Raw genomic sequence first — 44,396 nt, 5'->3', positions numbered from 1 at the left:
TGTAAAATCTGGACTTCTGAGCCAGATCGATTCATCCTAAATCCGATCCACCAGATGCCGGGACTGAACACCTAGCAGCACTCAGACCACCATTTCAGCGGTGTACTCATCCCAGAGGTTGAAGGCGTCGGAACGTGCCTGTTGGTATGAGCTTGCAGTGAGTTGATAGCGGCGAGGACGGAAGATTAGGTTGATCTGGTCATGCGCAGACAGAAACCTCTGGATGTTCATCAGATTCCCATTACCAGATCAGACACGACAAGCAACTTGGCAATACCCTGTCAGACTCTAAGCTGAAACGGTGAAAACTCGGTTGCGTCGCAACATGCTCACACCTTGGAACCTGAACGGAACCGGTTCACCGCTCAGAGGGTTGCCCGATCCGTCGGGCCGATGAGCGTGAATATGCAGATGCGGATCCGAAGAGTTTCCCGAATTGCCAATTTCACCCACAAGCTGCCCGATCTTGACCACATCCCCCTTCGCCACCGAAACACTGCCTTTGCGAAGATGTGCCAGACAAACCTCGATCCGGCCAAATTCGGGATCGTCACACTGAATGCAGACATGGTTTCCTAAAGGGGCGGTTCGATCCGAAGCGCCCAGCGCTTGGTCGTCGGCTCCGTCGCTAGCGGCACTGACTTGCCCTGTAACCGGTGAAATCAGTGGATGCCCATGTATCCAGAAATCATCCACGCTTCGCGGCCAGACCTTGCGCGTTTGCAGACCGAGTAATCCCGCAGCAACGATGTCGACCCCGTACGACTGGCCACGAAGATCCGGAACATGCAGGCATTTCAGGTGATGGTTCAAGAATCGACTGGCTCCACCTTGTATAACCAGAAATCGGCCGCCTGATACCGGGCTGTGCAAATGCAATTTGACCATTCCGGTAAGTTGTTGGCGTGTCACAAGAAGGCAAAACACACCAATCGGTAGGCTGACCAACAGCCCTACAAAAGCGTCCGACCACGTGCCGATCGGTAAGCCGGTCTGAGCAAAAATGGCCATTCCCATGGCGACTCCACTGACCAATATGATCCACCTGTCCCATGGCGGTGTCCGCGGCAGCATGATTTGGAAGAACAGGCAAAACACAGCAAAAATCAGAACGCCGGACATCTGCTCGGCCAAGCTTGATGCAAAGACGACCTGAGTTGCCATCAATGGAGGCAGGACAGCGTTCAACAATGCTGCCAGAAATGGGCGCGGGAAATACATCGCCGCGCAGCCCCCTAGCTGCTGACTTGGCCCACACCGTCCTCGAGGCTGTCTGCAATCGACAGAATGCGATCAAACCCGCTCATTTTGAAGACGTTGCGAATATTGTCATTCATCGCGCAAAGAATCATTTGCGCAGCGGTTCCCTTGACCTTTTTTGCACCCATCAGGAACACCCTCAGCCCCGCACTGCTGACAAAATCAACGGCAGTCATGTCCACGAGCGTCGACGTCGTCGCCCCGTCGAGCTGGCCGATCAATGCGCCTTCGAACTGAGGGGCGGTTGAACTGTCGATACGGCCAGTAACAACCAGCTGCGCGTAGCCGTCATGCTGGATGACATTAATCTCCATCGGTCGCTCCCATTTAGCCTCAGGGCTATATCTGCTCTTCTTGGTTGGCGCTAAACTGGCAGGCTAACCAGTCAAAAGTCAATTGATGCCACCACCCGAAGTTGCAAAAACTTCACCCTATGCTTTGCGCTTCGGTCGCCTGTCAGGTAGCGCGCGCCCAGTCGAGGCTCTGGATAAATCGGTGTTCTATGTCGCCTGCTGCGAAGTCCTCGAAGCACAATGCTGAAAGGGCGAGCAAAACCTGCCCGATGTCTGAGGAGGTGCCCAGTCGCGGTACGATATGGTCCCGATGCAGCCTGTCCAATACTGAAGCAGCGTGGGCCAGCAGTCTCAGCATGCCGCGTTCGGCAGCGGGCGTGAGATTTTGGTCAAGGTATATTCGGGCGCGGGCCTGAGGCTGAAGCGCTCGGTCTGGTGTCAGCCCAATCATCATCAGAAATAATTCCGCATCGAACTGACCGGTCGCAGCAACAAGCCCGGCATAATCAGCCATCAGCTCGTCATACAGGTCGTTGCGCATTTGCCCGCAAACGCGCCGGGTGAAGTAATGGGCACATTCATGTTCCAGCCGGATCACCCGTGATAGCTCCAGAACCTTTTCCTGACCACCGGGCAAATCATCGGCGGTTACGTTGCTGTAGGTGCCACGTGACAGGATTATGAACCGATCCTGATAGAGAGATTTGTTGGGCACAATCTCTGCCTTGAAATGCGCTGTCCAGTCAAACTCAGAGTTGCCACTAGCAAGCCAACCTGCCTTGAGCCGCGCTATTCGGTCCCAGTTGTTGAAGCCTGACACCATGGCCGCACCCATACTGCGGGGCACAGCAACGGGTTCGCAGCGATACAAAAATGCGCGCAGAAGAGCCTCGAAATCCGATCGCGTGGCGGGCTCGAGAACGGGTATTCGACCGGCCGGAGTCTGGTGTAACGTCACGCTCAAAGCCTCGGGCGCTTCCAGTTGCAATCCGTCCGCGGGGTTTGGCGCCAAAGACAGGTCCCCCCGCTTGGTCGCGGCTAGATAGGCGGGGTTCTGGCCTTGCATATCCGAAATCTCGAAGCGTAGCTGTGGGAGCGCGGTGGACAACGTCAGCCAGATGTCTGGGCTGCTTACATATTTATCCCATGTTTCCACAAAGGATTCATCCGACAATGGGAATTCCGGAGCCGTGTCCGGACCTTCGAACGGTGGCGAAAGCGTCGCCAGAAGGCTCTCCGCATCTGCGCCTGTCACACCTGCGACGCGCAACGCATTGGGTGCTTGCACAAGCATCGTAAGTCACCTTTACTTCCGAGAACATTCCAGATGCAGTTGCGTTGAAGACACGGCGCCACCCCACATTCTTAGCAACCTCAGAAGGTCCCATGTCAAGACTCTTGTTGCACGTAGGCCACTCCAAGACAGGCACCAGTTTTCTACAGGCGCTGCTGAGGGAAAATCGATCTGTGTTGGCGCGGCACGGTTATGATTACCCGTCACCTTCCTGGCAGGAGAACGAAGAAGAAAACGCAGAAGTCGGTCAGGGCAATGGCCTCGTCGCGGCACAATCCCCTCATGCGATGAAGGCCCTGTTGCACGACCACCCCCGCCCCGACCGAGGGCTGATCCTGTCGAGCGAAGAGTTCTTTCCGCAACTGGCAACAGCGTCGAATCCGGAACTTCTGGGGCAACTGGCCATTGAGGCCGGTTATGACGAGGTTTCCATTTTGCTTGCGATCCGAGACCCTGTTTCGCACGCGGCGTCGCTTTGGATGCAATATGTGAAACGTGCAGGTGGGACGGCCCCGTTGGAGCGTTTTTTTGAGCTTTATTCCGTGCCCGATCTGGTCCTGCGATTTCTGGAAGCATATGGCGATCAACCGAACGTCTCGATTAAACTGTTCAATTACAGCCGTCACAAGGCAAATCTTGCCGACCGCCTGGCAGACTGGCTTGGCCTTGCTGCACAAGATCTAAATGCTCCAAAGGTCCCAACAATCAATAGGGGCCTGACCCGCGCGGAAACAGCGTTGCAACTGGCGTTGAATGCTGAAATCGGCAGGCGCGGCCGCATCCTCTCTGATGCGCTGTGCAGTGTGTTGCCAGAGGTCACCGCGCACGCGGCCTACCCTGCAAAAAGTGTGCAGGTCGCAATGTTGGACAGGCTTTCTCCAACTTTCAAACGTCTAAATATGCGCCTTGAGACAGACGAGCGCTATCAAGATACCTTGCATGAGCCACAGACGCTACTCCCTCACAATGAGACAAATTCCCTTTCACAACATCAACTTAAGGTTGCAGGATCCGTTTTGGGTCAGGAGATCAGGAACCTGTTGAAGTCAAAAGTCGATAGCGCCAGCAAAGCGCCCCATGAATCTCTTGACGGAACGGTTTTCACCGCAGAGAATTCAATCAAAGGGTCAACCGAACCGGAACGTGGCGGATAAACGCAAGAAATCCGGAAAAGGGCCCGTAAAACCGTCGGGACGTGAGAAATGAGCAAGAATATCTTCCGCAAAAGTGCGATGGACCGACTTGCCTCTCCAGAGCAGCTCGACAGGTTGGTTCCGGTAACGGACAGCAAAGCGTGGCTCGCCATTTTTATGCTGATGTCGATGCTCGCCGCGGCCATCGTCTGGAGTTTTGTGGGCTCACTCCCGTCGCGTGTAAAAGGCGACGGTATTCTGATCATCGAAGGCGGACGCGTCTTTGACGCCGTGGCGCAGGCCGACGGTATCGTGGAGCGGCTGGAGGTCTCGATCGACGATCTCGTCGAGAAGGATCAGATCGTTGCGCGCCTCTCCCAGCGGGACCTGCAGATCGAGTTGGACAACATGATTGCAACCGTCGATGAGGCAAAGAGTGAGCTGCGTCGAGTCCAGGCAGATGTGGAACGGCAGTCAGAGTTGCAGGACGATGCGCTTAAAGAGCAGATCAGCGCCACCAATGAGAGGGTGGAAGTCGCCCAGGAACGGCTGAAAAACGCGCGCGAGCGTCTAGAAGAATACGAAGACCTGTTAGAACGTGGCCGTGTCACCAATGACGCTGTTCTCGACCGTCAGTTGGCCGTTGATGCCATCCTTAAGGAACTAGGTGAACTGCGACAGGTATTGTCCGATATTGAAGTGCGCCGTTTCGACGCCTTGGCGAACAATAACGAGCGGATTGAGCAGGCCCGGCAGAGCGTTGCCGAAACAGAACGCCGGCAAGCTGCGATCGAAAGCCAGCTACAGCGCGGTTCTGTCATCGTAACCCCCGCTGCCGGCCGCGTGACCGAATTGCAGGCTACGGCCGGCGAGCTTTTGGGGCGCGGCGAAGCCGCGCTGTCATTTGAAACTCTGGGTGACAGCCTTGAGCTGGTTTTGTACGTCAACCCATCCGATGGTAAATCGGTGGAACCGGGCATGCGGGTTCAGGTTTCTCCGCTGACTGCGGCCCGTGAAGAATACGGCACCATTCGCGGTGAGGTCACACAGGTGTCCGAGTTCCCCTCGACCGTCGATGGCATGATGGCTGTGCTGCGCAATAACGAGCTTGTGCGGCAGTTTTCCACTTCGGGCCCGCCCTACAGAGCGATCGTACGACTCGATCGGGATCCGGATTCAGTTTCTGGTTATGCGTGGACGTCGGACAGAGGCGCCGGGCTGGAACTTCGCTCTGGCACCTTGACCGAAGCAGAAGTGACCGTGCGCACCCAGCGCCCCATTGAAATGGTGATCCCGTTGCTGCGTGAATGGACGGGCCTCTAAGGTGCCCCGCCATACCTCTCCGCGCTGCACTCTGTTTTTTGCAAAAGGCTTGATCTGACGTGTTTTTCGGTTCCCAATCCAACGCCTCAGACGATCAGAGCGCTGACAAGGAATTGCAGGCCTTCAAGGAGGCGGCCCGTAGAAAGGGACGCAGAAAGTCGGTCCCAACCGTGCTTCAGATGGAAGCCGTGGAATGTGGCGCCGCCGCTCTGGCCATGATCCTGCGCTACTATGGTCGTTATGTCCCGCTTGAACGCTTGCGGTCCGAATGCGGCGTGAGCCGTGATGGTTCGAAAGCGTCGAACGTTCTGAAGGCTGCGCGCGGGCATGGTATGACAGCAAAAGGCTATAAATACAGTCTGCCCAAGCTGCTCGACATCAAGATGCCGTGCATCGTGTTCTGGAACTTCAATCACTTTGTGGTCCTGGAAGGCATCCGGGGAAAGAAAGTTCACATCAACGACCCGGCGATGGGTCCGCGCACGCTGAGCTTTGAAGAGTTCGACGAAGGCTACACAGGCGTTGTACTCGCATTCGAACCGGGGCCGGAGTTCAAAAAGGGCGGTGAGCGCCCCAAGGACCTGGCCGGTCTTTTCCGCCGTCTGAGCAGTTCAAAAACCGCCGTGACCTTCGTTCTGCTGGCCACCTTGTCGTTGGTCATTCCGGGACTGGTCATCCCGATTTTCTCAAAGATCTTCGTCGATGAAATTCTGATCCAGAACCTCGACAACTGGGTCATGCCACTCCTTATCGGAATGGCGCTCACTGGGCTGATGCGCGGAGCGCTGACTTGGTTGCAACAGATTTCACTGGTACGGCTGGACACCAAGATTGCCTTGACGCAGGCATCGGCCTTTCTGTGGCATGTTTTCCGACTGCCCCAGGGCTTCTTCGACCAGCGTTTTGCCGGAGATATTCTGTCACGCGTAACGGCAAATGACCGCGTGGCCACATTGTTGTCTGGCCCACTGGCAACCAATCTCGCCTCACTTCCGACTGTTATCTTCTATCTGGCAGTGATGTTCGCCTTTGATCCGTTCATGGCGATGGTGGGCGCAGGGCTTGCGCTGCTGAACGTGCTTGTCCTCAGGTTGCTCAATCGGGTGCGTGAAGATGGCAGTCGCCGGCTAATGCAAGATCAGGGCAAGCTTGCGGGCACGTCGGTTGCCGGCATTCAACTTATGGAAACTCTGAAATCATCGGGCCAAGAGGATGATTTCTTTGCCAAATGGTCTGGGTATCAGGCCAAGTATCTGGCATCCCGGCAGGAGTTTTCTTTCTTCACGACGATCCTGGGATCGGTGCCCGTATTAGTGTCGGCCTTGATCACAGTGGCGATATTATTTCTCGGTGGGCTTCGGGTGATCGACGGGGCGATGACCATCGGCACGCTTGTCGCGTTCCAGAGCCTGATGCGAAGCTTCACCGGCCCGATCGAGCAAATGGTCAACCTCGCCGGCAGCCTGCAGGAAATCAAAGGCGACCTTGCTCGCCTTGATGACGTTCTCAACCATGAGCTCGATCCGCGGTCCGGCGTGCAGGACGAGAAAACGCCAGCCGAAGCCGCCCTCATGAAATTGAACGGGCGCATCGAATTGCGCGACGTGGTCTTTGGCTACTCAAAGGCTGGCCCCCCTCTCATCAACGGGCTGTCATTGGTGATTGAACCGGGTCAGCGCGTGGCCCTGATCGGCGGATCTGGCAGCGGCAAGTCAACGGTGGCCAAGTTGATTACAGGGCTCTATGCGCCATGGAGCGGAGATATCCTGTTCGACGGCAAGCCCCTTAGCGAGATACCGCAGCGGGTATTTTCGCAATCGCTCTCGACCGTGGATCAGGAGATTTTCCTGTTCGAAGGATCGTTACGCGACAACCTGTCGATGTGGGACACAATGGTGCAGGAGCGTGACATTGTGAACGCGCTACGCGATGCCGCCATTCTGGACGTCATCGAAGCGCGCGCCGGGCGGTATGACACACAAGTGTCAGAGATGGGCGCGAACTATTCTGGCGGCCAACGCCAGCGGATCGAAATCGCCCGCGCTCTCACGGTTAATCCTTCTATCCTCGTGTTGGATGAGGCGACCGCAGCACTCGATCCGATTGTGGAAAAACAGATCGACGACAATGTCCGACGGCGCGGATGCACCAGCGTGGTTGTGGCGCACCGACTTTCGACTGTCCGCGACAGCGACGAAATCATCGTGCTGAGCCAGGGATCAGCGGTGCAACGCGGCATTCATGAAGAAATGATCGAACAAGACGGGCCCTATCGCAGCCTGATGCAGGCGGAATAGGGGGTTTGAGAACATGACACAAACAGACATGGTCCAGACCGAAACTCAGGACGCCTTTGACGCCGAACTGCTGGGAAAGATCACCGGCACGCGCATGGCGGTGGGCGGGCACCGTCCCTTCCTGATCGAAGACACGTCTAAAATCTGGCTCGTGCTGGTGGGATATATCGACGTCTACGCCATCGAGATGTCGGGAGATCAGGTGGTTTCGACCGGACGGCACGTCATGCATGTCGGCCCTGGTGCCGTGTTGTTTGGTGTACCCAGCCTTGAACTACCCAACGGCAATCGGCTGGCGCTGCGGGCTGTGGCGGCCATGGGGACACAGCTTTACGAAGGCGATGCCGCAGATGTTCAGGGCGAAGACTTCGACATTATCGTCGTGGACTGGATCGACACCTGGGTCGGGCTGTTGTCGCGCGCCATAGTCCAGAACCGAATTCCGCGCAACGCGCTCGTGCTTGAAGCGGAACCGGCGCAGGCGTTTTCAGAGGGAACCGATGCCTGCGCGCAGTTTCAGGATGTGGTCTGGGGTACGCTGGATGACGGCGAAGCCAAGTTTCTGGACCGCGACGAATGCCAATTGGAGCAAGGCGGTGTAGCGGTTCCCATAACGGATCAAAGCTGGATCAGTTTTGGAACCGACGGCACGATCAGTTGCGCCTACACCCCAACACTTCTGTTTTTGGGCGGTCTCTGGGAAGCTATGGACAATTTCCATCGTTACTTCCTCCCGATCATCCAAGAAGAGATCGATTTGGCGCGTACAGAGGCGACCGAAGTACGCGCGGCACGGTTCGGACAGCGGCAAGTCCGTTTTTCAGGAGCCTTGGCCACACTGGGCAGCGTATTGCGTCCAGACTTGGAGAACCTGGCCGAGACCGGCGGCGACACCGACACGGGCGAAGACCTGCTTTTCACGGCGTTTTCCCATGTTGTACGCAGCCAGGGCTCTGTGGCGAAAAAACCAAAGCATGGCACGCACCGTAAATGGGTTGACCGGCTCAAGGAATATGCCCGCGCGTCGGGGCTGCGTATGCGGCGTGTTGCACTGCGCGACAATTGGTATCGTTCGGATGTCGGTGCGCTTGTCGGGTATTTGGACGAGGATGAAACACACCCCGTCGCCCTAATGCCAAGCTCTGCCTCTGGCGACTACGTCATAGTAGATCCGGCGTCTGGGACGCGCACCAAACTGACCCGGCGCAATGCAAGCGAACTAAATGCTTTTGCCTATATGTTCTATGTGCCTTTCCCATTGAAGGGGCTGGACGTAAAGGAAGTCCTCTCATTTGGTTTGCGCGGCATGCGGCGTGAATTATGGCTGGTGCTGTGCTTGGGATTGCTGTCCGGCTTGCTCGGCCTCGCCGTGCCGGTTTCAATTGGTTATCTGTTCTCCGACGTGGTGCCACGCGCCGATCTGAACACGTTCACAGCGGTCATCGGGGCTTTGATCCTATCCGCTCTGGGTGTCTTCATCTTTGACATAACCCGCGGCTTCACCGTTTTGCGCGTGACCGGTAAGATGGACGGTCGCATTCAATCCGCTGTCTGGGACAGGCTGCTTGCACTACCTTTGGGATTCTTCAGAGATTACACTTCGGGTGATCTGGCTGACCGGGCCAACAGCATCAACTCGATCCGCGAAGTTCTGACGGGCGCAACTTTGCAATCCGTGTTTTCGCTTATTTTCTCGCTCTTTTCCTTCGCGCTGCTGTTCTACTACTCTTGGGAACTCGCATTGGTAGCCACCGGGCTGATCCTGATCGTCATCCTCGTGACCACAATTTTTACTTGGGCGATGATTCCGCACAAACAGGCTGCGCTGGAAACGATGGGCAAGATCGAAGGTCAGGTGTTCCAGTTCCTCGCAGGTATCGCCAAGCTCAGAAGTTCAAATAGTGAAAGCCGCGCCTTTGCGCGTTGGGCAAAGCTCTACCAGAAAACCAAAAGTCACACCTACGCCGCGTCCCGTTTGAATGCCGGTCAAAACGTGTTCAACGCGATGTTTCCAGTGGCTGCCTCGATCACCGTGTTTGCCTATGTCTACTATCAACTGAATGACTCAAGCCTTGACGGTCCCGGCTTCACCATTGGTGATTTTCTCTCTTTCAACGCAGCACTGGGTCAATTCAACGCCTCGGTTATGGCCTTCACTGCTGCCGCTTCGCAGATCATCGAAATTGTTCCGCTCTATCGCCGCGCAGACCCGATACTCAAAGCGGTGCCCGAAGTACGCAGCGATGCCCTCGACCCGGGAGAACTGACAGGTCAGATCGAATTATCCAACGTAACTTTCCGCTATGACCCTGAAGGTCCTCCGGTGCTTGACAACATTTCGATCAAGATCCGTCCCGGCGAATTTGTCGCGTTTGTCGGTGCATCCGGTTCCGGAAAATCCACGATCCTGCGCCTGATCCTTGGCTTTGAACAAGCCGAAGCGGGTGGCGTGTATTTTGACGGGCAGGATCTGCACGGGTTGAATCTTGGCGCCGTGCGCCGCCAGATCGGAGTAGTTCTACAAGGCAGCCGCCTCACATCAGGAACGATCTTCGAGAATATTGTTGGGTCTACACGGCTGACACAGGACGATGCAATGGAAGCGGCGATTGCCGCCGGTCTGGAAGATGATATCGAAGCCATGCCCATGAAGCTTCACACCGTAGTTTCTGAAGGCGCAGGCACGTTTTCGGGCGGCCAGAAACAGCGATTGATGATCGCGCGCGCGATGGCGCAAACACCACGCATCTTGATCCTTGATGAAGCCACAAGCGCGCTGGACAACAAGACCCAATCAATTGTGAACGCGAGCCTCGACAAACAGAACCTGACCCGGATCGTCGTCGCACATCGCTTGACGACCATTGTAAACGCCGACCGGATCATCATGTTGGAAGGCGGCAAGATCATTGAAGAGGGGCGCTACAGCGAATTGATGTCCCGCGATGGATCGTTTGCCGCCTTAGCGAAGAGGCAGCTTCTATGATTGATAGCCAATGGCTGGCCTTGATCCTGACATTTGGCCTGCCGCTTTTGTTTGCAATCGATCTGACCCTGAGGCGACCGCGAAACTGGGCGGATTGGCTTTTGCGGTCGGCACTGCTGTTGAGCTTGTCGACCTTTTTGTTTCTCGGTGGCGTCGTCTGGTTGGACATCGGATTGCCATGGCGATGGATTCTGATTGTGCTGGCGGTTGCCGCAACGATTTGGTCCTGCCCGATCCGTCGGTCTGCTGAAACACAATATGTCCCGAACAGATGGGGCGGATGGATTTCACTGATGGCATTTGCTTTGCCAACGGCCCTATTCCTAACCAATCTCCTAAAAATCCTAACAGCGGGAAGTGTGCCCGCCGATGCCGTCAATCTGGCGCTACCGCTGAGCGGTGATCGCATAGCGGTAATGCAGGGTGGGCAGTCGATCATCCTCAACCATCATTTCACCACACCAAGCCAGAAATACGCGACGGATCTGGTCGCACTCTGGCCCGATGGCCAGCGTGCCAAGACCGTTTCCTCGTCAAATCCAGAGGATTACGCGATCTTCGGAATGCCCGTGATAGCGCCTTGCGAGGGAGATGTACTTGCAACACGCGACGACCTGCCCGAAACACCTATTGGTGGTGCAAACCTGCAGGCGCCGGCTGGAAACTTTGTTCTACTCAGTTGCGATGGCATCACCGTGCTGCTGGCTCATCTCCAACCGGGCAGTTTGTCTGTCGACGCAGGCACCGGTGTCGGCACCGGACAGGAATTGGGGCTCGTCGGGAACTCGGGCAATTCGACGGAACCGCACTTACATGTCCATGCCGTGGAAGGCCAGGTGGACGATATCAATGCCGCGATCTCGACCGCGACTGCTGTCCCAATTACATTCGACGGGCTTTTCCTGACCCGAAACATGGTTCTGAGGTAACAGGAACATGACCACCCCTTCAAACTCTGCCGCGTCATCCACGATCGAGGACGATGTTCTGGACGCTCCCACCGCGAAAAGGTCTCTGGCTCCGCACTGCCAGAGCATTGGCGACGTGTTGCGACTGATCGCACCGCGTATTCGCCCCGAGCTCGTCGATACAACCGGCATGACGCGCCTCTATCACGTGGCCGATCAACTGCCAGCAGAGATGGCGCCGTTTTGGGGTCTTGAACTCCGACTGGGCGATCGTGCTCCACGCGCAGATATTCTTTGGGAAATCGCTCAGGGCAACGGATCGATCAGCGCACTTGCCGGAGACCACGTGATGGCGTCTTCATCCTCGTCGTCCACTTCTGTTTTGAAGCGGTCTGCGTTCTGGGACGATCTGTCAAACTTTGCACTGGACTGGCGCGACGGGCCGCAGTGGAAACCAATGCTTGGCAATGTCTGGCTGGAAGTCGACAGCGCCAGCACCGAAGGGCACGAACTGAAAAGCTGTCTCGACAAACCCTGTATGTTTTGGGGGCCAAACAAACAATCCAAAGGCTCCGACCGCGTCCTTCTCGCCGCGCTGCCCGAGCTTGGGCACCGATTCTTCCAACTGGACATCGACAGCGGCCATTTGGCGAAATTTGCCGATGCGCTTCCCGAAGGCGCCACTGTCTTTCAGATGGGTGTGATGGGAGCCCGAGACGTTGTTGTCACCCGACTATGCCTGACCGGCCTGGATTGCGAAGCAGCCATCGCTTGGCTTGACCAGATCGGCTGGCCCGGAGACTTGGGAACAGTCGAGACAGTCTGGCAGAACTACGTCGACCCATTGGGTGAGCCTGCTCTCAATATCGACCTGATGCCGGATGGCGTCGGACCCAAGCTGGGCGTAGAACTATATGCAAAGGAAAACGCGTTCTCAACGCAGCCATGGGAATCCGCTTTCAGCCTACTTCAAACCGCAGGTCTGGCGCGTCCCGAGAAGATCAGCGCGCTGCGGGATTTGCCGTTTCTTGAACACTATGCGTTGCCGACATGGTCTGCGGACGGTCCGCAAGTGATTTATCCCGCTCTCTCGTGCAATCTGCACCACCTCAAACTGGTCATCGTCGGAGCCGAGGTTATCGAGGCCAAAGCATATGTTGGTGTGTTACGTCCGCCCTTCAATCAATCACCGACTCAAGGCGGCGAGGCCGAAGGGGGTGGCGGTTGGCGATAGACGGGTTGCAAAGAAACGGCGGCCGTAAGGGCCGCCAGATCAATCTCTGAAGTGACCACCAAGCTATGCGATTTCGACATCCAGCAGCGACGGATTTTCCGCTTCTTTCCTGGCGCGGTAGTCCTGCGTGATCGCCATCTCGCAAAGATACCCATTGGAGAACAGATTATCGAGCATCGCCATCGCCGCCATCGGACCGATTTCCGGATGGTCGGACAGCTGATCAAACACTTCGCCGTAAGTAAGCGTACCCTCGGAAATCAGCGCGCCAGTGACCAGATGCAATGTTCCACGCCGAAAATCGCGCCGGGTGGTCGGAGATATCAAGGCGAACCCGTCCTCCTGCTCGACGAATTTCAGGTCGTCGCGCCACTTCATGGGCATCTCCTGATAGGGACCGGTCACCATTGACCGGGCCACCATCTTTTCAAGCACTCGCTTGAAATCCTCTCCGTCTTCAAATGTGGCCTCGTCGAACACGCGATAACCATAACGGTTTTCCAGCGTGGTATAGCAGGGGCTAATCAATCGAACGGACCGGGTGACCATGTTGACCAACAGACCGGAAACGCAGGCGATTGATCCTTGGGGCACGTCGAAGCCTTCGGGCGGGTTGTCCGTGTCAATATTGCGCAAGTCGTCGGATTCAACCAACTGCTGCAGCATGCGCTCGCGACCCCCGGGCACTTTGGCACGGAAAACCTCGGCATCTGCCTGCTGCATCAGAAGGATGGTGTCTCGCATTTCCGAAGGCGTAAACGTTTTATGCAGCCGCCGCATGATGTTGCGTGACAGGACGCTGATACGAGGCCAGGGCGCCGGGACTTTGCTGTAAAATCCGATCAGTTCGCCGACCCAGTCTTCCTTGGCACGCGCTGTCGCAGTGCACAAAGACGCACCGGTAATCGATTGCCAGATCTCCAGCAGTTTCACGTAATGCGGATTGTCATGGGGTTCCGTGCTCCAGTAGAGCATCCCATGTGCGGCTGGCCAGCCCAGCACATCCGCCATGCCCTGCGCGACCCCTGCCACCATCGCTTGGTTTTCCGGTACGGAAACGTCGTAGACCGTTTGCAGTTTCGGTGCATCGAAGGCACAGAAATGGCAGCCAACAGAACACCCAACGGCCATCTCGACAGCATGGCAAGGATGATCGATATCCCAGCCGTAGCTGCCAAGTTCATTCCGTGTGGTCGCGATACGTCGCGCGCGCCAGACCGTGTATTCTTTGCTCACCGACGGCGTTGCCAGCACCATTTTTTTCTGAACAAAGCCAATATTCTCGCGCCGAAACCGCCACAAAAACCACACGCGCAAACGCGGATAACCTGCCAGGGTCTCGTGAATTTCGGTTGGCAGTTCTTCGAATGTGTCCACCGGAAACGCGTGGTGGCTGAACTCAGCGTTGAAGCTCGGCTGCTCCCACAGCAGCGAAAGCTCTTCGGGTTCAAACGTCACCCCGATATCTTTCAGCATCTTACGCTGGTCGTCAGAGAAATTGCCGTCGTCGTCCAGTGCCTTACGGAAGTCACGATCGCCTTCATAGCACTCGATGAAGCGCTTCACCTGACATAGGCTTTCCATCTCTTCAGGTGAAAAATCGCTAAACGTGTCGACATAGCGGTTGCGGTTGCGCATTTCCACGGTGGATTCTCCCCGCCCGGTCTCGATCATGCTGGTCACGATATCGCTCCTCCAAAAACCGCGTTTCAATCATAGTTTCTCACAATTCCACGCGACACAACCTAAAATAGTGCTTTGTCGAACTTGAGCTTCGGGGCCAAGATCCGAGCAGCAAAGAAATTATGCGTCGGATCACTAAGATCGAACCCGAATACCGGACCACGGCCATTCTTCTCAAGCGCATCCACAATCCTTCTGATCGCGATGTCCGGCCCCTGCCCCGGATCCAGATACGGGGCCTCGGAGATCGTGGACCAGGAGGTATCGGATTTCAGGTTCCGAAAGAACGCGAAGACCGGGCTCGCCGCAGGGCCTTCCACCGCGTGGACGGGTTTGCGTAGAATGTCGTCTCGGGCACCATGGATCATGCCAAGCCTGGACTGAGCCGCTTCGGTGATGGCACGGTGAAGCGCGATCTGTGGCTGTGCATGGCATCCCCACCCGACATTGCAACTCGACCGGGCAGAACCCGAGCCTTGATCTAACAATACAGCCCAGATGACGGGCAGATTCACTGCGCCTGGAAGCGCGAACAGTCGCATCTCAGACCCTGTTTCGTGACAACGATCAAGGATCAATCGCGCAGCCGGGTCATTGACGCTATCGGGGTCGATGATCTGCGCTCTCTGCCGTAGCAACAGCTTTCCATTCTGTCGAACAGCACACATCGCGTCGCGCTCAATTACCTCGTAAAGCCCGTGCAGATAGGCCTCTGCCAACGAATTCCCCGAGGCGAGACCGTTAGAACTGGTTTCGTAGTAACCTGGCCTGCGCAAGAAATAGATGGCACTGGAGGGCGCAAAACACGGTTGGCTATCGCTCAGGTTTACACCCAGGGTCCATTCCGCCACAAACCCGTCTTCATAGTATCGCGGCAGCATACCCGGCAGCTCGTGCGGGCGCAGGATGCGGTTGGCACCCCCGCTCCGCTCGTTCGGAAGGGATTGGCCCGAGGCTTGCCAAATCTGACTGGGCAACGGGTTTTCGGCCCGATGCAACTCGCAGGCCTCCATGGCAGCGGAGACGCGCGCGGCGGTGTCGGACAGCCCCTTGCCATTGGAGACCTGAAGCACCTTGCCACCTGGGCGCACGGCAACCCAGGACGGAACACCCAGAACATCCAGCTGCGTGATGGGAGCGACGCGGGTCACGCCGCAGGACTTCAAATCCGGTTGGATCCGGGTCCAGGTTTCTTCCGCCGAATACTTGCGCAGATGGCCCATTTGGCTTGACTGCTTCGACAGTCCTGCTGCGAATTGCAACCCGCTCAGATCATGCGTGCTGGTGTTCATGGTTTGGCTCGCGCGAACAGCTGATTTCCGGCGGTTGACGTGTCAAGCAAAGCGACGTCCTCATGCCAATCAACAGCCCCGAAAAACAAGGGGCTCTGTTGCACGAGCCAAACGGCAGTCGCAGTTGCCTCCCTCGCCACATCCTCTGGCGGTGTGACGCCAGAGCGCGCGGCCCAGTCAAGCAAAACAGCCATTTCAGAGGGCACCTCGGGGCCGAATTGACACGTCAAGTTCAGATCTTGAGGGGATCGCCGGGCGATCCAATCGCTTGTGGCGAAGCCCCGAAAAACGGCTGCCAGTTCCTCAAGCCGTAGCCCATGCAATGCAAGCCAGCTTTCTTGAGTTAGCCCCCAAGCCTTCGCATATTCGCTTACGGCCTGACCCGCAAACCGTGAAACCCCCGCCTCGTTCGGACCTTGCCCCGTCAATGCGCACCAATCTTGAAGAAACCAATGACGTCGGCTCAGTCGCCACGCATCCGACAAGGCTCCGGGCTGGGCAGCGCGGGTCTGCAACTGCGCGCTCAGGGAGAGCGGTCGACCATCTGGCCCATTCACAAGGCGCGCTAGTCGTGGTTCAACATCGAGCGGCGCCGAGTTGGGGTTTGGCCACAGATCAGCCTTGTTGCCACCGGCAGGCCCGCTATTGACCAACCGCGTCAACGCAGCCCTTGCATCCAGGGTCTTCAACCGGGTCCGGTCCGCCAGTGAGTGCCTCAACTCTGCACCATTTAGTCCTAACCGGTCGGCTGCAGCAACGATCCGCTCCACCGTCCGTTCCACATGCCCCCAGGACTTAACCTGTTCGATCAGATTACCGGTCTGCGGTTCATTTCCAAATATCTCTCCCACGGCCCAACGCAGATCAACCAACGGAACGGAAAGCTCAATATATCCCATCTCGGCCGGGCCGTGGCTTAACGCCACTTCGTCATCACCTTCGATCCCGCCGCTTTCAAACTGTCGAAAGACCTCTCCCAAACCGACCATGCCATATGGTGCCAGCTCTAACGCCCGCAACGCTCCCATGCTTGAGGCTCCGAAAATCTCGACACCTGCGTCAAGCGCCGAAAGGATTTCGCGCTGCCAGATCGGTGTGTGTGCATGAAAATAGCCGTCGATTATCAATACCCGGGCGGGTGGAGACGCCAGAATAGCATAGAGATCGCCGAACCTGATCGGTGGTCGAAAAACGGCTTCGGGATGCAGCGCGACCGCCTCTTGCAAGGATAGGGATGGCCCCAGAAAGACGAGATCTCGACCCGAGAGCATCTGGCATTCCTGCATCGTCATTTTCTAAACAGGCACCTTGTGCGTATCGGCCTCAGCGCTTGCGGCTGAATAGGCAGGGCCACAGATTTCTTGCGCCATCTGTGCCAATTCCGTCCTCGATATTCCTTGCAGGATGTCCGGGCCGGGCGGGCTGATATTGGCATGGCTTTCCATGGTGAGGTGCTCTTCAGAGATCCCGGCCAGCCGGGCCATATCTCCACGGCGTCGGCCCAGATCATGCGTGTGCAATACTAGCCTGCGTTGGGGCGGAAGAACATCGAGTGTGCGCAAAGTGGTATCAGCCCAATGAGAAAGAAACCGTTGCGCGACCATCGGCATGAAACGGTCACGCGCATCTTCCGAGGCAATCTCCGCCCAGTCAAAATGGCCAAACAGGCGTTGGCCATACGCTTCCATCCAGCTTGGCGGCGTGCGACCCTTGGCCTGAAACCCGTCATACCAGCGCAGAAGCATTTTCAGATAGCTTTCAAACCACTCCGTAGGCGGCCTGACGGGTAGCACGAAGCCAGCGTTTGGGCACTGGGCCACCAACTCGGGTGCTGCAAGATGCAAGAAACTGGCAGCATCCATCTCCAGCGCGCCTTCGCGGTCGCGCCGTACCAAAAACGCAGTCAGATCCGAATCTGGCATCTGGCTGGTCAGAGCTTTGATCGTTGCTTTCTCGGCATATTCGTTTGCTGCGCGCATTGGGCGGAACAGAGTATACAGAGATGTCGTCCCTGATCTGGGCAACCCCATGCACATCAAGTGAAATCGGCGCTTCGGCCAATTCACAACCAATGGGGCCGATAGGGGTGCTGTATCGCAGTTTCGCAGGGCAGCCCGAATAGCGCCGGGCAGGATAATCGGGTCTGCGGTGTCCTCTTCGGCCCGATGTACGACATCCTCCGAAAACAGCATACCGCTCTGTTGTCTCAGCGCTTTTGCAATCGAAACTGCATCCAGCACCATCGTGTACCACAGACATGTTTGGCCGCGCCCGGCCATCAGTGCTGGTACAAGCGCCTCAAAAAACGCGTAAACCTGACCTCGGCTCCAAGCCAGTTTTACACTGCGCCAGGCGGCTATCTCGTCATAGGCGTCCAAAGCGGCAACCTGTTTAAGCCCCGGCATCACCAACAAATACTGTCGCGCCTCGGCCTGAGACATCGACTGCAAGATGGCGCCGATTTCACTGCAGATCCTGTAAGTCATGGCCGCAGCAAGGTCGGGTCGAATTTGCGCAGCATGTGTCGGAGACCACCCGGTGCCAAAAGGCAGATCCTCTCCGCCACCATGCAGATAAACCAATACAGCATCCGCCGCCTCGAGCGCAGTGGAAACATCGCCCTTTGCCGCTTGAACCCGCAGCCAAAGGTGAAGCGTATGAATGCGCCCGATATGCATCAGGTCATAACCGAACTCCTGCTCCAATCGCGTGTCATCGGCCATCGCCCGTTCCAACCGGATCTCTGCAGACTTCAAGTCGCCGAGCCGGACGTCGTAGAAGGCCTTGGCCTGTTCGATCCAGCTTTGCGAAAGGGCGTCCAATTCCGGATCCGCGTCGGCAAGCGGCGCGGCCAAGCGCTGCGCATTTGCAAAGACTTCACCGGCTGCGTCGGTTCCCTTGCGATGCAGCACAGATACCGCCTCGCGCACCGTGTCGCGAACTGTTTCATAGCTGACCAATCTGTCTGCTGACAGTTTCTCTGCTATCTGGGCCTGCATCAAATTGGCAAAAAGCTGACCCCTGGGCCCGTCCTCCATGGCAGGAGGTAAGCTCCATCCGACACGGGTAGCGCGGACAACATGTACCAGCCAGGTTGCGATGGTTTTCATGCCCACCACCCGGCAACCTGCCTGTTCATACCGCTTGCTCCGCGGCATCGCCTTCCGACCGCGCCAACTGGCCCTTGAACTCTATCGACAGGCAGGTGATGTCGTCACTGGTTTCAGCCCCTTCCGTAAAGATCGAAACCGACTTCATGATGGCCTCAAGCTGGTCCGACGGCGTTGCACCCATCAGCGGACGCATTGCCTCCAGCAGACGCGCTTCGCCATATTCTTCAAGCTCGGCCGACATCGCCTCGGTCACGCCATCTGTGTAGCAAAACAGTGTCTCTCCCGGGTTAAGCAAGCCGGTCTCTTCCTCGTAGTCGAACTCCTCCCATACCGCCAAAGCGGGCTGGCCCTGATCGAACTTCAGAAAACGTGGTTCGGTTTCGGGACCGACGATGACCGGCGGATTATGCCCCGCATTGCAGAAGACCATCGCGCCGGTATGCGGGTCGATTTCGACATAGAACAAGGTGACAAAGAGCATCGCGTCATTGTCGACGCAAAGGTAGTTGTTCACCATCGTCACGCAGTCTGCGGGCCCCTCCGCCGATGCGGCAATCGCCCGCATGACGGTGCGCGAGATGGCCATGAACAGGGCCGCCCCCATGCCTTTGTCGGAGACATCCGCAATCACGCATCCGATCTTGCCCGACGGCAGGTCGAACACATCGTAGAAGTCCCCCCCGACTTCGCGCATCGGCACCATGTCCGCAGCAAAACCCATCTCTGCCAATTCGGGAAATGTTGTTGGAAGGCATTGCTGCTGAATGCGTGTCGCCACATCCAGTTCGCGGTTGACCCGTTCCAATTCGCTCCGGGCTTCCATACTTTTCCGAAAGACTTCGAACGTGCCGGCAAGTCGACCGATTTCGTCATCTGTCTTCGGCACGTTCACGGCCTGGTCTGTTTTACCTTCGGACAATGCGTCGAGCGACCGGATCACCGCATTCAAGGGAAAGAACGAATGTCTGAGCGACCAGTTGATAAACGCCAGAAACAGCGTGAGGCCACTGACCAACGCAAGAGCGGATATGGCGTTTCCGATCCGGGATTTGCGCAGCGCTTCAGAGGCATCTTGAATACCCACCACGTACAGCGGCGCGTCTAGAAACGTGCTCGGAACAGGCAAGCTGGCAATCTGAAGAGATTTTCCATCGTCTCCCAATAGGGAAATGCCCGACCGGATCGCTTGCGCGCTGATTTTTGTCCGCTGCTCTTCGACCATGGCTGTGCCGCTGCTTTGCAAGACGTCTCCGTCCTCCGACAAAGTCAGAACCTGCGAACCGAAACCTTTGGCTAACTTATCGGTTGTGCGTTGAAATGGGCTGACGACGATAGCCGCAGCCACCGGACGCGCATGCACAAAGAGGGGCGCGGCTGCGACATGGACCAAAGATCCGTCTGCCCCGAACACCAGCCCTGTGGTCACACGCCCCTGCGCCCGCAACACATCAAGATGCTCCGCCTGCAAAATCGGTGCTTCAACCAGCGGGCTGTCTGAGCCGCCAAGAAGCTCGCCATCGAAGCTGACAAACTGCGCAGCAGTGGGGTCAAGGTCGGCTTGCAACTCCACAAGCTGAAGATCAATCAGTTCGGTATTACGGTCACGCAATCCCTCAGCAAGCTCCCGGTTCTCCTGAAACCGGCGCGCATAAGCCTCTGCACGCTGAAATTCGACATCCTGCAAGCTTTCGAGATTGAGCTGAAGACTGGTCATCAACGCGCTTTCCAGCCGCGCTTGCATTGCCCGTTCGCGGCTGTGCATTTCGAATAGCAAAAGCGCCGTGAGAACCAGAAACACGACACAGACAATTGTCGTGATCCGACTGCGCAAGCTGAGCCGTGCAAGTGCTGCGGTGTCAGAGCCGGACGTCATTGATCTGCCTCCTCCCTACGCTTTGCATAGACGAGCGAAAAGGTTCCACCGACATCTCTCAATGCGATGCCCACGCGGCCTGCCTGCAAGCACCGTACATGTTCTTCTGGGTTTGCCAGCAGCGGTACCATGACCGGATGGGGGTCGTTCTCATATGTTGTTTGTCCGGACAGATCCCGAACCAGAACAAACCGCAACGCATCATATTTTTGAATCAATCGTTGAACTGGCAGGCCACATTGCAACAGGTTCGACAAAGAAAAACTGTTTTGCGGTGACGCCATGGATATCACGGTTTTGCGCCCCAATGTTCGCGCCCGCTCCATACGATACCCAGTCAGATAGCGTTGCAAGCCAAGCCCGCGCCGATGCGGCAAAACACCCGTCCCGTCCAAATGCGCAACCAGGGCGAGGTCCGCCTCGTCATCCATCCCTAGGTCGCGGCCAAAATTTGCGGGATCGGACGCAGTTGGCAATCCGACAACAGTATATCCGGCCAGTTGGTATTTGGGACCGGCATTTTCCCAAAGACCCCAAACCTCCCCCGCACTTGTCAGGTGCTCGGCAAAGAACACATCTTTTTCGCGTACGAATGGTGCGGGCTGCTGGTGGCTCAGCTGATGCAGCTCAGCATGAAAAGCCGTCAGCCTGTCCAAATCACCTATATCCATTTTGCGCAGTACTAGACCGTATGGCACGGCCTGAGGCCAAGCCCCATGCAAAGGCGCGTGACCCCCGGCCGCATTGGCCGGCCCTTGGGACGCGGTCGCCATCATTCGGCCTCTCCTTCGAGAATGCGGGCAAACTCCAAAATATCCAGCGGCGGGAACACACCGATCCGCAGCGCCACATTCATGCGCACGATATAGGTAAACCGCGCCAGGGTGCTGATCGGAATTGCCTCGGGCGCTTCACCATCTAGAAGGATTCGCTCAATCAGCGATCCGTTGAGAAGACCGAGATTGTAATATGGCGTGACCAGCCCAACCAATGCATCCCCATCGAGGATTTCGAGCTCCGTGCCGGTAAAGCTTGGGATACCATACGAAAGGGCCTCGCCAATTATGGTTTCCTGGTTGGTACCAACGAAATTATCCGGCCCGATATACAGAAACTGTACGTCCTGTGCGGCTATCCGGGCAATCAATTCTGGCAAGGCCGATGGGTCAGGCTGGCCTTCGGCAACTTCTTCTTCGCCGCTGCCTGCTTCGACGTCTGTGCCGGGTTCGCCTGGGGAATCGGTCGGCCCCTCTTTGAGAGGAACTGGAATAGCCACAAGCTCAATGCCGATCTCTTCAGTTAGCGCACCCAGCTCGCGCATGTTCAGGACCGAGTTGTCTTCGCGTGGATTGAAGATCATCCCAATCCGGGTCACGTCGCGATAGGCCTGCATCGCCTTGAGTTGGGAAACCAACGGCACGGTATGCGAACTGCCTGTCATGTTTCGCCCACTGCCATCAAAATCTCGCACGATTTTGGACTGAACCGGATAAGAAACCATCGTGAAAAGGACCGGTGTTTGCGATGTCGGAAACGCTGCAGCATCTTCTTCATATGTGCCTACCGCAGCCAAAGTTGCAGATGTCCCCCAAGTGTATAACAGGTCGGGCTCCAGCTCCTTTGCCTGCTCAACAAGCTGCGCGAAACGCGAGCTGTCACGATTAGCGCTGAGGCAGGTGACATTGAATGTCAGATCACGATTGCCGAAATAGGCCTGGACCCCTTGCTCAACGGTTGTCGGGCCGCGCCACAAAACCATCACGATATGGGGCGCGCCATCGACATGTTGACGCTCGCAAAGGTTTGGCATCTGGTCTTGCGCCTGCACACTTCCAGCGCCACAGAGCATCGCCAACATCAGGGTACACCAGCGCGCAAAAGCGACGCGCGGATCACACAGTCTCAACATCATACCCCCTTGTGCCGCGCGTTTTCAGGTCGTCGTCCTCGGACCGCAAGCCCGAAACCAGGAAGAAGGCTGCAAAACCGGTACCCGTGACAACGGACAACCCGCCCAGAATTGCGGCCGCGCCTGCCAGACCCCAATATTGCGATAGAATACCGGCAAGCAGGGGTCCGATGACCGACCCGGCCCGTTCAGTCATGCGGTAAATACCCAAGACCCGACCCGGCCCATACGTTCCGATCTCGCGTTTTGCCAAAATCGTAAACAGGGCCGATTGCGCCGAAATGCTCATGGCCTGCGCGACGCCGAGGACCAAAACCGACCAGGCCACTGCTGAAACCGTGGCGCCATAGGCCAAAGGCACCAGCCCCCATCCCGTCAGCAGGGCTCCGACGCTCACCATGAAGGCATGCAGCCCGAACCGGTCACATAGCCGCGAGAACAGCGACATAAGGATCAGCGCGGACGCGCCGTAGAGCATCGTGATGCGGCCGATTTCATTGCTGGTCGCCCCAATATCGGTCAGGAGCAAGGGGACCAGGAAGAACAAGAAGCCTGACAGCAGAAGCTTGGCTGGCAAAGCTGCAAGCAAGGCGGCCACTAAAAAGCGCGGTTGACTCATGCATTCCAAGACAATTCTGGGTTCAAATCCAAAATGCGTTGACTTGTAAGATTGCGCCGCTTCGTCGCGACCGTCCAACAAACGCATCGCCAGCAAAATGCTGAGCAAGCCTAATCCCGCAGCGACCAAAAGTGCCAGCTGAAAGCCGAACTGCTCTGCCAGAATGCCGCCAATCGCCGGCCCGCAGACATCCGCCGCCATAATGCCGCCCACGAAAACAGACATGCCACGTGTGCGGTTGGCCGTTGTTGTCTGGTCTATCGCCTGCCCTTGGCAGGACAAGAAGCACAAAGCGTACCCAACCCCGGAAACGGTACGGGCCAAAATCAAAATCGCGAGGCTCGGAGCAAAAGCGGTTATGACAAGGCCAAGGCTGGCCAGTGCGGCGCCTATCATGAATCCATTCCGACGCCCGACCCGATCGGCCCAGCCCGCCGCAAGCGTTCCAACCACCGCCGCCCCCAGCATAAATGTCGAGATCGGAACCGCGATCAGAATGGTGCTGTCCATTCCGTCGAATCCCGGTGCGGGTCCGCTGCCCAGCACTTCCGAGATGAATTGTGGCAGAAACGGTCGCGTCAGCTCTTCCGTCATCACAAACAAGAACGCAGCGCCGCGCACACCCGCCAAGTGGGCTGTCGTGCCAATCTTGTTGCGCCCATCTTCTACAAACGCGCCTACAGCTCTAAGGCGGGTGCGCATCCGATCTGCATCGGCGGCGTCAGCGAGGCCGGTTTCAATGCGCGCCTTTAAATCCGCCATCCGTGTCGACAGCGCTTCTAAAAGAGCATTACCTGCCCGTATCGCGCGACGCATCGACGCCCCTCCAGCCGGTTTTTCCAACCGACGGAAATCTTTGCCCACCACCGCATTGAGCAGTCTGGCAACCTGCGCCAACGGACTGCTGATGCTGGCGGACATCACGACTAGCAATATCTCAACCGCCAAAACCACAGCTACGAAGACCATGACCAAGATATCGGCCGCAGCATCCAGGAGTTGCTGAGCTACAAAGGTTTGGTCAATACGGGTAACGATCTGTCCGAACTCTGTTCCATCTGCAGTCAGCAGCGGCAAGGTAACGACGCCGTTTCCAGTGGTACTACTCCGCGCTCGGTTCCCGGTGGCTGACATCTCCGGCGAGAGCCAGCGCAGCAGTTCGTTTTGTATCGAGGCTGGCAACACCTGCAAGCCACGGTCCCGCAAACGATCCGGCTCCGCCTGCTGCGAACTGTTCGACGCTTCAGCTTCAGTTCTGGTCTGGTTCGATTGCGCCCGGCCCGAGGCATACATCTCCACGCCACTGGGAGATGCCAGAACGATGCTTGAAATGCCATGGCTGCCTTCCAGCGCGCGGTCAAGATATTCGTCCACCTGCGCCAGCCCCTCATAGGGTATCCCCATCGCCACGGCGCTTTCGATGCGGTCACGGACGCGTTCGGTGACGACCAACGCATTGGTCTCAAGAATGGGTCGAACATTGCGCTCGAGCAACCCGATCGAGCGCAGACCCAAGGCTCCCACAGACACAACGAGACATAGAACCGCAACCGACAGGATAAAGAGGGCAAAACGTCTGGACATCTGATCCATCAGGTCACCCCCCCCTGCCCGGCTCGGCTGTCTGCGACGGGCCACGCAAACGCTGCAACTCGACGTCCAGATCATCCAACTCTGCTTGGCTGGTGCGATAGGCCTGCATCGCGTTTTGCGCCAGGTGATCAAGTTGATCTCTACCCACCTCGGGCATTATCTCGGATGACATGTCGTTTTCCAACTGCGCCGTCAGCCTGTCCAGCCTTTGATCGATCCGCCGCGCGGCTATAAAACTGGCCACTCCGATCACACCTATACAGGCTGCAAGCAGCATGGCAGCTTCCAAGGACAGAATGCGGGCGGACTCGGTGAGTATACTCTGTGCACCAGTCGGGTCGTAGGACACTTCCACACGCCCCACTTCGGCTCCGAAGGAGTTGATGATCGGTTCGGATACCATTGCGATATTTTCGACCTGTGCGCCTTCTTGATTTTCTGCTTGCGATCGCAGCGCAAGGATTTCCCGACCATTCTCGGCAATCAGCCGAATGGCCAGAACATCGACGTCTGACTCGAGCCTGTTTTCGATCTGAACCGTTACGTTGGATACGATCTCTTCGACCGCAAGGCCAAAATTCACCCCGGTCTCAATATTGGCGCGCAGGTCCGAAGCGACAACTCTGTAGCGCCCGTCAACGGCCTGCGTAAGTGCGGTGGACAGCTTTGCCATCGTCAGGGCGACTGCGGCAGCCAGAGCAATGGCAAATGCCACCGCCAGATAGGCGATGAGCCTTGTTGCAAAGCTCCCAACCAGCACACGCATCATTGTCTTCGCCTTCCTATTCGCCTTCACGGCCTAGTGTTTTGCGCAGACGCATCACATTCATATTGCCGGCTCTTTCATAGCTTACGTCGTCCATGACCTGACGAACGAAAAACACGCCTAGCCCGCCAACCTTGCGATGGTCAACATCCAGCGTCACGTCTGGCTCGACCACGTCCAACGGGTTAAACACCCGGCCATGATCTCTCAATTCGCAAATGAGATCCTCGTTCTGGCGCCGCAGGGCTACCTCAAGCTCTGACGTCTGCCCCTCGTCAAACCCATAGTTTATGGCGTTGGTGACCAGTTCTTCCAGCGCAAGCTTGACCTGAAATGCGTCAGCATCGGGCACATCCATGGCGACAAGGGCCTGGTCCAGTTGGTCCAGCAAACCCGGCACAGCCGAAAGTGTGTTGGCGAGCTGGATTTCGGCTTTCAACATCTGAAATGTCACCTTCTGATCCATCGGCCAAACAGCGCGCATTATTCACAATTTTGTGCTTGCTTCTATTTTAGATTGTATAGCTTCCCCCAAAAGACAGCTAGAAGAATTTTCTACCATCCCCTTTCGGAGTGCGCAGCTGTGCAAATCGGTTCTTCAACAGCCTACTTTCGGAACGCCCATTGGTCGCCCGTGTCCCCCGGGACGGTGTTTGCCTTGCAATCCGACGGAATCCTTTCGGCCATCGCAAAGCATTCTGCCATGACGCAAACCCCTTTAGTCGCAGACAAGTACAACAGCGACGGGCGTGTAACGTGTTGGATCAAGAATGAAGGCAAGCGCTTTGCAGATGAAGGCCTGTCCTGCTTCAAGGCGCTCGGTGTTCTTGGGGTTCTGGCCGCAAAGCCGGACCTGGCAAATGCGAACAGGTTCGTCTGCGCATCCGATGGCAACCATGGTCGCGCAGTTGCATGGGCCGCGGAGCGCTTGGGTGTTGCCGCGACCATCTACATGCCAGCATCCGTACCACAGGAGAGCTTTGATCGGATCATGCAGTTTGGAGCGCGAGTTGTGGCGGTCGAGGGCGGCTATGACCGGGCGATTGCAGCAGCAGCCGAAGACGCTCAGAAGACTGGTGCCGTCGAATTCTCCGACACAGGTCGCGCGGGGTTCGAGGAAATCCCCTATCTGACGCTCTTTGGCTACGGACGGATCGTGGATGAAATTCTCAAACAATTGCCATCACCGCCCACACATGTCCTGGTGCCAGCAGGTGTCGGTGCTTTGGCGGCTGGCGTAGCGGCGCGGTTCGCCACAAGACTAGGCGTGCAGATGCCTCGTATTATCACCGTAGAGCCCCTTCACATGGCGCCAATCGCCGCCAGTTTGCAGGCCGGAGATCTTAGAAGCGTTCCTGAAGGGGCCACAACCTCTATGTCTTGCCTCGCGTGCGAGACACCATCCAACGTGGCTTGGGACCTCCTGCGTGACAGGCTTTTTGGCGCGATGGCCATTTCTGATCTCGCAGCCCTCAAGGCGATGAATGATCTTCGATCTTCCCATGCCACATCCGAGGTCTTGACCCAGCAATCTGGAGCGGCTGCCTTCGCAGGCTTGCAGGAAATCTTCTCAGATTCAGGTTTGCGCACCCGCGCCGGGCTCGACGGGGTGGCCAATGTGGTCTCTCTCGTGACCGAAGGTCCGTCTCTGGCTTCCGGTTAGGCGCAGCCATTGCCCTGGAGTAATCGCGATTGTTGGTTCGCTGAAGCGGGTTTTGGCCCATTCGGCGAGATCAAGGCAGTCGGCAAATCAGATGCTATTGCGCCCGCTTCAAACCAAGATCACCAGTGTTTTTCAGGTTTGCCACGCCGTGCAGTAGGCGGTGCTTGCTTATCGCATGCCCAACAGCTCAGGCAAAAACACTCGGCTTTCAAATAACGGCGCTTGATTTTTGATGAGCCCTCGGTACACTTTTATCGTGTGAATAATAACAAGGCCATTTGGTTTGGTTGTGCGTCCGGTCGCGGACCTGGTATTGATTTGACTCGTGGCGAAACGTGAGAAGGGACAATTCAATGAGTGTCGAAGACCTGAAGGAATATGCACGCCGTTGTGCAAGTGATCCAGATTTGCGGGCCAAGGCGAAAGAGATTGGCGCAACCAATCTGGATGGCCAGATTGAGCATGCGGCCTCCATGGGGTTGAACTGGACCAAGGAAGACATGGCCGCCTTCCAGGAGGAGCTCCAAGCCGATGGCGAGCTTAGCGAAGATGATCTGGAAAAAGTTGCCGGTGGTGTTGTGACCACCACGGCCGCGGCCGCAGCAGCCGTTGTCGGCGCAGCGGCCGCCGTTGTCGGCACCGCCGCCGCAGTAACGTCAGCCTCGACCGGTAGCGGTTGGTAAATTAGCTGACAGACAGTTCGAAGGGGCGGAGCACATCCGCCCCTTTTTTTGTTCTGAAACAAGTAAAGAATCCGCCTGAGGCTGAAGCACTCAATCCGTCGCCGTGAGAGATCCGAGGCTGATTTGTGAGCATTCGGAATGACCCAGCCAAGGAAGGTGTGATTCCCTTTTATCAGGTGACCGAAGTGGCGAGTGTGGGTGTACGTATCGTATGCGCCGGTATGATCCATTCGCCATGCTCGTCGATTGCCAACACATTACGGATCGCAGGTAGGGCAGCAATTGGCGTCGCCTTTGGCGGGCCTTCATAGGCCAATTGATAGGAATTGTACCCGCGCATCATCGTCAGGTTTCTCTGTACCTGTGCGTGCAGGTCTGCGTCCGAGCAAGACGCTCCATCAACATTCAGTCCACCGGGATTATCCAATGACTGTCCCCATTCCATGAGCACCCCGTTGCTGTTTTGTAACAGGGCGCGCAGCCAGCCGACATAGTCTTGCGACCGCTTCTCCATATCGTAGAGACCCGAAAGCCCTGCGTAGAACACAGCAAATTCTTGCCGCAGGCGGCTCTCGTATTCGGCCATGGCGATATCTTCCGGTATCGCGCCAGAGAGAGTCGCCTTTATCGACCGGGCTGCCAAGAGCGCCCCGTAGGTTGCCAGATGCACACCTGAGGACAAAAGCACATCTACGAAACAGGCGGCATCGCCGACCTGCACGACGCCCGGCGCGCTGAACGCTTTGGATGCATAAGAGTAATCCGCGCACAGGCTCACCTGGTCGTAGGGCGCATGCTCTGCGGGTGTGGCATTGCGCAGCAACTCAGTTGTCCGCGGGCATGTCGCAAGCCAGTTTGCCAAACCTGTCCGGGCGTCCAACCGCAGGTTGGCCAGGCAGTCGCGCGGGGCAACCACGCCCACACTGGTCAATCCGTTCCGCAGGGGAATATACCAAACCCAGGCCGTCCCATGTTCGGTCTCCAGAGTCTCGAAAAAGACGTTCCCCTCCAGAGGAGCGTCAAGTCGTCCTCCACCTACCCAGTATCCCCAAACCGCCACCTTGCGAAAGAAGTGCGAATGTTCGCGCGCATCCAATTCAGGGATGTTCAGGCGCATTTGTCCGGTGGCGTTCACGACAAATCTTGCGCGCAACGCATTTTGCTTCGCGCTCTCTCGATGGATATAGGTCACGCTACGACCTTGCTGCGCGTCGCCATCACCGACGGAAATTGCGTCATGCCCTCTGAGTAGAGTCGCACCGCATTTCTGCGCACTCGACAAAAGAATTTCGTCAAAACTTGCGCGATCAACATTGAGGGCAAGAGGGGGATCGTCGGCTTGGTCGGGGCCGAAGGCGAGGGTCCAGATGTCCTGTTTGTCGGCGCCCCAGCAGAATGTGGCGCCGCGCTTCACGATGTAGGTTTCGGCATCAACGGCGTCCTGTGCGCCGATCAGGGGCAAAACTTGCCGCATCGTGGCTGGCAGCAATGATTCACCGATGCGATAACGCGGCCCGTTTTCTCTTTCGAAAAGGACAGTGGACAGACCAGCCTTGGCGCACAGACCTGCCATAACCGACCCTGCCGGGCCGCCCCCAATCACCGCAACATCTGCAGTTTGCGCTTCGTCCATTTTCGCCTCCGAGGCCGAACTGGGCTATGTATTCAAAACACGCTGCGTAGCAGCCGCAAGCCTACGGATCTGAGCAACGGTTACGGGCTCCGTCTCTTTTGATCGCTGCAGCTCCCCGATATTCACAAGGCTTTGCGGGTCATATTTCTTCTTCAAAGCACAAAAGTGCGCCCAAGTATCTGCGTCGTAATAGTCCGCATAATCTAATGACCGGCTCAGATTCTCAGCTTGAACGTACAGGCGACCGCCTTCATCAACAATGGATGAAACAAATTCTTGCTCGGCTTCGACGAGCGCGGTTTCCACCTCTGGCTTGCCGATGCCGCGGCAAAGGGCCATGACCCCCATCAGGACAAAATCTTCGTCCCTCGGGTACAGCAGCGGAGGCACCGGGGCACGCCGTTTGACAAGATACCGAAAACCGATGGGCTCTCCATTCAGAGATGGCCCGACCCAACCGCCACTCGGCTCTAGCGTAGCGGAGTGGCGGTTTGCCCAATCTCCGACCAACGCCCAGAATCGGTCTTCTTCATCGATCGGTACCATGGCCGAGAACCAATAAAGCCAGTCGATACCAACTGCATCCGGCAGATCGTTTGTCTCGGAAGGGTTGAGCGGATTGGTGATTGGGATTTCGCCCGATTGACCGACCGTAAATTGATTGGCCACGCCCGGAATGGCCTGAAGTCGAAGGGTTACATCCAGGATCAACCCAAATTGCCCCATTGCGGCAAATATCCAATAAAAATCAGAATCTTCCGGGGTCAATTGACGCAACTCACCACGGCCATCGATCAGAGTGAGAGCCACGACATGGGCCCAAAAGCCGCCATGTGTTTCCGAGATTGAGGCATAACCGTCATTGGACTCTCCGCGCGCGGCAGCTTCTCGGGTGGTTGGCGGCACACGCAACCCCATGCCGCCCGCGTTGACATAGCCACCCAATGTTGGACCGGCCCATCCCCCATTAAAAACCGGCAAGCTCAATCCATGAGCGGCTACGAAATCGCGGATATCCCACATGATTGCACCGCTACCGACCCGCAGCAGGTCGGCTCCCACGACTTCAAACTGGTTGAGACCATGGGTCAGAAACAGTGTTTCGCCTCTTCTGGGCAGGCTTGCGCCGCTCAGACTATGGCCGCTGCCCCGTACGCGTAGCCGGTGTCCACAAGAGAGTTCCTCGCGCCAATGTGCGATGGCTTCTGCAACAGACTGGGGCGAACGCACAAACGGCTCAAGCGGCGAAAGATAGAGTTTTCCGTAATCAGCGAGCGGCATAAAGTGTCTTTTTATTCATGTCTGACCAGACATAGCCGAAAGGCCGCAGCTTGCCAGACTGATTTGAGTAGCGCGAGCCGAGTCGGTCCAAATTCCAACGCAGCGAGGTATCGTTGTCGTTTAACGGGATACCCCCGGACAATTGCCCGGAGGATCAAGCTGAAAACTCGCACGTCCGGAAGTCTGCCCCATTTCACTACCAGCCACTGCCGGAGGTTGTAGAGGTAACCGCAGTAGCGGCCGTGGCTACTGCCGCAGAGGCCGTCGCCACAGCAACCGCCGCCGCCGCAGCGGTAGTTGTCACGACGCCGCCGGCAACTTTTTCCAAGTCATCTTCGCTAAGCTCGCCATCGGCTTGGAGCTCCTCCTGAAAGGCGCCCATGTCTTCCCTGGTCCAATTCAAACCCATAGAGGCCGCATGTGCGATCTGGCCATCAAGATCAGTGGCACCGATTTCTTTGGCCTTGGCGCGCAACTCAGGATCTGCGGCGCAACGACGGGCATATTCCTTCAGGTTCTCAACACTCATGTTAAACCTCCAAACGATATCAACGCCACCACTCCGAATCCCGCAATCTGCCCCGAAGGCTGCGCCAATCTGTTACCAGCCACTGCCGGATGTTGTAGTGGTGACCGCCGTCGCGGTCCCGACCACTGCGGCGGCTGCGGATACAACTGCCGCCGCTGCTGCTGCGGTGGTTGTCACGACGCCGCCGGCAACTTTTTCCAGGTCATCTTCGCCAAGCTCGCCATCGGCTTGGAGCTCCTCCTGGAAGGCAACCATGTCTTCCTTGTTCCAAGTCAGACCCATGGATGCGGCATGTGCGATCTGACCGTCCAGATCAGTGGCGCCGATTTCTTTGGCTTTGGCGCGCAAATCGGGATCTGCGGCGCAACGACGGGCATATTCCTTCAGGTCTTCAACACTCATGCTAATCCTCCCAACGACATCAACGCCACCATATCCAATTCCGAAATCGGCGCAATTCGTAGATCGCCGTTTTTCCGAACACCGGCCAAGATGGCGCGCAGGCCCGTGTCACTATAGTTGTGCAGAACAAGCTACAAAAAATCAAGCAACGGTTGAGGAGAGTAGAAAAAAGTACCGTCTGTGCGCGTGGTGGGTATTGCCAAGACATGTGTCGCCAACTCCAGGTAGGGTTGAGATAAGACCCATATCTGAGCATACAGAAGACGCAGCCGTTGATCTGCGAAACAGGCAATTATATCAGTTCGTTCAGGCTGAGTACTACGCCCGCTGTTTTGAGGCGCTCGACCATGTCGAGCATTGGCTACATCAATTGCGGGGCAACGGCGAAATTGTTGAGACGGGATTGCATTTGGTTCTCCTTTTTTCATAACGCGCATAAACAGGATGCGGCAAGCATGCGGTTTGTGACATGGGCGCAAAAAACTTAGCCCTAAATAATCATGCGCCCAGTGGACAGTTTAGACGCCCATTGGCAGTGCAATGTCCGCCTGCGTTCTGCGAAAGTGTTGCTATTAAAGTCCAATGCGAGTCTAGGTGCTTTGTTTCATAGGCGGGTCGTGTTCTGTTGCAATCACGAACGTGAACAAAACTGCCCTGGCCTACGGCGCTTTGATGCTCGCAGTGCTAATCAGCGCCGGGAATTTCTTGTTTGGCAATCTGGCAGTCAAAGAGGTTTCCCCAGTCGCGCTGGCATTTTGGCGCTGCCTGATTGCCGCAATATTTGTTTTGCCCTTAGTTCTGAAGAGGCAAGGCAACCCATTCCGACACTTCCAAGGCGGCTGACTCCGCGTGACAATACTTGCCTGTATTGGCGTGGTCGCCACGCCGTGGTTTGTTTATTTGGCGCTCCGTTCAAGTGATTTGATAGACCTTGGTGCGGGTTATACAAGCGTGCCCTTGTTGACGATCTTATTCTCGGCACTGTTGCTCGGCGAACGGTTGCGGTCTGTCCAGTACCTGGGTGTCGCCATTGCACTCGCCGGAGCTCTGATCTTCGCTTTTCGCGGGGACATTTCAAACCTTATCAATTTCGATCCGCACCTCGCTTTCTTGTTGATGATTGCCTCCAATGCCTGCCGTGGGCTTTATTTAGTTCTTCTTAAAAAATGGGACATGCGACCTAAGCCTGACGAAGGCTTGTTCGTGATTTTCGTTGTTGGCATCTTGGTTCTGCTGCCGTTTGTTGTGTTCCTCAAAGCAGGCACATCTCAGCCGTTCGACTACTCTTGGCAGGTCTGGGGCCCAATCCTCTTCATTGGGATTGGCATGGGGGCTATCTACCTGCACCTGCTCAATTTTGGCGCAAACGAAGTTGGTGCTTCGACGGCTTCGTTATTCGCTGCGTCCGCCAACTCTACGGATCTCTGACCTCGCTGTCAGAAAAGCCTGTCAAATAGTTCTACATCAGCAAGGGTCGATAGACTGCTCGTCTCTTGAACCGCGCCCGCCAACGCAAGTGCAAGGCGCGCGTTTCCGTCGCTCATGGATGCAATGCGTTGCGCATCACCTCTGCGCATTTTGGGGTAGCGTCGATGTATCAGTTTTCCGACGATCTCCTCCCCTTCCGCTTCCATACGGATCACCTCGGTTTCGTTGAGGCGATCGTCGCGCAAATCGTATTCGATCGTGATAAGTTTCACCGCCGCGGTCGAGGCGGCAAGCTTTTTTGCCAGATCACCATGCAAATCTGGTGGACAATTGTCGACGACAACGAAGGCGGATTCGCCCCTTTGCAATAAAACCTCGAGCATCTGGAGAGGTGGTGGATCGGTTGCTTGGCCCGCATCACAGTAGATAGCTTGAGTTGCCGGCAAGGAATTCTCACCGACATCATCTTCGAACAGCGCTTGAACAAAGCGGGTTTTCCCAACCCCGGACAAACCCGCAATCCTGATTGCTTTGCGCGACGTTGAGACCTTGGCTCGTACTGCGATTAGCGCCTGATTTAGATCATGGATCAGTTCGTCGGCACCCAATCGTACGCCTATCCCAGACCCGACGATCATTTCGTCGTTGACGCCAGCAGGCGTCGCGCTCCAACGACCATAAGGGAACCAGCCTGTGAGGATCGGAAGGTCGACACGCTCACGCAGCCATGTTGCAACGCTCGGATGTGCGCTCACCCATCGCGCAATCGCGTTTTGATCCAAGAAATCGTACCTAAACCCACAGTCGGACTGAACGCCGTCCAAGGCCTTCTTCATGGCTTCAATGCGCCTATCATACATGGCCTTGGCCAGATCCTCCGTAGCACTTGCGATGATGTAGGATTCTCCCCCGGTTGCGAGTTCCGAAATGATGGGCCGTATAATGCCTTTCGGCCCAGAGTTTCATTAGTGAAGGCAGCTAGAAAAGAGAAAAACCTAGATGAGAATGGCAATAACTGTGATCAGTATTATAGTGCTGTGTTCCTTATTGGCTTACCAATCGCTGGTCGCTTGGGACGTTCGGAACGTTAGCGGTTCACAAAGGGCCTATAGCAATTTTGTCTTTGACGTAGCGACGTTAGGGTGTGTTCGAAGAGCTTCAGTTGTTCAGACAGCTGAGGCGCGTGGCTGGCAGTTCGAAGATGATCGACAGCCACCCTTCAGGAGCTGGTCACCTGATAGTTGGACTGTAGCCGTTAGAGTATTTATCGAACCTCAACTGAACTTCGCGAAGGAGCCCGGCGTAATGTTCTTCTTTGATGACGCAGACTGTTTGATTGGCGATGAATGACAAAAACCTGCCCTTACTTGAGAGGACCAGAACGCCCTCAGTCGTTGGATTTCGATGGCTGTCATTCGCCTTGCAATGATGAACTTCAGCTTTGTCCCGCGTTGCTGACCTTGATGCCGTCTGAACCGGCTCAATGTCCCACCGAAACCGTCCAATGACCGCTCTGGGCCCATATTAACGAATGCTGCGCGTCCCACAAATGGGGGTTAAGTTCACTCAGCTGCCATTGCCAATTAAACGAACGAACCTTGGCCACCCATCTCGGCATTGTGATGTAGATCTTTTCTGCTAATGCGTCAGCAAAGAACCTGACGCACTCAATAGATGTGAAACCTCGAGCATCGGACCATCGAATGGTCCTAATCCAGAACAACTTCCAAGGTTGGGCTTTGACCTGCCAGTTCCCGGACCACGTCCTGCAGAACCATTTCGAAACGGCAAAGAGCTTCGGTCCTGTGCTGCGAGATCGGGTGCAACAACCCAAAAGTCATCCATTTTTCGGGAATAACCGGCACCAAGACCAAGTTTTCGAGACCAATCTGAGCCGAGACCAATTCATCCGCGATTGTGATGCCCGCCCCTTCTGCAACAAGCGAGCAGGCCAATTGGGAAGACGCAACTTCGCAAGACTGGCCGGGAGAAACGCCGGCGGAATGAAAGATATCATCCAGCTGATCTCGCAGTAGCAATCCCTGCATCAGACGGATGATTGGTTCATTCACAAGCGCAGTCGCAGCGAGTTCTTGTCGTTTGGCAAGCTTGTGATCAGCAGGCAGGATCGCTTGTGCCCGAACTCTCAATAATGGCTGCGTGCGAATTCCCGGATGCTCAACTGGCAGCGCTCCGATGCCGATGTCGTATTCGCGCCCGGCCAACCACTTCCCGGCTTCGCGGCGTGCCCGAACGTCCAGGCTGACGTTGATGTCAGGATATTCCTTGAAGAACCGTGCCACTGCGGGGGCGGACAAAGTTTGGGCAATTCTGGGCATCGTGACGATACGCAGTGATTCCGTTCGTCCCGCTCGAATTTCCGCCGCGATCCTGGGCACTTCATCCAGATTTTCCAGAATTCGCCCTGCCTCGCGATAGAATGCGAACCCTTCTGGAGTAGGTGTAAGGTTGCGGCCGCTTCGATCAAATAATGTAAGCCTTAGTTCTGCTTCCAACCCGGATATCAATCGGCTGACAGCAGGTTGGCTCAAGTGCAGGATTTCCGATGCGGCTATCAGAGAGCCTTCGGACAAAGTGATACTAAAAGCGCGCAAGGCTTTGATGTTCATCGCTGCTGGCTTTCATTTTTTGCAAGAGTAAATACTATCTTTGCATTTTTATCAATTCCCAAACTTGGATAGTTTAGGGTCGAGCTTATGGGAGGACCCGATGAAACGTAGAACATTGTTAAACACGGCCATTGCCGCCATTGCCTTGGCCGCTACAGCCACGGCCAGCTTTGCCGCTGACTGGCCTAAGCGCCCTATCAACCTGATTGTGCCATACAAGGCCGGTGGTGGCACTGATGCCTATGCCCGTGCCATCTCGGCGGCGGCTGAAGGTATTTTGGATGTACCGGTCGTTGTTGTGAACAAGCCCGGTTCAGGTGGCTTGAACGGCGCCAACTCTGTCGTCGGTGCACGTCCCGATGGATACACGATGATGATGACGTCGGGCGGATCGTTTCTTTTGTCGACCATGACACGAGACACAGACATTGACGCGCTGGACAGTTTCAATTTTGTCGCTCAGGTCGGTCAGTTGCAGACTTCGCTGATGGTGCCAAAGGATAGCCCATTCGAAAGCGTGCAGGACGTGATCGATGCGGCAAAGGCTGATCCAGGATCGCTCCGTTGGGCGCATTCGGGACGCGGCGGGTTTCACCATGTTGGCGGCCTGGGCTTTCTGGCCAGCAACGGCATCGAGGCACAGGATGTACCTTTCAAAGGTGGTGGTCCAACCCGTGCAGCACTAATCGGCGAACAAGCCGATTTCGGTTTCCTCGGCGTGCAGCAATTGGCCGGGTTTGAGGATCAGCTGCGCGCGCTGGCGGTCAACAGTCAGGACCGCGACGGGATCATGTCGGATGTGCCTTCGTTCGGTGAACTAGGGATACCTTTCGCGGCCGTATCGTCACCAGTGATTGTATTCGCGCCAAAAGACACGCCGCCCGAGGTGGTTGCGGCCATGGAAGACGCACTGGAACAGATCGCAGCGAAACCTGAGTTTGCCGAACTTCTGGCCTCACGCGGAACCGGCCCGGTCTATCAAAAAGGCGCAGATGCCAAGGCAACACTTTCGGCGATGAAAGAAGACGCCGCGCCTTTGGTGGATAGCCTGACGAACTGAGACTGACAGGATCAGGTGGCGATATCGCCACCCGATCTCTCTCAACGACCAATGTGTGACGGAGGGAATTATGCGTGCTTATGCCGAAGGGCTTGTTCTGGCAGCCATTTCATGTGTTGCCATCTGGAGTGCCTGGCAAGTGCCAGCGGCCTCGCCCGGTGATACATGGGCTGGCATTGTGCCTTTTGCTGCAGCTGTTGCGCTGCTTGCTCTGTCCGGATTCCTGATCATCGGGGCCACACGTCAGAACGCAGATGAAGCACAAGGCGAACCTGACAATGGGGCCACACTTGAGATCATCGGCCTTTTCATCATTGCGCTGATCTATCAGCAATCTTTCCGATGGTTCGGATACCTTGTTCCGACCGCGATTGTTGCTCCGCTGGTTCTCTACATTTTTGGCGTCCGTAGTCGGATCGGATTGGCGCTATCAGTCATTCTGTGCCCGCTGGTCTTTCACGTCATCTTTTTCGTGCTGCTCGGCGTATTCCCACCCTATGGCGAGGTCTTCGATCTGCTGAACTGGATTCAGGGGTAAAACTCATGGAAATCTTTCCCGCTCTTCTTTCGGTGATTACTGATCCGATGCTGCTGTTTGCCATCGTATTGGCGGCGTTTGTTGGCATGATCGTGGGTGCGACCCCCGGATTGACCGCATCAGCCGCCATCGCAATGCTGTTGCCGATCACCTTCTATATGTCACCCCTTTTCGCCTTGGCGTTTCTTTACGTGATTGGCAAATCCGGGCGCTATGGTGGGTCTATCGCGGCCATTCTGTTCAACACTCCGGGCACCGCCGCCAGTGCTGCCACACAGATTGACGGCTATCCGCTGGCGCGTGCCGGCAAGGCGGGAAAGGCGATGAAGGTTGCCACAATCTCGTCGATTATTGGCGACCTGATGGGCGATATACTGTTGGTCATTGGTGTTGGCTTCATTGCTTCTATCGCTTTGAAACTGGGGCCGCCGGAAACCTTTGCGATCTATTTTGCCGCGTTCGTTGTGATCGGATCAGTGATCGGCAAGTCCATCGTCAAAGGACTGGCGTCGGCCCTGATGGGAATTCTGGTGGCAATGGTTGGGCTTGATCCGATCTCAAGCGAGGAACGCTACACCTTCGGGTCGTTCGACTTGTCCAATGGCATCGGACTCGTGCCCCTAATGATCGGCGTCTTTGTTTTGGGTGAAGTCTTTGCCCAGTTGGAAGACCGTCGGAAAAACCCGGGCGAAACCAAAGAGAACGACAGCACACAAGACGGGAACAATCTGACTTGGGAAGAATACAAACCTTGCCTGCCGCACGCCTTGCGCGGTGGGTTCATTGGCGCGGGTATTGGTGTCCTGCCGGGGCTGGGCTCAGCGATTGCCGCTTTCATTTCCTATGGTGAAGGGAAACGCCGGGCGAAAAACCCTGAACAATGGGGTAAAGGCGCATTGGAAGGTGTTGCCGCACCCGAAGCGGCAAACAATGCGGTGTCCGGCCCGTCGATGGCACCACTGTTGACGCTGGGCATTCCGGGATCGACCATTGGCGCCATTCTTCTGGGTGTCTTCCTGATCCATGGCATTCAGGTTGGACCAACACTTTTCCTGACCGACAAAGAATTGGTCTATAAGCTGTTTGCTTGCGGCATGCTGGGGATCATTGCGTATGGCTTGATCGGCTATTTTGGCGCGACGCAAGTGGCCCGGTTGATCCTGAAAATTCCAACAAACGTCCTCTATCCGATGATCTTCATGACCGCCTTTGTCGCCGCTTATTCTGCACGCGGGTCGATGTTCGACGTGACCGTGATGACCGTGGCGGGGTTTGTTGGTTGGCTGATGCGAAAGCACGACTTTAATATCGCCGCCTTTGTCATCTCATTCGTGCTGGCAAAAGGCGCCGAAGAGACTTTTCGCCAATCGCTATTGATGTCGGATGGGGGCGCTCTGATTTTTGTCGAACGCCCAATCGCGCTGGCTTTCATAATCATCGGTGCAGGCGCGATAGCGTTCCGTGTCCGGGGTGTCCTAAAAGACCGAAAACTTGCGGCGGGAGGGCTGGGTGATGCTTGAGTTCGGTCTTTATCGCGACTGTTTCTCGACCCGCGACATGCGCGTCATTTGGTCAGAACACAGCACGATCTCAGCCTGGTTGAAGGTTGAGCAAACCCTGGCTCGATGTCAGGCCGAGGCGGGGCTTATTCCTAATGATGCAGCCCGTGCGATTGAGGCTTTGTCGCCTCAGATGCTCGACAAGGACCAAATGCAGGCGGACATGTTGATTGTGGGTCGACCTATTGTTGGGCTTATTCAGCAGATGCGCGAAACGCTTGGCGATCATGCGAAGTACTTTCACTTCCGCGCAACGACGCAAGACATCATGGATACGGCTCTTGCAATGCAAATGAAGATCGGACTCGCAGAGATCGGTCTGGATGTGCAGCGGCTCCTTACATTGCTGGAGCAGCAGATCGATCATCATAGGGGCACGATGATGATGGGACGCACCAACGGCCAGCACGCCGTCCCGATGTGCTTCGCCACCAAACTGCAGGTCTGGAAATCTGAGCTGGTGCGTCGACAGAACGCAATTGATGACGCCGCGCAGCGAGGGTTGAACGTTCAAATCGGAGGACCAGTTGGGGATCTGAGAGCCTATGACAATGATGATGGGTCACAGATCAAACGTGCTGTTGCACATGCATTGGGACTGGGCGTCATCAACCCGCACTGGCAAAATGCAAGGGATGGAATAGCGGACATCGTGACAGCGCTTGGTGCGCTGTGTGCAACCATCTGCAAAATCTCACATAACGTGAATTTGTTGTCCTCAACCGACATCGCCGAAATCGCTGAAACTCATGAAACGGGTCGAGGTGCCTCATCTGCAATGGCGCATAAGCAGAACCAACGGGCGTCAGAGTTTGGAGAAGCTGTCGGAAGACTGGGACGTCAACGCGCCGAGCAAATTGGCGAATTGACTTTGCACCAGCATGAGCGTTCCGGCGGTGTCTGGATTGGTGAGTGGATCGTGGTGCCAGAGGTTTTTCTTTTGACATCCGGGGCCGTCCATTGGGCCGGAAAACTATTTGGCAAACTTGAAGTCGACACCGATTCAATGCGGCGAAAGATACCGAAAGCGGCAACAAACACTGAAACCTTAATGCATTGAAGTAACCACTCGGGGTTGTGGGTGCACCGGTTCTTGTAGAGGTTTATTAATTGTCATTATTGACAATATACTTTGAGTAGTTATTTGTCAGATGTGACAATAAACGAGAGAAGCGATGCCCCGTCCCAGTCTTAAAGGCCAGCGATCAGAACAGATTCTTGATGCATATCTCACATGTGTGTCCCGTTTCGGATTGGAGGGGGCAACCCAAGAGCGCGTCGCGACCGAGGCCGGGGTCAAACGACCCATCCTGCGTCACTATTTGGGCAACAAGGACGAGATGACCGGCGCCCTTATAAGCCATGTCGTAGATAGGTTTGCACAGGCGACTACCGCCCTTCGGGACGCGACGGAACCAACGGGCACAACAGCTGATCTGATCGATCTACTGTTTGATAAATCTGTCCCTAATGATCCGCGTGTAATGCTGGCCTACCAGTCGCTTGTCACATCCGTCGCCAATCACCCGTCAATGCGGCAACCCCTTGTCGACAGCTTGGAACAGTTCTTTGAAGTGATCGAAGCAGTGTTGAAACGTGCCTTTCCGAACGCCCCTCCTGCCCAGATCCGTGCCGTTTCGCAGGGGATTTCCGCAACATATGTGAACCTGGATTCGCTGACCCCGCTAAATCCGCCCGAGGTCTGGCGCGCGGAGCTGAAACAGGCTGCAACGATCCTTGCCGCCAGCTTGGAGGCCACCGCATGAGCACCCGACGCCTTGTCAATCATATGGCTTTACCAGTTCTTTTGGTTGCGGCTGTTCTGGGTCTCTACTGGGTTTGGGGCCTGCTGTTTCTGTGGTGGTTGGTGCCATCAGTTATGACGGGCCAGACCGCACTCGTATTTGATATCTCGCGCCAACACGACCCGATCCTTTTCTGGGCGGTAGCGATCCTTTGGGCTGTGTTCGGCCTGATGATGATCGCGGCCAGCCTGTTTCCGACCTACGCCATCTGGCTTGTTTAAGAGGTTGCCATGACCCGAATGTACCATCACCTTCCCGTTGACGCCTATACGTCGCAAGATTGGTTTGATCGCGAACAGCGGCTGATTTTCTCACGCACATGGCGCTATGCAGGTTTGGCTGAGGACGTGCCAGAGCCCGGTCATTTTGTGTCGGTTCAGGCGGGGCTGAACAACATCTTTATCGTGATGGGACGCGATCACCGTCTGCGGGCGTTTCACAACATCTGCCGTCACCGCGGCACCCAGTTGATCAGGGCGGTCGGCAAAACGCAAAAGGCGCTGACATGCCCCTATCATGACTGGACCTATGATCTCGAGGGCAACCTGATTTCTGTTCCGGATGAGGCAAAGGAATACCCCAATGGCGTTGATAAATCCTGCCTCGGCCTGAAACCCGCCAGTGTCGATATCTGGCGTGGCATGCTGTTTGTTCATCCCGATCCAAATCCACCCAGCCTTGCCGAGTGGTTGGGCGCTGTTGATCCGCTACTGGGCCCCCACAAACCGGAAGAGCTGGTGGAATATCCCGATGCCCGGCGAAGTTATGAGATCAAAGCCAACTGGAAGATCGTGGTCGAGAACTATATCGACGTCTATCACCTGAGCCATCTTCATTCGAACACGCTCCACATGTATGATCATGCGCGGGCGGAATACGGCTGGAAAGGTCCTCATTATCACTTCTGGGAACCGCCAGCGCCTGATTACGCAACGAACTTGGAGAAAAACCTGCCTACGCCGCGGGTGATACCAGAACCCCATATTGGGGCCTGGGTGCCAATGCTGTTTCCCGGTATCGGGCTTGGCGCTGGCGAGGATAGCTGGAACATCTTTATTATCACGCCCTTGGGTCCTGATCTGACGCGCGTGGAGAACCGCACCAAGCTGGCGAATGCCTCAGGGTGGGAATTTCAGAAACAGGAGTGGAGCAGTTGGAGTTTCTGGAAGGATTTCGGCGGCCCAAAATATCCTGACAGCGACGCAACCGGCGAAGATGATCCTATGGCGTCAGGTGATTTCACAGCCGAAGATATTTACGCCTGTGAGCAACAGCAGAAGTCTTTGACCAGCCCGTTTTTTGAGGTTGGCCCTGCCGCCAACGGAGAAAGCCCGGTTGTCAGACACCAACAAGCAATCCTGGACTTCCTTGAGACACAAGAGGCGGGAACTTAGCCAGATGCCTTGGGTCTATATCGGATCACGCCTTCAATAGCCTGGTCGTACAACTCCATCCACTCCGCTGAATTTGGAAAGTAAATGAAACGCATTTTTGCAACCTTTATCGGTACGATCCTGGCAACTGGATTGGTCTTGGCCAACCCATCAGACGAACCCAAGGACCTGGCGGCGCGCTATCTCAATGCCACAGATGAGGCAGCAATCGCCGCGACGTGGAAAGACTGGCACTCGAAGGCAGTGCATACTGTCACAATAAAATTCGGGCTTGGGCAACCAGATGAGACGTTTTCCTATTCGGTGGCCGATTGGGAAACACTTCCTGATTGGCATCAGGATCCCACATTGGCCGACGCGATGCAGGGATACAGGGAAACGAGGCGCGAGGTGCCCACGATTTCCTCGGAATCCACCGAGGGCGGAACACGTGTCACCGCCACAACCCGTATTGACTACATCTGGGGCGACACAACTGGAACGATGACTCAGACGGATAGGTTTATCATCGTCTCCCAAGTTGGTCGGCTGGCAATCCGAGCTCTCGACACCACGTTTGATTATCGTTGAGGAAACCATGAACCCAGATTTCTTTTCCCTGAAAGTTTCTGAAATCCGACCTGAGATCAAAGGCAAAGCCACAAGCGTGACCTTCGATCTACCGGCCAGTCTGGCAAAAACACTTGGCTGGCAAGCCGGTCAGCATGTCACTCTGCGATTCCACCTCAACGAGAAAGAGCAACGCCGCAGCTACAGCATTTCCAACCCACCGGGTGCCCCTCTGCGCATCACCGTAAAACGGGTGGCCGGTGGGCTGGTGTCCAATCATATCGGAGACCACCTAAAGCCCGGCGATACGGTCGATGTCATGCCGCCATTCGGTCAGTTCTCCCTGACGCCGGACCCGCTGAAGCGCCGCACCCATTACTTCTTTGGCGCAGGCAGTGGCATCACGCCGCTTTTCGCAATGATCAACGCGGTCCTCAAAGAAGAACCTCATTCAGTGGCTCATCTAATTTATGGCAACGCCGATGGGGAAAACATCATCTTTGGCGAAGAACTGGACAATCTGGCAAGGGATCATGCCGCCCGGTTCACATTGCGCCATGTTCTGTCTGCGCCCTCGCTGTGGAGGTGGTCCAGCCCGTGGCGAAAAGGTCGTGTGGATGCCGATGCCATAAAGGCCGCCGTGATGGAAACCCCGCCTGTGGCGCAAGATGTCCAATACTGGATTTGCGGACCCGGAGCTATGAATACGGAGGTGAACAACGCGCTGATGGCACTGGATGTACCTGCGAACCGAATTCATGCGGAAAGCTTTGGAGGGGCAGCAGCCCCAGCATCCAGTGTGACGGGGATCGCCGCCAATGCAAAAGTTGATCTGGGCGGGGCGACGTATGAGGTTCCTGTTGCCGCAGATCAAACCCTACTGAATGCGATATTGTCGGCTGGCTTGACGCCACCTTTCAGTTGCCAGTCCGGAGTATGCGGCGCCTGCAAAGCGCGTCTGACAAATGGTCGGGTTCACATGCATGCTCGAATGGCCCTCGAAGACAGCGACGTCGCCCGAGGAGATATACTATCCTGCCAGAGTGTCGCTACCTCAGATGAACTGAGCATTAGCTTTGACAAATAGATGCGTAGTTTTGATGTCATGGTGGCTATCCAATATCGACAAACACCTAGCTTGAAGGCAGTAGGTTTATCCTGCGTTGACGTGAATAAATTCGGGATAACCCATTTCAATCGACCGAAGTGATTGGCCTGTATCCGGCTTTGCCTCGTTCTCTTTGCGACAGGCACGATGTGTAAATAGCTGCCACTGAGGCACGTGCAGGGAAAGTCTGTATTGTCTCGCATTGCTGCTGTCCATGGCTCCAAAACACTGCATCCTTGATCCAAATTCCGCTCCCTGCACATAGCTGCCGTCGCTGAGGCCCAGTGCTGCAAAGGCAGCGACGGTCTTGTGTGGATGGCTCCTGCATAGCAAGACATTTTTGAGCTGATTTCGTGCATTTTTCAGAAGCAGTCGTGTGTCCGGCCTATTTGCGCGGCTTTGACCGCTGGCCCTGATGGGTTCCGCAAACCAAGTCCCTTACGTCGGATCTGTCGCAAACTTCGTCCTTACCTGTCAGGTAGATTGTATTTCTGGTAGCGCGCACTCGAACATGGCGGGGGCTGGCCGTGACGATCTCATTTAAGGGCACGCATTTTC

Annotated in this window: 37 protein-coding genes and 2 pseudogenes; 19 read left to right on the top strand and 20 right to left on the bottom strand. The window is 56.1% G+C overall.

What is annotated here, in order from left to right; all coding sequences use genetic code 11:
• Nucleotides 1-81: 81 nt before the first annotated feature.
• The 4 genes and pseudogenes from HW561_RS21470 to HW561_RS21455 all read right to left on the bottom strand — a co-directional run.
• Nucleotides 82-222, bottom strand: a pseudogene (locus HW561_RS21470) (IS6 family transposase); the annotation flags it as partial.
• A 66-nt stretch (nt 223-288) separates the two neighbouring features.
• Nucleotides 289-1,221 carry a M23 family metallopeptidase gene (locus HW561_RS21465; RefSeq protein ID WP_176867402.1) on the bottom strand — a complete coding sequence of 311 codons (933 nt, stop codon included), beginning with the start codon at nt 1,219-1,221 and terminating at the stop codon, nt 289-291.
• 14 nt (nt 1,222-1,235) lie between these two features.
• Nucleotides 1,236-1,574, bottom strand: a complete 339-nt coding sequence (locus tag HW561_RS21460) for an STAS domain-containing protein (RefSeq protein ID WP_176867401.1) — start codon at nt 1,572-1,574, stop codon at nt 1,236-1,238.
• Between the two features lie 142 nt (nt 1,575-1,716).
• Entirely contained in the window at nt 1,717-2,847 is a 1,131-nt protein-coding gene (locus HW561_RS21455) for a DUF7005 family protein (protein ID WP_176867400.1), read from the bottom strand.
• Nucleotides 2,848-2,939: 92 nt separating this feature from the next.
• Here HW561_RS21455 and HW561_RS21450 point away from each other — a divergent pair, with 92 nt between their 5' ends.
• Genes HW561_RS21450 through HW561_RS21425 form a run of 6 tightly spaced genes read left to right on the top strand, consistent with a single transcriptional unit; the run spans nt 2,940 to nt 12,728 of the window.
• Entirely contained in the window at nt 2,940-4,001 is a 1,062-nt protein-coding gene (locus HW561_RS21450; RefSeq protein ID WP_176867399.1) for a hypothetical protein, read from the top strand.
• Between the two features lie 48 nt (nt 4,002-4,049).
• Entirely contained in the window at nt 4,050-5,303 is a 1,254-nt protein-coding gene (locus HW561_RS21445) for an NHLP bacteriocin system secretion protein (protein WP_176867398.1), read from the top strand.
• A 59-nt stretch (nt 5,304-5,362) separates the two neighbouring features.
• Complete coding sequence (locus HW561_RS21440) at nt 5,363-7,600, top strand: NHLP family bacteriocin export ABC transporter peptidase/permease/ATPase subunit (RefSeq protein WP_211198728.1); 2,238 nt, start codon at nt 5,363-5,365, stop codon at nt 7,598-7,600.
• 13 nt (nt 7,601-7,613) lie between these two features.
• Nucleotides 7,614-10,586, top strand: coding sequence for an NHLP bacteriocin export ABC transporter permease/ATPase subunit (locus HW561_RS21435; RefSeq protein WP_176867397.1), 2,973 nt, complete (start codon nt 7,614-7,616; stop codon nt 10,584-10,586).
• Complete coding sequence (locus HW561_RS21430; RefSeq protein ID WP_176867396.1) at nt 10,583-11,515, top strand: M23 family metallopeptidase; 933 nt, start codon at nt 10,583-10,585, stop codon at nt 11,513-11,515. The genes HW561_RS21435 and HW561_RS21430 overlap by 4 nt, the downstream gene beginning before the upstream one ends.
• Before the next feature lie 7 nt (nt 11,516-11,522).
• Nucleotides 11,523-12,728, top strand: a complete 1,206-nt coding sequence (locus HW561_RS21425) for a hypothetical protein (RefSeq protein WP_176867395.1) — start codon at nt 11,523-11,525, stop codon at nt 12,726-12,728.
• A gap of 63 nt (nt 12,729-12,791) precedes the next feature.
• On the opposite strand, the gene HW561_RS21420 is transcribed toward HW561_RS21425, so the two are convergent.
• The 10 genes from HW561_RS21420 to HW561_RS21375 form a co-directional block, all read right to left on the bottom strand.
• Nucleotides 12,792-14,411 carry a hypothetical protein gene (locus HW561_RS21420; RefSeq protein ID WP_176867394.1) on the bottom strand — a complete coding sequence of 540 codons (1,620 nt, stop codon included), beginning with the start codon at nt 14,409-14,411 and terminating at the stop codon, nt 12,792-12,794.
• A 62-nt stretch (nt 14,412-14,473) separates the two neighbouring features.
• A complete protein-coding gene (locus HW561_RS21415) occupies nt 14,474-15,703 on the bottom strand; it encodes a YcaO-like family protein (protein WP_176867393.1) in 1,230 nt (409 codons plus the stop codon).
• Entirely contained in the window at nt 15,700-16,995 is a 1,296-nt protein-coding gene (locus HW561_RS21410; RefSeq protein ID WP_176867392.1) for a TfuA-like protein, read from the bottom strand. Before HW561_RS21410 ends, HW561_RS21415 begins: the two co-directional genes overlap by 4 nt.
• A gap of 3 nt (nt 16,996-16,998) precedes the next feature.
• Nucleotides 16,999-18,813, bottom strand: a complete 1,815-nt coding sequence (locus HW561_RS21405) for a sulfotransferase (RefSeq protein ID WP_176867391.1) — start codon at nt 18,811-18,813, stop codon at nt 16,999-17,001.
• A 25-nt stretch (nt 18,814-18,838) separates the two neighbouring features.
• A complete protein-coding gene (locus HW561_RS21400; protein ID WP_176867390.1) occupies nt 18,839-20,689 on the bottom strand; it encodes a PP2C family protein-serine/threonine phosphatase in 1,851 nt (616 codons plus the stop codon).
• Nucleotides 20,686-21,465 carry a hypothetical protein gene (locus tag HW561_RS21395; RefSeq protein WP_176867389.1) on the bottom strand — a complete coding sequence of 260 codons (780 nt, stop codon included), beginning with the start codon at nt 21,463-21,465 and terminating at the stop codon, nt 20,686-20,688. Before HW561_RS21395 ends, HW561_RS21400 begins: the two co-directional genes overlap by 4 nt.
• Complete coding sequence (locus HW561_RS21390; RefSeq protein WP_176867388.1) at nt 21,462-22,598, bottom strand: ABC transporter substrate-binding protein; 1,137 nt, start codon at nt 22,596-22,598, stop codon at nt 21,462-21,464. Before HW561_RS21390 ends, HW561_RS21395 begins: the two co-directional genes overlap by 4 nt.
• On the bottom strand, nt 22,582-24,801 hold the full coding sequence (locus HW561_RS21385) for an MFS transporter (protein WP_176867387.1): 2,220 nt from the start codon (nt 24,799-24,801) through the stop codon (nt 22,582-22,584). The genes HW561_RS21390 and HW561_RS21385 overlap by 17 nt, the downstream gene beginning before the upstream one ends.
• A 13-nt stretch (nt 24,802-24,814) precedes the next feature.
• Nucleotides 24,815-25,579, bottom strand: a complete 765-nt coding sequence (locus HW561_RS21380) for a hypothetical protein (protein ID WP_176867386.1) — start codon at nt 25,577-25,579, stop codon at nt 24,815-24,817.
• Nucleotides 25,580-25,592: 13 nt separating this feature from the next.
• On the bottom strand, nt 25,593-26,018 hold the full coding sequence (locus tag HW561_RS21375) for an ATP-binding protein (RefSeq protein WP_176867385.1): 426 nt from the start codon (nt 26,016-26,018) through the stop codon (nt 25,593-25,595).
• Nucleotides 26,019-26,279: 261 nt separating this feature from the next.
• Between HW561_RS21375 and HW561_RS21370 the strand changes: the two genes are divergently transcribed.
• Nucleotides 26,280-27,239: a pyridoxal-phosphate dependent enzyme gene (locus HW561_RS21370; RefSeq protein WP_176867384.1), complete on the top strand. Its 960-nt coding sequence runs from the start codon at nt 26,280-26,282 to the stop codon at nt 27,237-27,239.
• A gap of 353 nt (nt 27,240-27,592) precedes the next feature.
• Nucleotides 27,593-27,922: a Nif11-like leader peptide family RiPP precursor gene (locus HW561_RS21365; RefSeq protein WP_176867383.1), complete on the top strand. Its 330-nt coding sequence runs from the start codon at nt 27,593-27,595 to the stop codon at nt 27,920-27,922.
• Nucleotides 27,923-28,094: 172 nt separating this feature from the next.
• Here HW561_RS21365 and HW561_RS21360 read toward each other — a convergent pair whose 3' ends face one another.
• The 4 genes from HW561_RS21360 to HW561_RS21345 all read right to left on the bottom strand — a co-directional run bounded on the left by HW561_RS21360 (nt 28,095) and on the right by HW561_RS21345 (nt 31,767).
• Nucleotides 28,095-29,555, bottom strand: a complete 1,461-nt coding sequence (locus HW561_RS21360) for an NAD(P)/FAD-dependent oxidoreductase (protein ID WP_176867382.1) — start codon at nt 29,553-29,555, stop codon at nt 28,095-28,097.
• A 24-nt stretch (nt 29,556-29,579) separates the two neighbouring features.
• Entirely contained in the window at nt 29,580-30,836 is a 1,257-nt protein-coding gene (locus HW561_RS21355; RefSeq protein WP_176867381.1) for an FAD-binding oxidoreductase, read from the bottom strand.
• A 196-nt stretch (nt 30,837-31,032) separates the two neighbouring features.
• A complete protein-coding gene (locus HW561_RS21350) occupies nt 31,033-31,365 on the bottom strand; it encodes a Nif11-like leader peptide family RiPP precursor (RefSeq protein ID WP_176867380.1) in 333 nt (110 codons plus the stop codon).
• A gap of 72 nt (nt 31,366-31,437) precedes the next feature.
• Nucleotides 31,438-31,767 (bottom strand): Nif11-like leader peptide family RiPP precursor, encoded by a 330-nt coding sequence (locus HW561_RS21345; RefSeq protein ID WP_176867379.1) that lies wholly within the window; start codon nt 31,765-31,767, stop codon nt 31,438-31,440.
• A 672-nt stretch (nt 31,768-32,439) separates the two neighbouring features.
• On the opposite strand from HW561_RS21345, the pseudogene HW561_RS24075 reads away from it, so the two are divergent.
• Both HW561_RS24075 and HW561_RS24070 read left to right on the top strand, forming a co-directional pair.
• Nucleotides 32,440-32,811 (top strand): annotated as a pseudogene (locus tag HW561_RS24075) (EamA family transporter); the annotation flags it as partial.
• A gap of 72 nt (nt 32,812-32,883) precedes the next feature.
• Nucleotides 32,884-33,195 (top strand): EamA family transporter, encoded by a 312-nt coding sequence (locus HW561_RS24070; RefSeq protein WP_328803321.1) that lies wholly within the window; start codon nt 32,884-32,886, stop codon nt 33,193-33,195.
• Between the two features lie 8 nt (nt 33,196-33,203).
• Here the strand turns inward: HW561_RS24070 and HW561_RS21330 are convergent, their stop codons facing one another.
• Nucleotides 33,204-33,977 (bottom strand): hypothetical protein, encoded by a 774-nt coding sequence (locus tag HW561_RS21330; protein WP_176867376.1) that lies wholly within the window; start codon nt 33,975-33,977, stop codon nt 33,204-33,206.
• Nucleotides 33,978-34,904: 927 nt separating this feature from the next.
• Complete coding sequence (locus tag HW561_RS21325; protein ID WP_176867375.1) at nt 34,905-35,825, bottom strand: LysR family transcriptional regulator; 921 nt, start codon at nt 35,823-35,825, stop codon at nt 34,905-34,907.
• Between the two features lie 100 nt (nt 35,826-35,925).
• Here HW561_RS21325 and HW561_RS21320 point away from each other — a divergent pair, with 100 nt between their 5' ends.
• The 9 genes from HW561_RS21320 to HW561_RS21280 all read left to right on the top strand — a co-directional run bounded on the left by HW561_RS21320 (nt 35,926) and on the right by HW561_RS21280 (nt 43,817).
• Nucleotides 35,926-36,885, top strand: coding sequence for a tripartite tricarboxylate transporter substrate binding protein (locus tag HW561_RS21320; protein ID WP_176867374.1), 960 nt, complete (start codon nt 35,926-35,928; stop codon nt 36,883-36,885).
• A gap of 70 nt (nt 36,886-36,955) precedes the next feature.
• Nucleotides 36,956-37,423 (top strand): tripartite tricarboxylate transporter TctB family protein, encoded by a 468-nt coding sequence (locus HW561_RS21315; RefSeq protein WP_176867373.1) that lies wholly within the window; start codon nt 36,956-36,958, stop codon nt 37,421-37,423.
• A gap of 5 nt (nt 37,424-37,428) precedes the next feature.
• Complete coding sequence (locus HW561_RS21310) at nt 37,429-38,943, top strand: tripartite tricarboxylate transporter permease (RefSeq protein WP_176867372.1); 1,515 nt, start codon at nt 37,429-37,431, stop codon at nt 38,941-38,943.
• Complete coding sequence (locus HW561_RS21305; protein WP_176867371.1) at nt 38,936-40,042, top strand: lyase family protein; 1,107 nt, start codon at nt 38,936-38,938, stop codon at nt 40,040-40,042. The genes HW561_RS21310 and HW561_RS21305 overlap by 8 nt, the downstream gene beginning before the upstream one ends.
• Nucleotides 40,043-40,157: 115 nt before the next feature.
• A complete protein-coding gene (locus HW561_RS21300; protein ID WP_176867370.1) occupies nt 40,158-40,748 on the top strand; it encodes a TetR/AcrR family transcriptional regulator in 591 nt (196 codons plus the stop codon).
• Nucleotides 40,745-41,008 (top strand): hypothetical protein, encoded by a 264-nt coding sequence (locus HW561_RS21295; RefSeq protein WP_176867369.1) that lies wholly within the window; start codon nt 40,745-40,747, stop codon nt 41,006-41,008. Before HW561_RS21300 ends, HW561_RS21295 begins: the two co-directional genes overlap by 4 nt.
• 9 nt (nt 41,009-41,017) lie before the next feature.
• The gene (locus tag HW561_RS21290) at nt 41,018-42,181 is read left to right on the top strand and encodes an aromatic ring-hydroxylating oxygenase subunit alpha (RefSeq protein ID WP_211198727.1); all 1,164 of its coding nucleotides are present in this window, start codon (nt 41,018-41,020) and stop codon (nt 42,179-42,181) included.
• An 84-nt stretch (nt 42,182-42,265) separates the two neighbouring features.
• Nucleotides 42,266-42,751: a hypothetical protein gene (locus tag HW561_RS21285; RefSeq protein ID WP_176867368.1), complete on the top strand. Its 486-nt coding sequence runs from the start codon at nt 42,266-42,268 to the stop codon at nt 42,749-42,751.
• Nucleotides 42,752-42,758: 7 nt separating this feature from the next.
• Nucleotides 42,759-43,817 (top strand): 2Fe-2S iron-sulfur cluster-binding protein, encoded by a 1,059-nt coding sequence (locus HW561_RS21280; RefSeq protein ID WP_176867367.1) that lies wholly within the window; start codon nt 42,759-42,761, stop codon nt 43,815-43,817.
• Nucleotides 43,818-44,396: the final 579 nt, after the last annotated feature.

The sequence above is a fragment of the Ruegeria haliotis genome (genome assembly GCF_013377785.1).
GTDB lineage: Bacteria > Pseudomonadota > Alphaproteobacteria > Rhodobacterales > Rhodobacteraceae > Ruegeria > Ruegeria haliotis.
This window is presented reverse-complemented; position numbering and strand designations above follow the sequence as displayed.

Coding starts and splice junctions, on each gene's coding strand:
- HW561_RS21360 (WP_176867382.1), bottom strand. CDS start 29,555: ATGGACGAAGCGCAAACTGCAGATGTTGCGGTGATTGGGGGCGGCCCG.
- HW561_RS21365 (WP_176867383.1), top strand. CDS start 27,593: ATGAGTGTCGAAGACCTGAAGGAATATGCACGCCGTTGTGCAAGTGAT.
- HW561_RS21370 (WP_176867384.1), top strand. CDS start 26,280: ATGACGCAAACCCCTTTAGTCGCAGACAAGTACAACAGCGACGGGCGT.
- HW561_RS21320 (WP_176867374.1), top strand. CDS start 35,926: ATGAAACGTAGAACATTGTTAAACACGGCCATTGCCGCCATTGCCTTG.
- HW561_RS21380 (WP_176867386.1), bottom strand. CDS start 25,579: ATGATGCGTGTGCTGGTTGGGAGCTTTGCAACAAGGCTCATCGCCTAT.
- HW561_RS21325 (WP_176867375.1), bottom strand. CDS start 35,825: ATGAACATCAAAGCCTTGCGCGCTTTTAGTATCACTTTGTCCGAAGGC.
- HW561_RS21400 (WP_176867390.1), bottom strand. CDS start 20,689: ATGACGTCCGGCTCTGACACCGCAGCACTTGCACGGCTCAGCTTGCGC.
- HW561_RS21355 (WP_176867381.1), bottom strand. CDS start 30,836: ATGCCGCTCGCTGATTACGGAAAACTCTATCTTTCGCCGCTTGAGCCG.
- HW561_RS21290 (WP_211198727.1), top strand. CDS start 41,018: ATGACCCGAATGTACCATCACCTTCCCGTTGACGCCTATACGTCGCAA.
- HW561_RS21315 (WP_176867373.1), top strand. CDS start 36,956: ATGCGTGCTTATGCCGAAGGGCTTGTTCTGGCAGCCATTTCATGTGTT.
- HW561_RS24070 (WP_328803321.1), top strand. CDS start 32,884: ATGATTGCCTCCAATGCCTGCCGTGGGCTTTATTTAGTTCTTCTTAAA.
- HW561_RS21460 (WP_176867401.1), bottom strand. CDS start 1,574: ATGGAGATTAATGTCATCCAGCATGACGGCTACGCGCAGCTGGTTGTT.
- HW561_RS21390 (WP_176867388.1), bottom strand. CDS start 22,598: ATGTTGAGACTGTGTGATCCGCGCGTCGCTTTTGCGCGCTGGTGTACC.
- HW561_RS21375 (WP_176867385.1), bottom strand. CDS start 26,018: ATGTTGAAAGCCGAAATCCAGCTCGCCAACACACTTTCGGCTGTGCCG.
- HW561_RS21405 (WP_176867391.1), bottom strand. CDS start 18,813: ATGAAAACCATCGCAACCTGGCTGGTACATGTTGTCCGCGCTACCCGT.
- HW561_RS21430 (WP_176867396.1), top strand. CDS start 10,583: ATGATTGATAGCCAATGGCTGGCCTTGATCCTGACATTTGGCCTGCCG.
- HW561_RS21385 (WP_176867387.1), bottom strand. CDS start 24,801: ATGTCCAGACGTTTTGCCCTCTTTATCCTGTCGGTTGCGGTTCTATGT.
- HW561_RS21425 (WP_176867395.1), top strand. CDS start 11,523: ATGACCACCCCTTCAAACTCTGCCGCGTCATCCACGATCGAGGACGAT.
- HW561_RS21435 (WP_176867397.1), top strand. CDS start 7,614: ATGACACAAACAGACATGGTCCAGACCGAAACTCAGGACGCCTTTGAC.
- HW561_RS21350 (WP_176867380.1), bottom strand. CDS start 31,365: ATGAGTGTTGAGAACCTGAAGGAATATGCCCGTCGTTGCGCCGCAGAT.
- HW561_RS21280 (WP_176867367.1), top strand. CDS start 42,759: ATGAACCCAGATTTCTTTTCCCTGAAAGTTTCTGAAATCCGACCTGAG.
- HW561_RS21465 (WP_176867402.1), bottom strand. CDS start 1,221: ATGTATTTCCCGCGCCCATTTCTGGCAGCATTGTTGAACGCTGTCCTG.
- HW561_RS21445 (WP_176867398.1), top strand. CDS start 4,050: ATGAGCAAGAATATCTTCCGCAAAAGTGCGATGGACCGACTTGCCTCT.
- HW561_RS21300 (WP_176867370.1), top strand. CDS start 40,158: ATGCCCCGTCCCAGTCTTAAAGGCCAGCGATCAGAACAGATTCTTGAT.
- HW561_RS21305 (WP_176867371.1), top strand. CDS start 38,936: ATGCTTGAGTTCGGTCTTTATCGCGACTGTTTCTCGACCCGCGACATG.
- HW561_RS21450 (WP_176867399.1), top strand. CDS start 2,940: ATGTCAAGACTCTTGTTGCACGTAGGCCACTCCAAGACAGGCACCAGT.
- HW561_RS21295 (WP_176867369.1), top strand. CDS start 40,745: ATGAGCACCCGACGCCTTGTCAATCATATGGCTTTACCAGTTCTTTTG.
- HW561_RS21285 (WP_176867368.1), top strand. CDS start 42,266: ATGAAACGCATTTTTGCAACCTTTATCGGTACGATCCTGGCAACTGGA.
- HW561_RS21395 (WP_176867389.1), bottom strand. CDS start 21,465: ATGATGGCGACCGCGTCCCAAGGGCCGGCCAATGCGGCCGGGGGTCAC.
- HW561_RS21410 (WP_176867392.1), bottom strand. CDS start 16,995: ATGACGATGCAGGAATGCCAGATGCTCTCGGGTCGAGATCTCGTCTTT.
- HW561_RS21310 (WP_176867372.1), top strand. CDS start 37,429: ATGGAAATCTTTCCCGCTCTTCTTTCGGTGATTACTGATCCGATGCTG.
- HW561_RS21455 (WP_176867400.1), bottom strand. CDS start 2,847: ATGCTTGTGCAAGCACCCAATGCGTTGCGCGTCGCAGGTGTGACAGGC.
- HW561_RS21345 (WP_176867379.1), bottom strand. CDS start 31,767: ATGAGTGTTGAAGACCTGAAGGAATATGCCCGTCGTTGCGCCGCAGAT.
- HW561_RS21415 (WP_176867393.1), bottom strand. CDS start 15,703: ATGAACACCAGCACGCATGATCTGAGCGGGTTGCAATTCGCAGCAGGA.